The following is a 56,312-nucleotide window of genomic DNA, read 5'->3' as shown; positions in this document are numbered from 1 at the left end:
GGCCGTAGGGGATCTTCGCCGCGTCGATCACCTCGACGTGCGGTCCCAGCTCGGCCAGCAGTTCCGGCGGCGCGAGCCGATCGGCGACGACCAGATCGGCGCGGGCGAGCAGCCTGCGGCCGCGCACGGTGATCAGGTCCGGGTCGCCCGGTCCGCCGCCGACCAGGGCGACGCCGGGGGTCACCGGCTCCGAATCGTCGGTCACCACACCGGATTGCAGCGCCTCGAGCAGGCCGTTGCGCACGGCGGCCGAGCGCCGGTGCGCGCCACCGGCCAGCACGCCGAGGGTCAGCCCGTCGTAGCGGGCGGTGGCGGGGGTGACGGCGGTGCCGTCACGGGCGACATCGGCGCGCACGCAGAAGATCCGCTTCGCGGTCGCCTCGGCGACCACCGCGGCATTGGTCTCGGGTTCGTCGGTGCAGGCCATCGCGTACCAGGCCGCGTCGAGGTCGCCGTCGGCGTAGGCACGCAGCTCGACGGTGATCTGACCGGCGGTCGCCATGCCCTCGACGGCCGGCGTGACCGCCTTGCTGATCACGTGGACGTCGGCGCCCGCGGCCACCAGCAGGCCGAGGCGGCGCTGGGCGACGGTGCCGCCGCCGACCACGACTACTCTGCGTCCGCGCAGATCGAGCCCGACCAGGTAGTTCGGGTCGCCTGCGGGCGGGGTCGATGCGGTGTCAGACGTGTTCGGCACAGTGTCCCAGCCTAGTTCCTGGCTCGCCGCCCGCCGAACGGGCCCGCCGACACCGCCGCCGCGATCGCCCGCCGTCGGCGCGCCCGCGTTGCCGTGGGGTCCCCGTGGCGCGACAGTGGAGACCATGACCGAGCCGGACGCACTTCTCGCCGTGGCCTACGACGAAGCCCTGCGCGGGCGGGCCGAGGGCGGTGTCCCCATCGGCGCCGCGCTGTTCGACGCCGACGGCACGCTGCTCGGACGCGGCCACAATCGCCGGGTCCAGAACGACGACCCGAGCGCGCACGCCGAGACCGACGCCTTCCGCGCCGCGGGGCGTCGCCGCGACTACCGCTCCACGATCATGGTGACCACCCTGTCGCCGTGCTGGTATTGCAGCGGCCTGGTCCGCCAGTTCGGCATCGGCACCGTGATCATCGGCGAGGCGCGCACCTTCCACGGCGGCCACGACTGGCTCGCCGACCACGGCGTACGGGTGCTCGTCCTCGACGATCCGCGGTGTGTGGCGCTGATGACCGCGTTCATCGCCGACCGCCCCGACCTGTGGTTCGAGGACATCGGCGGCGCCGACGCACCGACCAGGGAGACGCCGGCATGAGCGGCGCCATCGCCTCGGTCGATCTGGCCCGCTGGCGCACCGGCGGTGCCGCGGCCGCCGCGGTGCGGCGCGAGGTGGACGAGAGTCTGCGCCGGGCCGACTTCCTGCGCGTGCGCCTGGACGCCATCACACTGACCTGACCGGTGCGCCCCGTACACTCGCGACCCATGCCCGCCTGGTCCCGCCTCGTCCCGATCATCGCCGCCCTTCTGCTGGCCGGACCGGGGCCCGCCGTCGCCGCCCCGACCTACGAGCCCGCGGCCGGTGTCGAAGCGCACTACGCCGCGCCTGGCCCGTTCGCCGTGACCGAGCGGATCGGCGAACTGTGTTGCGACACCACCGGTGCCGCGTTCGACCTGTGGTATCCGAGCGAGCTCGGCACCGGCCATCCGATCGTGCTGTTCGGTGACGGCACGCAGGCGGTGCCCACCCAGTACCGGCGCCTGCTGCGGCACTTCGCGTCGTGGGGATTCGTGGTGATCGCCACGCAGAACCAGTACACCGGTTCCGGTATCGACATCCTCGCCTCACTCGACCGCCTGATCGCCGAATCCGCCGATCCGACCAGCGTTTTCGCCGGGCGGCTCGACCACACGGCGGTGGGCGTGGTGGGTCATTCCCAGGGCGCGTCCGGTGCCCTCAACGCGATGCGGCGCGCCGGTGGGGCGATCCGCACCGCGATCACCGTCGAACTGCCCCGCACCGGCCTGTGCTCGGATGCCCTCAGCTGCACCGATCCGGCCGCGATCGATACCGGCTCGGTGTTCCTGATCAACGGCTCGGCCGACACCCTGATCTCCCCGTCGGAGCAGTCGCTGCCGGTCGAGGTCGTCGGCGTCCAGTCCCACCGCGCCTACTACGACGCGCTCACCGTGCCGAAGGTGTGGGCGACGCTCGAGGGCGCCGACCACAACGATATTCAGGGCGATCCCGGCTGCGCGGACAACCAGCTCGCCTGTGGCACCGGCGTGTACGGCTTCCTCGGCTATCCGACGGCGTGGCTGGCCGCGCGGCTGCGCGGCGATGCCCGCGCCGCGGCGGCCTTCGTCTCCGGCTCCGGCGCGCTGTTCGCGCCGTCACCGCACTGGCGCAATCAGACCGGCACTTTCACCGGCTGATCTCAGCCGCCGGCATACGGGTTGTTCTGCACCCAGCGGAAGTCGGTGCCGCGCAACGGGAAGCTGTCGAGATCCAGCCGGGTGAGGGTGACCGTCACCGGCTTGCCGTCGAGCTCGCCGCGCAGCGTCAGCCGGTCGTCGGCGGGCCGGTCGACCGTGAAGGTGGTGACCGCCGTGGGCGTTTCGCCCGGTGCCGACGGCGCGGCGGTGAGGGTCATCGTGTGCGCCTCGGGGTCGAAAGCGGCGACCACCGGCACGATCGAGTCGTCCATCCGCTGATAGCCCGCCGAGCCCGCGTCGACGATCAAACGCTGCCAGCGCACCGGATCGGTGGTCAGCGGCGGCACCGGGGTCGCCTCGGCGGTGAACTCGGTGACCTCCCAGATCCCGTAGAGCTCGGGTTTCGGTGCGCCACCGCCGTATTCGTCCCAGGACTTCTCCCCGAGGTAGAGGCAGCCGGCGACGATCCACAGGCCCGTCGCGATCTGCACGACGCTCGCCCACCGGTTCGCCCGCGCCGAGCCGAACAGCGGCGGCTGGCCGAGAGGTCCCGAATCACGTTCCAGCACGAGCACATTCGCCAGTCGCCGGGCCTGCGGCGCCAGCAGCACCAGGCTCATCAGCAGCAGATGCCCGGACAGCATCTTCACCGGCACGTCGAAGGTGAGGTTCAGCAGGAACACCTGCGCCATGCTGATCACGCTGAGCATCGCGCCGAGGGTGGCCGTGCGCGGCCAGAACAGCAGCAACCCGGCGAGCACCTCGGCCGCACCCAGCGATATCTCGTAGGCCGGGGACGAGCCGACCTGGGTCCACAGCATCGACATCGGGCTCAGGTCACCGACGCGGGTGAGCAAGGTGGTGAGCGCGGGCTCGGGCATCTGGGTCGGGATGAGCTTGGCGAACCCGTAGAACAGCATCTGCCCGCCGACGCACAGCCGCAGCAGGGTGAGGAACCAGCTCGCCATCCGCGGATAGGCGCGCCTGCGCCGGTCGAGCACCGACCAGACCACCGTGACCAGGATCGCGGCCACCAGCACCAGCCCGCACTGGATCCAGATCGCGGCCTGGTCGCCGCTGCCGTTCATGACCAGCTCCGCCTCGACCCCGAACACGTGCTCGCCGATCCAGCGGCTCACCGGGGCCAGTGAGAGCATCTGCCAGGCGACGGCGTCCTCGGGCAGGTGCAGCGCGAACACCCCGAGGAAGACGAAGGTGATCTGCGCCATCCACAGGCAGAACAGACCCAGATAGGCGACGCTGAACCGGAAGGCGAGCCGCGTCACCGGATGCCAGATCGGCGGCGGTGGCGGCGGGCTCGCGATCGCGTCGTGGGCGCGCTGCGTGGTCACGGCGGTCACCGTTGCCTCCTCGTCGAGTTCGATTGCTACCGAAGCTAACTGGTGTCGTGGACGAGCGCGTCCGGGAAAACCCCCATCTTTACCGTGTCAACCCTGAATCTCACTCACCGACTGACGGCTTACATTCCCGTCGGCCGTCCGGTACGCCGGTATCGAACGTGTTCCATCTCGCCGACAGGGGTACTCATAGATGTCCGACGATCCGGATCCCACCGCGCAACAGTCGCTCACGGTCACCGAGCGCGACCTCGACGAGCTCGCCGAGCAGTTGTCGCAGTGGCTGGCCGGCAAGGTCGGCGCCGACGTACCGCCGAAGGTCGGCAATCCGAGCAAGCCCGCCACCGGCGGCATGTCGAGCACGACCATCCTGTTCGACGCCGAATGGTCGGTCGGCGGGGTCGTCGAGAGCGGCTCGTTCGTGCTGCGGATGGCACCCGAGGACGGCTCCTTCCCGGTCTTCGATTCCTATGACCTGCCGATGCAGTACGAGGTGATGGCGGGCGTCGGCGCGGCCTCGGACGTCGCCGTGCCGGTGCTGCGCTGGCTCGAACTCGACGAATCGGTGTTCGGTTCGCCGTTCCTGGTGATGGAGAAGGTCGACGGACGCGCGCCCGCGGACAACCCGCCGTACGTCTTCTTCGGCTGGGTGTTCGACGCGACTGTGGAGGAACGCGCGCGGATCGCCGACGCGACCGTCGACGTGATCGCCCGCATCCACGCCATCGACGACATCGCCCGTCGCTTCCCGCGCCTCGACGGCGAGGGTCCGGCGCTGCGCAGGCACTTCGAGGCCCAGCGCGCCTGGTACCGGTGGGCGCTGACCGACGACGGCGTCGAGATCCCGCTGATCGAGCGGACCTTCGAGTGGCTCGAGGCCAACTGGCCCGCCGAGACCGGCCCCGAGGTGCTGAACTGGGGCGACGCCCGCCCCGGCAACATCCTGTTCGACGGGTTCACCCCCGCCGCGGTGCTGGACTGGGAGATGGCCACGTTCGGCCCGCGCGAACTCGACCTGGGCTGGGTGATCTTCATCCACCGCTTCTTCCAGGACATCGCCACCCGCTTCGATCAGCCCGGCCTGCCCGATTTCCTGCGCAAGGACGCGGTGGTCGCGAAATACGAAGAGCTGACCGGACATACGGTCCGCGATCTGGACTTCTACATCATCTACGCCGCGCTGCGGCACGCGATCGTGATGGCCCGGATCAAGCGGCGGATGATCCACTTCGGTGAGGACACCGTGCCCGCCGAGCTCGACGACTACGTGATGCACCGGCTCAGCCTCGAGGCTCTGCTCGACGGCACCTACGAGTGGGACTGAGAAGGAGACACGACCATGAACGCGATCATGCCCGTCCCCCTGGACGAATACCCGGTCCACCAGACCCCGCTGTCGCTGGCCAGGGTGGCCACCAGCGACCGCAACTTCTACGACCGCTACTACTTCAACGCCTTCGACCCCGCCGGCGACGCGATGCTGATCACCGGGTTCGGCGTCTACCCGAACCTCGGTGTGGTCGACGCGTTCGCGACGGTGCGCCACGGTGACACCCAGCGCAGCGTGCGCTTCTCCGACGCGCTCACCTCGCGCGATCTGACCACAGCGGTGGGCGGCTACCGGATCGAGGTGATCGAGCCGCTGCGGCAGTTGCGGGTGGTGTGCGAGCACGAGGACCTCGGCTTCGACCTCACCTGGACCGGCGCGCACCCGGCGGTGCAGGAGCAGCCGCACCTGATCCTGTCCGGCACCCGGCCGATCATCGAGGCCTCCCGGTTCGCCCAGCTGGGTTCCTGGGCGGGCACGCTCGCCGTCGACGGGCGCGACATCACCGTCGACCCGGCGGCGTGGACCGGCAGTCGCGACCGCTCCTGGGGCATCCGGCCCTCGGGCGAGCCGGAGCCGCCAGGGCGCGCCGCGGCCGAGGGCGCGGGCGGGTTCTGGTGGTTGTACGCGCCGCTGCGCTTCGACGAGTTCGCCATCGTGGTGATCGTGCAGGAAGAGCCCGACGGCACCCGCACGCTCAACAACGCGGTCCGGATCTGGCACGACGGCCGCAAGGAACAGCTGGGCTGGCCACGGATGCACTGGACCTACGAGCCGGGCACCCGGCACCCGAAGTCGGTGCGCCTGGACATGACCACCCCCGACGGCAAGCCGCTCGAGGTCGAGATCGAGTCCCGGCCCGGTATCGCCCTGCACGTCGGCTGCGGTTACGGACCCGACCCCGACTGGACCCACGGCCGCTGGATGGGCCGGGACTGGTCGCTGTCGAGTTCCTACGACCTCACCGACCCGGCGATCATCGCCCGCACCCCCTACGGCGTGATCGACCACATCGGCTACGCCCGCTGCGGCGACGCCGAGGGCTGGGGCCTGTTCGAGCACGCCTCGATGGGCCGCCACGACCCCACCGGTTTCGCGGATTGGTCCTCGGTCGCCCCCTGACGACCCGACCTCGCGAGAGGAAAGCCGCCGCCGCGACAACGAGGTCGCGGCGGTCGGCGATTTCCTAGGCGGCCGTGGCGAAGTCGGCCAGCAGCGACGGCACGGCGGCGTCGAAGCCCGCGACGTCGAGCATGCCCGCGTCGTCGGGATCGGCGATGCTGAACCTCGTCGCGGTCATGCCGACCACCACGAGCTTGGCCCGCGGGTTCACCTCGCGGCGGTAGCGGGCCAGCGCCTGGTGCGGGTGCACCGAGCCCGCCCACGTCTCGTTGTCGGTGTACACCGAGAACACGTCCACCTCGATGCCCTGCTCCAGCGCGTGCAGGATCGGCATCGAGCAGTCGGTCCCGCCGAAGGGCAGACCCGACACCGCGCGCACGGCGTCGTCGAGGCGCTGCCGCGGCGAGATGGCCAGCGGGGACAGGTTGCGTGCCCCCTGCCAGCGGGTGCCCGTCGCGGTGAACCCGACGATCTGGTGCCGCTCCTCGGTCCGGGCCGTGACCAGGGCGAGCGCGGCCGAGGCCTCGCGCGCCGAGAGCGGTAGCCCGGCGATCGGCGACGTCATCGACCCGGACACGTCCAGCGCCAGCAGGTGCCGCAGACCGGTCGGGCGCACCGTCTCGAACGCCGCGTAGAAGGCCGCGTCGAGCGCGTCCACCACCGGTGCCGACGGCGTCCAGGTACCGGCGCCACGTGCCGAACGCCCGGACGCGTAGGTGCGCAGCGCGATCAGCACCGCGACCGGGTGCACGCGTGCCTTGCGCAGCCGCTCCGGGTCGCCGAGCTGCGCGCAGATCGCCGCGGTGCGCGGACCGAGCGGAGCCAGCAGGCCGAGCCGGGTCAGGCGCGGCAGCTGACGCAGCAGCGCCGTCTGCGGAATGCCGTTGTCCAGCAACGCCTCCCACACCTCGGGTGTGTTCAGCGCGGCGTCGGGCAGCATCTCCCAGCTCAGCCGGTACGCACGGACCAGCTCGGGTACCTGCTCGACCGGTGCGGACTGCGCGCGCTGGAAACCGTCGACCAGGTCGAGGCCGTCGAGGTCCGGGGTGCGGCCACAGATCCAGTCGAACAGCCTGCGCCGCTCGTCCTCGGTGGTCGCCGGGTGCGACAGGCGCAGCAGGTCGCGGTGCGACCAGCCTTCACGCTGCCGGTACTTCACGACCTGAAACGCCAGGTCACCGACCGGCTTGTCCAGGTACCAGTTCGCGACCGCGCGGGACAGGCCGCGACCCCAGCCGCGGAACTGCTCGGCGTAGCCGGCGAACAGGAACAGATGGGTGCCGGTGCGCGCGACCAGCGGCAGCGCCGCGAGCGCGGCCCGGCGACCGTCGACATCACCGAGCGCGGCGGCGGCCGCCAACGCGAACAGGGCCGGGTTCGGTCGCGGGGCACGCCCGCCGGTGGAGATCTCGACGATCTCACGCACCAGGTCGGCGGTGTGCTCGGCGGCGTACGCGGCGATGAACTCGGCATTGTCGGCGGTCAGCGCGGCGGCGCTGACGTAGTAGGTTCCGGATTCCGTTCCGAGGGTGAGGAATCGGCGCACCCGGGCCTGCGGGGTGATCTCGAAGACGTAGCCGCCCGCGGCGTTGACGACCTGCCGGGCATCGGCAGGACTGGTCTGCGGCGTGCTGCGACGCGAAAATCGCGACAGAATGTTCATTGTTCCCCCTCCGATACAGCGACCGGCGTTGCGGTTTCGGCCCCGGGACCCACCGGGGCGTGTGACGATGCGCGAAGCGGACGGACATGGGTGTCTCGGCCGGGAAACGGAAATCGCTTTCCGCCGCAGGGCTCGAACCTGCTGGACTGTGAGTCCTCGCCAGATAACCGACCGAATCCGGTCCGTCCTGCTCCTGTGCACCGCAGCCGCACAGCGGACGTGTGTGTCCCGACCGGAAGGCGCTCTACCGAACTGAGCTACCACCACCGCGCGGTGGTGGACGGGATTCGAACCCGCGACATCCCCATCTGAAGGTAACCGACCGGATCCGGTCCGCCGTGCTGCTGCTGGAGATGACGGTACGGGGCGGAGGTGATCTTGCCCAGCGAATTAATCCGAGTCGCTCGCCCCCACCGTCGCGACGGCGACTACGACGCCGTCCACAACGGTTCGCCCGCACAACAGTTCGCCCCTGCCCGCGAGCAATGCCGCCGCCTCCGCGACCGAGGCCGTGCCGACGGCCCGCGCCGTCCGAGTGGAGCGAGTCGGCGTCTCGACCTCGGCCAGCTGCTCGGCGCCGAACGCGACCACCGGCACACCGAGCGCCGCCGCGGCCGCGCGGACCCCGGGATCGGCCGCTCGACGGTCGATCGTCGCCAGGCAGGTCACGGCGGCGGACCCCGCGACGACCGATTCGACCGCACGAGTGATCTTTTCCGCGTCGGTACCAGGTCGGACGCCGAGCCCGACGATCACCGCGCCCCTGCCCGCCGTCTGCTCGATCATCGCGTCGGCGCTGTCCATCGCTTCGCCGTCATCGATCGAATCGACGTGCGGCAGCGACGAATCGGGTGATGGCGGCCGGGTTTCCGGCGGGGTGGGTGTGCAGGTACGAGGCGTGGACCTGCCGGATCACCGCGCCCTCGGTGACCGAAGCCGTGGTGCGCCAGCCCCAGGCGGCGTTCTCCGGGCCGACCCGGGTGAGACGAGTGCGGTGGAATTCGTGGCCACGGACGCGGGTGCCTGCCTGCCAGAGAGTGGAGTCGTGCAGGGCGACGGCGTCGCGGTAGCCGAGGGTCAGGCGGGGGCCGAATTCGGCGTCGGCGTCGATGACGCCGGCCATCGGATGGCCGTCGAGGGAGCGGGTGAGGTAGAGCAGGCCCGCGCATTCGGCGTGGATCGGCAGGTCGCGGGCGGCGCCTTCGGCGATCGCCGCGCGTAACTTCTCGTTGGCCGACAGGGCGCCCGCATGCTCCTCGGGAAAACCCCCGGGCAGCACCAATCCCGCTGTACCGGAGGGGAGTTCGTCGGTCAGCGGATCGAAGACGACCACCTGGGCGCCTGCCGCGAGCAGCAGCTCGCGATGTTCGGCGTAGCCGAAGGTGAACGCCGGTCCCCCGGCCATCGCGATCAGCGGACCGCTGCCGGTGGTGCCGACGATCGCGTCGGTCGGTCCTGTCCGCGCTTCGCTGCCCGCGGTCAGTTCCCTCGCGGGGTCCCAAGCCGGACCTCGGACCGACCCGCCCGCGAGGTCGACGATCGCCGCGAGATCGATGTGGGCCGCGACGAGTTCGGTCATCGCGTCGACCGCTGCGGTGGCGGCGGTGCCGTGCTCGACGGCGGGAATCAGCCCCAGATGCCGTGAGGGAACTTCCAATTCGGCCATGCGCGGCAGCGCGCCGAGGACCGGGATGCCGACGCGATCGCACGCCGCGCGCAGCACCTGCTCATGGCGTTCGCTGCCGACCCGGTTGAGGATCACCCCGCCCAGCCGGACCGAAGAGTCGTAGGTGGCGAAGCCGTGCAGCAGCGCGGCCAGGCTCTGGGAGTGTCCGCGCGCGTCGACGACCAGCACCACCGGCGCCCCGAGCAGGCTCGCGACCTGCGCGGTGGAGCCTTCGGCGACCGCCTCGGTCCGGTTCTCGTCGATGCGACCGTCGAACAGGCCCATCACGCCTTCGACGACGGCGATATCGCAGCCGTGCGCGCCGTGCCGATACAGCGGCACCACCCGATCCTCGCCCACCAGAACAGGATCCAGATTGCGGCCGGGCCGCCCGGCCGCGAGACCGTGATAGCCGGGGTCGATGTAATCGGGGCCGACCTTGAACGGCGCCACCCGATGACCCGCCCGGCGCAGCGCGCCGATCAGGCCGGTGGCCAGAGTCGTCTTGCCGCTGCCGGATGCCGGGGCGGCGATCACCACGGCCGGCGCGCTCATCGCCGCACCTCGCCCGTGCCGTCACCGCACCGAGGACCGCAACCGAACCAGCTCACCGCGACGCCGCGCGGGCCGGAACCCGTGCTCGGCATCGTCGCGTCGCCGGTCCGGGCGGGGGCGACGGACAGGGGCGCGTCCGTCACGGTGACGGTCACCATTCGATCCCGCGCTGGCCTTTGCGGCCCGCGTCCATCGGGTGCTTCACCTTGGTCATCTCGGTGACCAGATCGGCGGCGTCGATCAAGGCCTGCGGCGCGTCGCGGCCGGTGATGACGACGTGCTGGTTGCCGGGGCGGCTGGTCAGCGTCTCGACGACCTCGTCGACATCGACCCACCCCCACTTGAGCGGGTAGGTGAACTCGTCGAGTACGTAGAAGCGGTGCTGTTCGGCGGCGAGCCGTCGCGAGATCTCCTGCCAGCCCGACAGTGCGGCGGCGGCGTGATCTTCCTCGGTGCCGTGCTTACGGGTCCACGACCAGCCCTCGCCCATCTTGTGCCACTCGACCGCGCCACCGGCACCGGTCCGCTCGTGCACCTCGCCGAGCGTGCGGAACGCGGCTTCCTCGCCGACCTTCCACTTGGCGCTCTTGACGAACTGGAACACGGCCACGTCGAAGCCCTGGTTCCAGGCCCGCAACGCCATCCCGAAGGCGGCGGTGGACTTGCCCTTGCCCGGGCCCGTGTGGACGGCCAGCACCGGCTGGTTGCGTCGCTGCCGTGTCGTGAGGCCGTCCTCCGGCACGACTTCCGGAACACCCTTGGGCACGAAGACCCCTCCTTCTCGGCACCGACGCGCCGGTCCGCGGCCCGGGTGGACCGCACTGTCGATGGACGACCGCGCCAGTGCCTCGAGCACCCGACGGCGCACCGGTCGACCGGTCGCGCGACTGTCGCTCACCATTTCTATCAGGGCGTCCTCCGGCCGCCTGACCCTCCCACTACCGTCGGGGAACATCCTCGGCGGCGACGCGCGACCGGCCGATGCCGCCCCGTCGATCGCCCAGGTCGCCGGGTGCGGGCGCTCAGGTCAGGCCGCGCGAGCGCCGGTCGCCCGGACGACATCGGCGACACTGTCGCCGGTGAGTTCGTCCAGGCGCAGGTAGCGGGCCCGCAGGTCACGGGCCAGCTCGGCGGCGAGGCCGAGCCGGATCATGCCGCGTTCACAGTCGATGACCATCGCGGTGTGTCCCTCCCCGGCCAGCAGACGCGCGGTGGCGCGGGCGCGGGGCAGCGGATCGACACCACCGGTGGCGCGGCCGTCGGTCAGCAGTACCAGCATCGGGCGGCGGCGCGGGTCGCGGACGTGTTCGCGGGCGATCACCTCGCGCGCCTTCAGCAGGCCCGCCGCGAGCGGGGTCTTGCCACCGGTGCGCAGACCGGCCAGGCGGCGCACGGCGATGTCGACCGAGGAGGTCGGCGGGAGGACCAGTTCGGCCGCGCTGCCGCGCACGCTGATCACGGCCACCTTGTCGCGGCGCTGGTAGGCGTCGCGCAGCAGGGTGACGATGGCGCCGGTGACGGCGGTGAGCCGGTCGCGCGCCGCCATCGACCCGGACGCGTCGACGACGAACACCACCAGATTCCCTTCGCGCCCTTCGCGATACGCGCCACGCAGGTCCTCGGCGGCCAGCGCCAGCGGACCGCTGAACCGGCCGCGCTCGAATTGCCGAGGCGCGGCCGCGAAGACGGTGCCCAGCAGGTGCAGCCCGGTCGAGGTGTCGGTGCTGGGGCGCACCATGCGGCCGGTGCGGGTCCGGGCGCGGGACCGGCGGCCCGGCGCGCCTTCGCCGATGCCGGGAACCTCCCAGCGCGGTGCGGGCTTCGAGACGGAACCCGGTGTGCCGGAGACGCTGTCGGCCGCGGGCCGGGATCCGCCGCCGTGGGGGCCGCCGCCCGGGTTGTCGTCGGGGCCGTCGGGACCACCGTCGTCGGGACCCTGATCGTCGGGTCCGCCGTCGTCGGGACCCGGGTCGGCCGGTCCCCCGTCCTCGGGACCCTGGGGCCCCTCGTCGGCAGGGCCTCGGTCGGCACCGTCGTCGACCGCGCGCGGTCCCGAGCTGCCGGAGGCGTCGCCGTCGCGATCGTCGCCGGGCGTCTCGCCTCGCGGATCGTCGTCGAATTCCTCGGTGGCCGAGGCCTTGTCGACCTCGTCGGCGGCCGACCGCATCGCCTCGTCCAACTGCTCCTCGCTGATCCCCGGCTCGTCGAACGGATCGCGCCTGCGCCGGTGCGGCAGGGCCAGCTCGGCGGCGATCCGCACATCGTCTGCGGTGACCCGGTCGCGGCCGCACCATGCGGCGTGCGCGGTGGCGGTCCGGGCGACGACCAGATCGGCGCGCATCCCGTCGACGTCGAACGCCGCGCACAGCGCCGCGATCCGCCGCAGTTCGGCGTTGTCGAGGGTCACGCCGGGCAGCCGGTCGCGCGCGGTCAGAATCCGTTCGGCGACAACGGCATCGGCGTCGGCGTAGCGGGCGGCGAAGCCGGCGGGGTCGGCCTCGTAGTCCAGGCGCCTGCGCACCACCGCCATCCGGGTGTCCACCACGCGGGAGGCGGCCACGTCGACGGTGAGGCCGAACCGGTCCAGCAGCTGGGGCCGGAGTTCGCCCTCCTCGGGGTTCATGGTGCCCACCAGCACGAATCGCGCCGGATGCGAATGCGAGACACCGTCGCGCTCGACGTGGACCCGGCCCATGGCCGCCGCGTCGAGCAGCACGTCGACCAGGTGATCGTGCAGCAGGTTCACCTCGTCGACGTAGAGCACGCCGTGGTGGGCCGCGGCCAGCAGACCGGGCCGGAACGCCTGCTCACCGTCGCGCAGGACCCGTTCGAGGTCGATCGACCCGACGACACGGTCCTCGGTGGCGCCCACCGGCAGTTCCACGAGCCGGGCGGGCCGCGCGCCGCTCTCGTCGACGACCGGCGGCAGCAACTCGGCCAGCGCGCGCACCACCGTCGACTTCGCGGTGCCCTTCTCGCCCCGCACCAGCACGCCACCGATCCCGGGGTGCACCGCCGACAAGATCAATGCCAGCTGCAGGCGCTCCTGGCCGACGACCGCCGAGAACGGGAAGCCCGCCTCACCCGCCGAGCGAGCGGCGGTGTGCGGACCAGCGGCGACATCAGCAAAACCAGGCACGCCCCCACTGTATTCGCGCCCTGATCACGACCGGACCCCGGGCGTCGGCGCCGGAAAGACGCGAGGTCCCCGGCACCGTGCCGGGGACCTCGCGAGTGGACTGTCAGCCCCGACGCATCGGGACGTGCGGGATGCCGTCGTCGAGGAATTCCTCGCCGTCGGGAACGAAGCCGTACTTGGCGTACATGTCGACCAGGTAGGACTGCGCGTTCAGACGGACGGTGGCCGAACCGGTCTCGGCCAGCGCCGCCTGCAGCAACCGGGTGGTGTAGCCGTGCCCACGGGCGGGCACGGCCGTGCACAGCCGACCGAGCCGGAAGCTGGTCACCCCGTCCTCGTGCTCTTCGAGCAGCCGCAGCGTGGCGATGACCTCGCCCTCGTCGTCGAGCCACAGGTGCCGGGTCTCCGGCAGCAGGTCACGCCCGTCCAGCTCGGGATAGGCGCAGGCCTGCTCGACGACGAATACCTCGACGCGCAGTTTCAACAACCGGTACAGCGTGGCGGGGTCCAGATCCGCCGCCCACGCCCGTCTCAATGCGACCGTTGACATCATCGCGTCTTGCTATCACACCTGCGCGTAGGTGGCCGCCTCCGGCTGCGCGGGCGTGTTGTTGGCGTCCAGCTTCAGCGACTTGTTGGTCCAGTCCCAGACTTCCTGGAACAGGGCCTGGTTCTCCGACAGCTTCTGGCCCAGCGAGGGGATCATCTGCTTCAGCTGCGGGGTCCAGTCGGCGTACTCGCGCGGGAAGCAGCGCTGCATGACGTCGAGCATCGCGGTGACACAGGTCGAGGCGCCCGGCGAGGCACCGAGCAGGCCGGCGATGGTGCCGTCCTCGGCGGAGATGACCGCGGTGCCGAACTCGAGCACACCGCCCGCACCCTTCTTCCGGATGACCTGCACGCGCTGACCGGCGGTGATCAGCTCCCAGTCGCGGCCCTCGGCACGCGGCAGGAACTCCTCGAGCACACCGATCTTGCCGTTCTGCGACTTGAGCAGCTCGCTGATCAGGTACTTGGTCAGGCCCATCTCGGTGAGACCGACGCCGACGAGCGAACCGATGTTGTTCGGCTTGATCGACTTGAACAGGTCGGTGTTGGAGCCGTCCTTGAGGAACTTCGGGGTCCAGCCGGCGTAGGGGCCGAACAGCAGGCCCTTGCGGCCGTTGATGACGCGGGTGTCCAGGTGCGGCACCGACATCGGCGGCGCGCCGACGGCGGCCTTGCCGTAGACCTTGGCCTCGTGCGCGGCGATCAGCTCCGGGTTGGTCGAGCGCAGGAACTGACCGCTGATCGGGAAGCCGCCGAAGCCCTTGGCCTCCTTGATGCCGGACTTCTGCAGCAGCGGCAGCGCGCCACCACCGGCGCCGACGAAGACGAACTTCGCGTTGACGGTGCGGCTGCGGAAAGTGCGCAGGTTGCGGACGGTGACGTTCCAGCTGCCGTCGGACTGCTTGGCGAGGTCGCGGACCTCGGTGCCGAAGGCGATCTCGCCGCCGGACTTGCCGATGTAGGCCAGCAGCTGCTTGGTGAGCGCGCCGAAGTCGATGTCGGTGCCGCCGTCGGTCCAGTTCAGCGCGATCGGGTCGGCGAAGTCACGGCCCTTGGCCATCAGCGGCAGGCGCGCGGCGAACTCGTCGGGGCTGTCGATGTACTCCATGCCGCGGAACAGCGGGTGCGGCGCCAGCGCCTCGTAGCGCTTGCGCAGGTAGTCGACGTTGTCGGCGCCGTGCACGAAGCTGACGTGCGGAATAGGGTTGATGAACCCGGACGGGTCGTCGAGGACGCCGGTGTCGACGGCCGAGGCCCAGAACTGCCGGGAGACCTGGAAGCGCTCGTTGATGTCGACGGCCTTGCCGATGTCGACCGAGCCGTCGGCGTTCTGCGGGCTGTAGTTGAGCTCGCACAGCGCCGAGTGCCCGGTGCCCGCGTTGTTCCACGGATCGCTGCTCTCCGCGGCGGCGGCGTCGAGCCGCTCGAACACCGAGATGGTCCACTCCGGCTGCAGCTGCCGCAGCAGCGCGCCCAGCGTGGCACTCATGATGCCTGCGCCGATGAGAACTACATCGGTCTTTTCAGTCTTCGCAGCGTTCGACACGGGTACTTCGACTTCCTTGTCCTTCTCAGCTACCCACCGGGGTGAGTTCGCTTGGGCGCGGGCGCTTCGTGGTTTGGTGCGACTCGCGGTGAATCGCCGGGGAGTAGGTTACCCGTCGTTCACCTGAAGCCAATTGTGCACCTCAGCCGTTCGTAGTACCGCAACCGACCTACCGAATGTGATCTAAACCAACACTGCACGTCGCGCTGACCGCGCGATAGATTGAGCGGTGTGACGAACGAAACCTCACTCGATCCCGCCGGCACCGCCGATCGGACCGATGAGCAGTGGCAATCCGATGTCCTCGGCACCGACTACCAGCAGCGCACCCTGCCGCTGGGCCCCGATCCCGACGGTGAGGGCGAGGTGGTGGCCACGCTCGTGCGCTATCTGCCCGACGCCGCCGCACCGGCCACCGAGCCGACCGTGCTCTATCTGCACGGGTTCACCGACTACTTCTTCCAGGAGCACGTGGCCGAGCACTTCGCGGCCCGCGGCCACCGCTTCTACGCTCTCGACCTGCGTAAATGTGGTCGTTCGCGGCGGGCCGGGCAGAGCGCGCACTTCGTCAGCGACCTGGCGCTCTACGACGCCGAGCTGAACGAGGCGCTGCGGATCGCGCGCGCGGAGACCGGCAACGACGTCCTGATCGTCGCGCACTCCACCGGCGGACTGGTGGCGCCGCTGTGGCTGGACCGGCTCGAGGCCGCCGGCGGCAGCGCCGCGGCAGGCGTGGTCGGCGTCGTGCTCAACAGCCCGTGGTTCGACCTGCAGGGGCCCGCGTACTACCGCACCGTCGGCACGCCGATCATCAACGCCGTCGGCAAGGTCAGGGCGTTCGCGCAGCTGCCCGCCGTGGGCGTCAGCACCGCCTACGGCGACAGCCTGCATCACAGCCGCAAGGGCGAGTGGGATTACAACCTGGACTGGAAGCCGCTCAGCGGCGAGCCGGTGCGGCTGGGTTGGCTGCGCGCCATCCGGCGCGGACAGGCCCGCCTGCACCAGGGACTGGCGATCGGGGTGCCCGCGCTCATCCTGCGCTCGCGGCTGACCAGATTCGCGCGGGCCCACAGCCCCGCCGTCGATGTCGCCGACGCCGTGCTCGACGTCAAGCAGATCCAGCGCTGGGCGGGCTGCCTGGGCGAGCGCACCACGATCGTGCCGATCGACGGCGCCCGCCACGATGTGTTCCTGTCCTCGGAAGCGGTGCGCGCCAACGCTTTCGCCGAGACCGACAGCTGGCTGGACTGGCTGGCGGCCTACCGCAAGAACTGAGCCGGGTGGCGTGCCGGGACCGCGAGGCCCCGGCCGCCGCTCACCAGAGGCTGGTCCGCAGGACGATCTCGGTGGCCAGTTCGTGGGCGCCCTCGGTGGCGATGTTGTCGACCTCGACCGGGACCACCCGGAACTCGCCGTAGACGTAGCGGCCGGAGGCATCGGCCACGGCTCGCGGCAGGCTCTTGGTGACCAGCATGGTGACCGGCAGCTCCAGCGGCGGACAGGACGCGTCGGGAGCCGTGCCGTCGGCGTCGGGCACCGCCGGATGGCCGTGATCGGCGACCACCAGGCTCATGAACCGCCCGAACCGGCCCGCGCACAGCCGCCAGGCCAGCGCCGCGCCCGCACCGCGTCCCGCGACGTTCACATACGGCAGCTCGAGTTCGTCGAGAATCGCGTGGACGGCCGGGGGCTCGAGCCCCTCGACGGACTCCAGCACGACGGTCTGCAGATCGGATTCGTGCAGCCGCGCGCACACGGTGTCGAACACGTCGGCCGGATCGTCCGCATCGGGAAGCAACAGCACATTGTGCCGCGATTGTGGGCCGTCGACCCGCACTGTCCAGGCCCGGTCACCGACCGTGATCCGCCGAGATTTCATGCCGGTGTACGGTACACGGCCCGGTTGAACACGGCAGCGTGTTGCGCTCCGCCCGGCCGGTCTGTTTTTGCCCGTGTCCTGGGCTTTCCCAATCCGGAGGGCCCGAATTGCCAGACCTGTCACAGCGGGCCGGTCGCGGCTGTGAGGAGAGCGGCCGCACAGCGGGCGACGGGTGCGGTACGAGCCACGTACCGGAGCGAGGAGGTGTGCGGAGTTCCCCTCCCGGCGGCGCCGGGCACGCCGTACGATGACGGCCGAACCGATCGATCGGCGTTCACGGGGGGCTTGTGAAGCGAATCATCCAGCGTGTGCTGTGCGCTGTCGGCGCCCTCTTCTTCGGCGCGGGCGCACTGTTCGGGATCACCCAGCCGATCAACGCCACCGCCTACCTGTTGGGGTTCGGTCGCGAGGTCACCGTCCACGTCGACGAGAGCTCGCGCGGGCTGATGGGCGGCCGCAGTCGGGCCGGCATCGGCACGAACGTCGAGGACGGCAGCGCCGTGCGCCTGTTCGATGTGCGATCAGGTGACACCGTCAGCGCCCGGATGGTCCTCATCGATATCGGCGTGGACAGCTTCGCCTATCGCTCGGCCAGGGCCGCGGCCACCGATTTCATCTGGCTGCTCGGCGTCCTCGTCCTCGGCGGGCCCGCCCTGGTGTTCGGCCTCGCGGCCTCCGCGCCGGCGCGGGCGAGACCTGCTGTCACCGCGGCGGCCGACGGAGCCGATTCCCCTGCCGGTGCCGATGTTTCGAAGCCGAACACCCCCGGCGAGAGCTGAGCGTTCAGCCGACGATGGGGCGGTCGAGTTCGCTGTGGACGACCGGTAGCTCCCGTGGTGCGCCACGGCTGATCAGGGCGTCGAGGGCGGCCAGGTCGACGTGCCGCTCGACCAGGTCGGCCAGCAGGTCGAGCTGCGCGGTGCGGGTGGCCGCCACCGAGGTGTCCGGGGCGACGCGGAATCCGGTGCGCCCCGCGTGCCGGGCGACCTCGGTCAGCCAGGCGCGGCGGAACTCGTCGGATTCGAGGAGGCCGTGCACGTGGGTGCCCCAGATCGATGCCCGCACACTGCCTTCGGGAGCTCCGTCGATGGTGAGCCAGGGCGCGTCGGCGCTGTGCCGGACGCGGCCGTGGTGGATCTCGTAGCCGTGCACCGGCAGCGCGCCCGCCTCGCCGACGACCTGGCGGGCGATCTTGGGCTCCGCGAATTCGATGGCGAGGTCGAACAATCCGAGCCCGTCCACCACGCAGGGCCGCGCCGCGTCCCCGTCCTCAGCCGACGCGGCGACGGCACCCTGGTCCCCCGCGGACCCGACGTGTTCGACGCCGTCGACGATGCGACGCCCCAGCATCTGGTAGCCGCCGCAGATCCCGAGGATCGGGCGCCCCGCGGCGGCCCGGGCGTGCAGCGCCGCGTCGATCCCCTTGGCGCGCAACCACGCCAGGTCGGAAACCGTCGACTTGGACCCGGGCACGACGACGAGATCGGCGGTGGCGATCTGATCGGGTCCGTCGGCCCAGCGGACGGCGACGCCGGGCTCGCAGGCGAGGGCTTCGATGTCGGTGGAGTTGGAGATGCGGGGCAGCCGGACGGCGGCGACGGTGAGCCAGTCGGTGCCGTGGGGTGGGCCGGGGCGACCGACCGGGGTACCCGCGACGGTGCCGAGGGAGTCCTCGGCGTCGAGCCAGAGGTCGTCGGCGAACGGCAGCACGCCCAGGGTGGGGCGGCCGGTCAGGACGGTCAGCTGGTCGAGGCCCGGTTGGAGCAGGGCGACGTCACCACGGAACTTGTTGACGAGGAAGCCCGAGATGAGCTGCTGGTCTTCGGGTTCCAGCACCGCGACGGTGCCGAACAGGTGTGCCAGCACTCCCCCTCGGTCGATATCACCGACCACGAGCACGGGCAGCTCGGCGGCGCGCGCCAGACCCATATTGGCCAGATCCGTGGCCCGCAGATTGATCTCGGCGGGTGATCCGGCGCCCTCGCAGATCACCACGTCGAATTCCGCACGCAGGGAAGCGAGTTCGTCCGCCACCACCTCACGCAGCTGCTGCCTGCGCGTGAAATAGTCACGCGCGCCGACGGTCCCGACGGCCTTGCCGCGCACGACGAGCTGCGAGCGCCGATCACTGCCGGGCTTGAGCAGCACCGGATTGAACCGCACGCTCGGCTCCAACCCACACGCCCGCGCCTGCAACGCCTGCGCCCGCCCGATCTCCCCGCCGTCGAGGGTGACGACGGAGTTGTTGGACATGTTCTGCGCCTTGAACGGCGCCACCCGCACGCCACGCCGCGCGAGCATTCGGCAGATCCCCGCGACCACCACGCTTTTCCCGGCGTCGGAGGTCGTGCCCGCGATCAGCAGCGCCCCGCGCAGATCGCCGCTCATGCCACGGACCGACTCACGGCAGCGTGAGGATTTCCGCGCCCGTCTCCGTGACCACCAGGGTGTGCTCGAACTGGGCGGTCCACTTGCGGTCCTTGGTGACCACGGTCCAGCCGTCGTCCCAGATGTCGTAGTCGATACCGCCGAGGTTGATCATCGGCTCGATGGTGAAGGTCATGCCGGGCTCGATGACCGACTCGATGCTGGGCTGGTCGTAGTGCAGGATGACCAGGCCGCTGTGGAAGGTGGGACCGACGCCGTGGCCGGTGAAGTCGCGGACGACGCCGTAGCCGAAACGATTGGCGTAGGCCTCGATGACGCGCCCGATCACATTGAGCGCACGGCCCGGCTTGACCGCCTTGATGGCCCGGTTGGTGGCCTCTTCGGTGCGCTCGACCAGCAGGCGCACCTCCTCGTCCACGTCGCCGGCGAGGAAGGTCTTGTTGGTGTCGCCGTGCACGCCGTGGATGAAGGCGGTGACGTCGATATTGACGATGTCGCCGTCCTCGATGACGGTCGAGTCGGGGATGCCGTGGCAGATGACCTCGTTGAGCGAGGTGCAGCAGGACTTGGGGAAGCCCTTGTAGCCCAGGGTCGACGGGTAGGCGCCGTGATCGCACATGTACTCGTGGGCGATCCGGTCCAGCTCGTCGGTGGTGACACCGGGCGCGACCGCCTTGCCGGCTTCTTCGAGCGCCTGCGCGGCGATCTTGCCCGCGATCCGCATCTTCTCGATGGTCTCGGCCGTCTGCACCCAGGGCTCGCGCCCCTCGTTGGCGGTCTTCTTCCACACGTATTCGGGACGCTCGATGGAACGCGGAACGTCCCGGATCGGCGACTGGGTGCCGGGAACGAGTGGCTGACGGGTGCGCACGGACATAGCTGCGAGTGTAGCCAGCACCCCTACCCGGCGCTGTGGCGCGGTTCGAGCCGGACCACGATGCCCTTCGAGGTAGGGGTGTTGCTGATGTCGGCCACGCTGTCGAGCGGGACCAGCACGTTCGTCTCCGGATAGTAGGCCGCCGCCGAGCCACGGCTGGCCGGGTAGGCGACCACGACGAAGTTCTCCGCGCGCCGCTCGACCCCGTCCGTCCAGACGCTGACCAGATCGACCACGTCGCGGTCGGCCAGGCCGAGCTCGGCCAGATCGTCCGGGTTGACCATCACCACCCGGCGCGCGTTGTGGATGCCCCGGTAGCGGTCGTTGTTCGCGTACGGGATGGTGTTCCACTGGTCGTGCGAGCGCAGCGACTGCAACAGCAGGTGACCGGGCGGCACGTCGAGGAAGGTGAACTCGTTGCGGGTGAATTCCGCTTTGCCGCTGGCCGTGCGGTAGATGCCCCGGTTGACCGGGTTGATCAGCCGCAGTCCACCCGGCCGCTCGACGCGCTCGGTGAAGTTCTCGAAGCCGGGCACCACCCGCGAGATCCGGTCGCGCACGGTGTTGTAGTCGGCTTCGAACTCCGCCCACGGGATCGCCGGGGTGGCGCCGAGGGTGCGCTGGGCGAGCCGGGAGATGATGGCGACCTCGCTGAGCAGGTGCGGCGAGGCCGGGTCGAGGCGACCTCGCGAGGCGTGCACCTCGCTCATCGAGTCCTCCACCGTGACGAACTGCTCGCCGGTGGCCTGGATGTCGCGATCGCTGCGGCCCAGGGTCGGCAGGATCAGCGCGGTCTCACCGCACACCGTGTGCGAGCGATTGAGTTTGGTGGAGATCTGCACGGTGAGCGCGCACTGCCGCAGGGCGGCCTCGGTCACCGCGCTGTCCGGTGTCGCCCGTGCGAAATTGCCCGCGACGCCGACGAAGACCTTCGCCTGACCGTCGCGCATCGCGCGGATCGCGGCGACGGAGTCCAGGCCGTGCGCGGTCGGCGGGGTGAAGCCGAACTCGGCGCCGAGGGCGTCGAGGAAGGTCTGCGGTACCCGTTCCCAGATGCCCATCGTGCGGTCGCCCTGCACATTGCTGTGTCCGCGGACCGGGCACACGCCCGCTCCGGTGCGGCCGAGATTGCCCCGCAGCAGCAGGAAGTCGACGATCTCGCGGATCGTGGGCACCCCGTGCTTGTGCTGGGTCAGGCCCATCGCCCAGCACACGATGATCCGTCGCGAGCCGAGCACCGCCGCGTGCACGTCCTCGATGGCCGCGCGGGTCAGGCCGGTCGCTTCGAGGGCGGCGTCCCAGCCGATCCCCCTGGCGTGCGCGGCGAACTCGGCGAAGCCGTGGGTGTGTTCGCGGATGAACTCGTGGTCCAGGACGGTGCCGGGGGCGGCGTCCTCGGCCTCGAGCAGCAGCCGGTTCAGGGTCTGGAACAGCGCGAGGTCACCGCCCGGTCGGATCTGCAAGAAGTAATCGGCGATCGCGGTGCCGCGCCCGATCACCCCGCGCGGGACCTGCGGGTTCTTGAACCGGATCAGCCCGGCCTCGGGCAGCGGGTTGACCGCGACGACCTTCGCGCCGTTGCGCTTGGCCCGCTCCAGCGCCGAGAGCATCCGGGGATGGTTGGTGCCGGGGTTCTGCCCGACGACGAAGATCAGGTCGGCGGCGTAGATGTCCTCCAGCGACACGCTGCCCTTGCCGACGCCCAGGGTCTGGTTCAGCGCAGAACCGCTGGACTCGTGGCACATGTTGGAGCAGTCGGGCAGATTGTTGGTGCCGTAGGCGCGGGCGAACAGTTGCAGCAGGAACGCGGCCTCGTTGTTGAGCCTGCCCGAGGTGTAGAACAGCGCCTCGTTCGGCGAGGCGAGGCCGCGCAGCGTCTCGGCGATCAGGTCGAGGGCGGCGTCCCAGCCGATCGGCTCGTAGTGGGCGGCGCCGGGGCGCTTGACCATCGGTTCGGTCAGTCTGCCCTGCTGGTTGAGCCAGTAGTCGGAGGTGGCGTCGAGTTCGTCGACGGTGTGGGTGGCGAAGAACTCGCGGGTGACCCGGCGGGTGGTCGCCTCGTCGCTGACGTGCTTGGCGCCGTTCTCGCAGTACTCGTTCTTGTGCCGGTGCTCGGGCTCCGGCCAGGCGCAGCCCGGACAGTCGAAGCCCGCGGTCTGGTTGACGTTGAGCAGGGTGAGCGCGGTGCGCGTGGCCGAGGTCTGCGCCAGCGAGTACTCGAGTGCGTGGACCACCCCGGGAACGCCGGCCGCCCAGGTCTTGGGCGGGGTGACCGATAGGTCGTCGGTGGGGTCGTCGATCGAGGTCATCACCGGCTTCTTCCCGTGCCGCGGCACTGCGATCGGACTGGATGACCTCAGGCTTCCCAGTTTCGGGGCGGTTGTCAACGCGACGGTTCACACCCGGTTTCGCCCGCAGGGGTGAGGACGGACGAGCGCCGCGCTCGCACGCTGTCTGCATGACGACACTTCCCGCCCCGACCCTCGCCGCCGTCGCCCAGCAGCTGACCGGCGGCGGCCGCGGCATTCTCGCCGCCGACGAGTCGATCAAGACCATGTCCGCGCGTCTCGAGCAGGAGGGCATCCCGGCGAGCGCGACCGCCCGGCGCGACTATCGCGCCCTGCTGCTGACCACCGACGGACTGGCGGATCGGGTCAGCGGAATCATCCTGTGCGACGAGACCTTCGGCCAGGAACTCGCCGACGGCCGTGCCTTCCCCGCCGCCGCGCGCGATCTGGACATCCTGCCCGGCATCAAGGTCGACACCGGCACCACCGCCCTGCCAGGGCAGGCGGGCGCGCTGGTCACCGAGGGACTCGACGGTCTCGGCGCCCGGCTGGCGTCCTATGCCGAGCGCGGGGCCGCCTTCGCCAAGTGGCGGGCGGTGTTCGACGTGCGGACGATCACGCCCTACGCCGCGCACGCCAACGGGCACGCGCTGGCGCGCTATGCCGCGCTGTGCCAGGAGCACGGCATCGTGCCGATCGTCGAGCCGGAGGTGCTGTGCACCGGCGAGCACGACCTGGCCGCGTCCGCCCAGGCGACTCGGCTCGCCCTGCGGTCGGTGTTCGCCGCGCTCGACGCCGCCGGCGTCGACCTGACCGGCATCGTGCTCAAGCCGAACTTCGTGACCCCGGGCCTGGCCGCCGCGCCCGCGTCCACCGCGGCGGTGGTGGCCGCGACCTTCGAGGTCCTGCGCGACACCGTGCCCGCCGCGGTCCCCGGCATCGCGTTCCTGTCCGGCGGCCAGCCGACCGAGCGGGTCTGCGAGTACCTGCGCGCGCTGCACGCCCACGGCGACCGGCCGTGGGCGGTCACGTTCTCGTTCGGGCGCGCGCTGGTCAGCGCCGCGTTGCGGACCTGGGCCGGCGCACCCGCCGCGGTGCTCGACGCGCAGCGGGTGCTGCTGGCGAACTGCCGCAGTGCCGCCGACGCGACCCGCTGACTACCGCAGCGGCAGCTCGACCAGCACGATCGTGCCGCGCCCCAGCAGCGACTCGACGCGCAGCGAGGCCTCGATGACGGCGCAGCGTTCGGCCAGGGAGCTCAGGCCGAAGTGCTGGCCGTCGGCGGCGGCCCGCTCGGCCCGGCGCGCGGCGGGGTCGAAACCCGCGCCGTCGTCGGAACAGCCGAGCACCACCGAGTCGCCGACCCGGCGCAGCGACAGCACGATCCGGCTCGCGCCCGCGTGCTTGACCGCGTTCACCAGCGCTTCCTGCGCGATCCGGTACAGCGCGGCGGCCGCGTGGTCGGCGATGTCGCCGACCGCGGCGGCCGGGTCGACGAGCAATTCGATCGCCGGGCCGCCGCCGGTGCCCGCGGTGCGGACCAGCGATTCGAGCGCGGCGACCAGGCCGAGGTCGTCGAGAACCAGGCTGTGCAGGCCCGAGATCGCCGCCCTGGTCTCGTTGTAGGCGAAATCGGCCAGCGTCCGGGCACTGACCAGTTCGGCGCGGGCCCGCTCCAGCGCGCGCACGCCGGACTCGTCGCCCGTGGCGACGTGGGCGGCGAGTTCGGAGACGGTCAGGTCGGCCGCGGACAGGTGGAACGACATCGACGCGAGCGCGGTGGTCACCCCGTCGTGCAGGTCGAACGCGATGCGCCGACGCTCGGCCTCCTGCGCGGAGATCGCCTGTTCGACCAGGCGATCCCGCTCGGTGCGGTGCCGGTTGACGGTGCGCCACAACCGGTGCGCGTGCACCGACAGGCCGAGGACACCCGCGTAGCCCGCCGCGCGGTCGAGGTCGGCCGGGCCGAACGGTTCGGCCGGATCCCGGTGCGCGGCGAGGACTCCCACCACGGAATCGTCGACACCGCGCAGCGGCAGGCACATCCGCGCGATCGTCTGCCCCGGCTCGAGGCGTAACAGGCTGCGGTGCAGGGCGTTCCGTGGCGAATCCCGATCCAGCAGGACCGGGGTTCCGGTCCGGGCGACCAGCCCCGTCACCCCGAACCCGACCGGCAGGGTCAGCGAGCCCGCCGACGGGTGCGCCGGCCACAGGTCGACCACCCCGAGATCGGATCCGTCGACGGCGTAGAGCTGCACACCGTCGGCCGCGAGCAGCGGGGCCAGCTGCGCCGCCGTCGGCGCGGCACCGGTCACCGGAACAGCCCTTCCCGCAACGCGACCGCGATCGCCCCGCTCCGATCGGACACGCCCAGTTTGCGATACAGCCCGCGGATGTGGGTCTTCACCGTGTCCTCGCTGACCACGAGCTTGCCCGCCACCGCCCGGTTGGAGTGCCCGGAGACCAGCAGTCCCAGCACTTCCGACTCGCGCTGGGTCAGGCCCAGGTGCGCGCCCGACCAGAACTGCCCCGCGTCGAGCCGGGCCGCGGCCAGTGCCACCCGACCGGCCAGGGCGGGATCGATGACGGTCTCGCCCTCGGCGGCGCGGCGCAGGTGGGCGACGAGTTCACGCCCGTCCACGCGCTTGAGCACATACCCGGCCGCGCCCGCGCGCAGCGCCTGATAGAGGTAGTGCTCGTCGTCGTACACGGTGAGCACCACGACCTTGGTGCCCGGATACCGCTCGGTGATCTGGCGGCACAGATCCAGACCGCTGGCCTTGCCGATGCGGATGTCGCACAGGACGATGTCGGGCCGGTGCTCGTCGATCAGGCGCAGCGCCGCGGTGTCGGTGCTCGACTGGCCCACGATCACGACCTCGTCGGGGAAGTGGCCGAGCATCGCGTCGAGCCCGTGCAGGACCATCTCGTGGTCGTCGACGAGCACCAACCGTAACGGGGTCGGCGGCTCCGGCATACCGCCACAGTACGGCGGAAAAGCACTGGGGTTCGGGGCAATCGGCGAGAAATCACCCGTGCGGCCACCCGCGCGGGGGAAGGCCGCGCTGCCCCGGGTGCGGTCGGATGGACGGACCCGATCGAAAGGCGCCACCCATGCCGGAATCCACTGTTCATCGGCCGCTCGTCGTGTCCGCCGTCGACACCGACCGGCTCGCCGTCGACACCCTGCGCTTCCTCGCCGCCGACATGGTCGAGGCCGCGAACTCCGGGCATCCCGGGATGCCGATGGGGGCGGCGCCGATGGCGTGGACGCTGTGGAGCAGGCATCTGCGCCACGATCCGGCCGACCCCGGCTGGGCCGACCGCGACCGGTTCGTGCTGTCCGCCGGGCACGGTTCGGCACTGCTGTACGGGCTGCTGCACCTGTTCGGCTACGACCTGCCCATCGCGGAGCTGCGCCGGTTCCGCCAGCTCGGGTCGCGCACGCCGGGCCATCCCGAGTACGGCGAGACACCGGGGGTGGAGTGCACGACCGGCCCGCTCGGCCAGGGGCTGGCGATGGCGGTCGGTATGGCGTTGGCGGAGCGCATGACCCACGCCCGCTACCCCGAGCTCACCGACCACCGCACCTACGCGATCGTCGGCGACGGCTGCCTGATGGAGGGCGTCAGCCACGAGGCGGCCTCGCTCGCCGGGCAGCTGCGGCTGGGCCGGTTGATCGTGCTGTGGGACGACAACGCCATCACCATCGACGGCGCGGTGGACCGGGCCTGCGGCGACGACCAGCTCGCCCGCTTCGCCGCCTACGGCTGGCACACCGAGGCGGTGCCCGACGGCACCGATATCGCCGCGATCGACGCGGCGCTGACCCGGGCGAAGGACGATCCCCGGCCGAGCTTCCTCGCTGTCCGGACGGTGATCGGGCACGGTGCGCCCGACGTGGCCGGCACGGCGAAGGCGCACGGATCACCGTTGGGCGCCGATCAGCTGGCGCGGGCCAAAGAGCTCGCGGGATGGACGTTTCCGCCGTTCACGGTGCCCGAGCAGGTCGCCGCGACGTGCGCGGTGCTCGCCGGGCTCGGCGCCGAGGACCGGGCCGACTGGCTCGGCCGGTTTACCGAATTCGCCGCTGCCGCACCGCGACGCGCCGACGAGTTCGCCAGGGCCGGTGCGCGGACACTGCCCGACGGTCTGGCCGACGCGCTGTCCGGGATCGTCGGCGACGCGCCACGGGCGACCCGGCAGTCCTCGCAGGCGTGCCTGGACGCCCTGCGCCCGATCCTGCCGGAGCTGGTGGGCGGCTCGGCCGACCTGGCGGGCTCGACCGGAACCGCGTTCGGCCCGGTCGTGCGCGGGGACGACTACGCACCCACCGCGATCGCGTTCGGCATCCGCGAGTTCGGCATGGCCGCCGTCCTCAACGGAATCAGCCTGCACGGCGGGTTCCGCGTGTTCGGCAGTACGTTCCTGGTGTTCGCCGACTACCTGCGGCCCGCGCTGCGATTGTCGGCGCTGATGGGTCAGCCCGTGATCTACGTGCTCACCCACGATTCCATCGCCGTCGGCGAGGACGGGCCGACCCACCAGCCCGTCGAACACCTCGAATCGCTGCGCGTCATCCCCGGTCTCCAGGTGCTGCGCCCGGCCGACGATGCCGAGACCGCGCTCGCCTGGGAACTCGCGCTGACCCACACCGACGGGCCGACCGCGCTGATCCTGTCCCGACAGTCGCTGCCGCAGCACGACACCCACCGCCGAGCACCCCAACCCACTGTCACGCCCCGGCCCGCCGCGGCCGACGGTCCCGGCGCCGAGGACCTCGTGCCCGCCCCGCGAGTGACAGCCACCGGCAAGCCTTCGGACCCCGCCCTCGTCGGCTCCCCGCCCACCGCCGACGATGGCGCGGTCGCTGTCGCCGAGCCGCTGATCGGCGAGGAACATCGCACCGTCGAGCTCGTCGCCACCGGTTCGGAAGTCGCACTGGCGGCGGCGGTCGCCCAGGAACTCCGCGCCGACGGCCATCCTGTGCGGGTGGTGTCGGTGCTGGATCGCACGCGCTACTCCCCCGATCCCTCGGCGTGCACCGTCAGCATCGAGGCGGGCACGACCACGGCCTGGGCTGGCGTGGTCGACCTGGCGATCGGTATCGACGAGTTCGGGCACAGCGGTCCCGGCGCCGAGGTCATGGCCCACCACGGCTTCACCGTGTCGTCGGCGCTCGCCCGCATCCGCGACCATCTGGGCAGCGCGCGATGACCCGCCTGGAGGCGGTGATCTTCGATGTCGACGGCACCCTGGTCGACAGCGAACGCGACGGCCACCGGGTGGCGTTCAACGCGGCCTTCGCCGAAGCCGGACTCCCCGACCGCTGGGATGTCGACCGCTACGGGGAGCTGCTGCGGATCGCCGGTGGCGCCCAGCGGATGACCCACTGGTTCGAGAGCACCGGGCGCTCAGCCGACCAGGCCAGAGAACTCGCGCAACGACTACACCCCGCCAAGACCCGGATCATGCGGAGCCTGGTCGAGGACGGGCAGATCCAGCCGAGGCCGGGCGCCCGGGAGCTCATCGAACGGCTCGCCGCCCGCGGTGTCGCGCTGCATGTGGCCACCACGGGCACCCGCGCGTGGGTGGAACCGTTGCTGCGCAACGCCTTCGGCGAGGTGTTCGACACCGTGGTCACCGGGACGGAGGTGCCCGACCTCAAACCGAGTCCGGCGGTGTATCTCGAGGTTCTGGCCCGCACCGGGTCCGCTCCCGAGCACGTTGTCGCCGTGGAGGATTCCGCCAATGGCGTGCTCGCCGCGACAGCGGCCCGGGTGCCGTGCGTCGCGGCGCAGAACGCCTATACCCGCTCGCACGATCTGTCCGCGGCGCTGCTGGTCGCGGACGGTCTGGACGACCCGGAACTGGTCAGCTGGTTCGACGGCCAGCCGGCCACGGCACCGCCGCGTTCCCGGTAACCACCGCGTGCGGGGTCGGCGCGAGCAGTCGCCGTGCGGCGAATCCCGGCGGGCGACGCTCCTCGATCGCCCGGCGGTCGGCCGGTCAGAACGCGGGGACCGCGTCCGCCGCCGGGGTGACTTCGGTGGCGGGCCGCGTGCGGCGCAGCACCGTCACGCTGACGAGCAGCGCCGCCGCGAGCAGCCCGGCCGCGACGGTGAACGCGAGCCGGTAGCCGCTGGTCAGCGCGACGGCTTCGGTAGCACCCGAGGCGAGTTGGGCGCCGGTCCTGGTAGCGGCGAGGGTGGACAGGACCGCGATTCCGATCGCCATCCCGACCTGCTGAGTGGTGTTGAACAGGCCAGAGGCGAGCCCGGCGTCGTCGGCCGAGGCACCCGACATGCCCAGTGCGGTGAGCGCGGGCAGCACCAGGCCGCCACCGGCGATCAACACCATCATGGGCAGCAGATCGGTGACATAGTCGGCGTCGACGGGCAGCCGCATCAGCCACGACATGCCGACCAGCAGCAGCACCAGGCCGGCGATCAGCACGGCCCGTTCGCCGAAGCGTGTCATCAGCCGGGCCGAGGCGAACAGCGATACCCCGCCGATGGCGACCGCGGCGGGCAGCATGGCCAGACCGGTCTGCAAGGCGTTGTAGCCCAGTACCTTCTGCAGGTACAGCGCGACGATGATCTGGAAGGCGAACATCGCCGACAGCGTCAGCATCTGCACCACATTGGCGCCGGAGACGGCGCGCGAGCGGAAGATCCGCAACGGCAGGAGCGGCTTGCGCGCGGTGGCCTGCCGGACGACGAACGCGACGAGCAGCGCGACGGCCGACGCTGCGAGCCCCAGGGTGCGTGGCGACACCCAGCCGTACCGCTCGACCTCGACGATGGTGTAGATCCCGAGCATCAGACCGGCGGTGACCAGGACGGCCCCGAACACGTCGGCGCCCGCCGCCCACCCCAGACCGCGATCGGCCGGCAGCGCCCTAACGGCGACGAGCATCGTCACCAGCCCGATCGGCACATTGATCAGGAAGATCCAGTGCCAGTTCAGCGCATCGGTGAGCACGCCGCCGAGCACCTGCCCGATCGAGGCCCCGGCCGCGCCGGTGAAGCTGAAAATGCCGATGGCCGTGGCCCGTTCACGCGGGCCGGGAAAGATCGTGACCAGGATGCCGAGCACCACCGACGCGGCGATGGCGCTGCCGACGCCCTGCAGGAAGCGGGCCGCCACCAGCATCGCCGGGGTGGTCGCCGCTCCCGCCAGCAGCGAGGCCGCGGTGAAAACGACGGTGCCGGTGAGGAACATCGTCTTGCGGCCGATCAGGTCGCCCAGCCGTCCGGCCAGCAGGAGCAGTCCACCGAAGGCGATCAGGTAGGCGTTGACGGTCCAGCTCAGGCCGGCGGGCGAGAAGCCGAGATCCGCCTGGATGGCGGGCAGCGCGACGGTGACGATGCTGCCGTCGAGGATGGTCATCAGCGTCGCCGCCGACAGCACCGCCAAGGCGATGCGCTGAGAAGAGGTCATGAAATGACCGTACTAGATAGTTTCGTTGCAGACAATCTATAACGGACTATTGCCGGGCGCGCCGCGCGGGAGCGGCCTCCACCGCGGTGGACAGATGCCCCTCCACCAGCAGATTCAGCGCGCGAACCAAGGTCTCCCGCTCGCCTTTCGGCAACGATTCGAGCGCCGCCCGATGCACGCCGTCCACGATGTCGGCACTGCGCGCGGCCAGCTTCGCCCCCGCGGGCGTCACCGCGATGATGCGCGCGCGACGGTCGGTACTCGACGGCTTGCGCTCGGCCAGACCCGCCTTCTCCAGCGCGTCGACGGTGACGACCATGGTCGTCTTGTCCATGTCGCCGAGCTCGGCGAGCTGCGCCTGGGTCCGCTCGGCCTCGAGCGCGTGCACCAGCACGCAGTGCATGCGGGCCGTCAGCCCGATCTCGGCCAGCGCGGCCGCCATCTGGGTGCGCAGGACATGACTCGTGCGGTCGAGCAGGAAGGACAGGTCGGGTTCGGTGCGCGTCGTCGCGAGGGCGGTCATACCGTCACTATAGTTTTGTAATAGATAATCTGCACCCCTCCGTATCCGCGGGAATTTTGCCGGACCGCGGTCCGTTTAAGCGGTGACCAGAGCAGACCACATCCCGAGACGAGGTTCACATGGAACTGGGGCTGACCACCTTCGCCGAGCTGTACCCCACCGGCGATCGGCCCGCGCCGACCGCCGCCGAGCGGCTGCGCCAGGTCGTCGACGAGGCCGTCGCCACCGAGGCGGCGGGCCTGGACGTCTACGGCGTCGGCGAGCACCACCGCAAGGACTTCGCGGCGTCCTCGCCCGCCGTCGTCCTGGCGGCCGCGGCGGCGCGGACCGAGCGCATCCAGCTGACCAGCGCGGTCACCGTCCTCAGCTCCGACGACCCGGTCCGGGTGTACCAGGACTTCGCGACATTGGACGGGCTGTCGAACGGCCGGGCCGAGCTGATGGCCGGGCGCGGCTCGTTCACCGAGTCGTTCCCGCTGTTCGGCTACGACCTCGCCGACTACGACGACCTGTTCGAGGAGAAGCTGGCGCTGCTACTGCGGCTGCGCGAGGAAGAGCCGGTGACGTGGTCGGGCCGGTTCCGCGCGCCGCTGCGGGACGCGACCGTCTACCCGCGCACCGACGACCGGCCGCTGCCGGTCTGGATCGCGGTCGGCGGTAGTCCGGAGTCGGTGATCCGCGCCGGCCTGCTCGGCCTGCCGCTGGCGATCGCGATCATCGGCGGTCAGCCGGCCAGGTTCACACCGCTGGTCGAGCTGTATCACCGCGCGCTCGCCGAGGGTGGCCACGAGAAGCAGCCGGTGGCGGTGCACGCGCACGGCTATGTGGCCGATACCGACGAGCAGGCGGTGGCCGATTTCTACGCGCCGTACGCGCTGGCCATGTCCACCATCGGTCGCGAACGCGGCTGGGGCCCGATGACCCGCGAGCAGTTCGACGCCTTGCGTTCGCAGAGCGGTTCACTGTTCGTCGGCACGCCGGACTACGTGGCGGGCAAGATCGCCGAGGTCCGCGACACCCTCGGCCTCGACCGGTTCATGCTGCACACCAGCGTCGGCACGCTCCCGCCGGAGCAGGTCCTGCACAGCATCGAGCTGCTCGGCACGAAGGTCGCCCCGCAGGTGCGCTGACCTCCCCGAGCGCCTACTCGAGCGCCGCGTCCAGCTCGCCCCGGCGGGCGGCGCGGCGTTCGCGACGACGGCGCAGGTAGCGGCGGATGCGGCTGGCACAGGCGTAGACCACCCACAATCCGATCGCCAGCGAGACGGCAGCGATCACCGCGGCCAGCACGGGGAAGAACACCGCGAGGGTGATGACGCCGCCGACGCCCAGATCCTCGGCGGTACTCACCGCGATATTGGTGACCGGTTCCGGCGAGGTGTTGATCGCCATCCGGGTACCGGCTTTGACGATGTGGCTGGCCAGGGCCGTCGTGCCGCCGACCGCCGCGGCGAACAGCGTGGGCAGCGAGTCGTCCTGCCCGGCGATCAAGGCCGCCACCACCGCCCCGGACGCGGGCCGCACGACGGTGTGCACGGCGTCCCAGAACGAATCCAGATACGGGATCTTGTCGGCCACGGCCTCGATCACGAAGAGGATGGCGGCGGCGACGAGCACATCGGTGCGTTCGAGCCCGGGCGGCACGTCCTCGGCCCAGCCGATCCGCCCGAAGAACCCGAGCAGGAACACCACCGCGTACGCGTTGATCCCGCTGGCCCAGCCCGCGGTGAAAATCAGAGGTAGCACCGACACCTGCTCAGCGTAGGCCCGTCCACCGACTCCGCGCGGCCGCCGAGCGGGGCTGCCACAGCGCTCCGAAAGCTAGCATCGCTAGACACGCTATCGCTCGAATGCTACCGTTGCTCCAGCTTCTAGCGACGCTAGATTTCACGAAGAGGGAGCCCGCCATGCTCGTTGTCACCGGCCAGATCATCGCCACCGTCGCCGTCCTCGCCAATGCCGTCGTCTACGGCACCGATGTCTGCGGTGCCGTGATCATGCGGTCCGTCTACCGCAAGCTCGATGACGCGACCGTGACCGTGAGCGCGGGGTGGGGTCACTACTACGGCGACAAGCGCATGCCGATCGCCGGGGTGGGCGGGGTGGTCACCGCGATACTCACGCTGGTGATCGCGCTGTCGGCCGGCCAGCTCGGCGCCGCTGTCGCGGCCGGGATCTCGGTGGCCGCGCTGCTGACCTGGCTCGCCTTCTATGTCCGCGTCGCCAAGCCGATCAATTCCCAGCAGACCGCCGCCGCGCTCAGCGGCGTCATTCCGGCCGATGCCCGTGCGCTGCAGGACAAGTGGGACAGCATCCTGAAGTACCGGGTCACCTTGCAGTTCATCGCCATCGCCGGCCTGTGCGCCGCGCTGATCCTGTTCTGACCGCACCGACATCGCAGACACCGAGGAGTACCGAGATGACCTTCACCATCAATGAACAGCAGTTCCTCGCCGAGGCGGGAATCGGCAGGCTGGCCACGGTGTCGCCCGACGGCGTCGTCCAGAACAACCCCACCAACTATCGCGTGAACGCCGACGGCACCATCGACATCGGCGGCATGCGGATGCGAACCAGTCGCAAGTACCGCAATGTCGAAGCGGGCAGCCGGGTCTCGTTCGTCGTCGACCAACAGGTCTCGGCCGAGCCCTACGTGATCCGCGGCATCGAGGTGCGCGGCAAGGCGGTGGCACTCGAGGACGAGGAGCCGCCGTTCCCGCACCAGGAACGCGTGGTCCTCCGAATCCACCCCGACCGGGTCATCTCCTGGGGCATCGACGGTGGATCCTTCGACTTCACCAGCCGCCGCCCGGAATAGCCTGGCTCCTCCGCGCCGCCTCGCCGAGACCGGGGCGGCGCGGTTAGCGTGGTGGGATGGCCAGTGCAGCATCCACCCACCGTCGCGAGCAGCTCCGCGACTTCCTGCGGTCGCGGCGGGAACGGGTCGGGCCGACGGACGTCGGACTACCGGCGGCGGGTCGGCGCCGCACCCCGGGATTGCGGCGCGAAGAGGTCGCGATGCTGGCCGGGGTTGGGGTGTCTTGGTACACGTGGCTCGAGCAAGGGCGCGACATCACGGTCTCGGGGGAAGTCCTCGATGCGGTGGCGGGCGTGCTCCGGTTGAGTGTGCCGGAGCGGGCGCATCTGTACCTGCTCGCCGGGCTCAACCCTCCGCCCCCGAGCGCCACGCCGGGGACCGAGGTGACGGTCGAGATCCGGCAGCTGATCGACGGCTGGGAACGTGGGCCCGCCGTGGTGCGGGACCGGTACTGGAACATCCTGGCGTTCAATGCCCTCGCCGGGCGGGTATTCGGCTGCGACGACGGCGAACCGCACAACTGCCTGATCACCTTCTTCACCAGCCGGCGGTATCGCGGACTGCCCGAGCTGTGGGACGCCGCGGCGCCGGGGGTCGTCGCGGCCTATCGCGCCGACGCCGCCCTCGCCCCACACGATGACGAATTCCACCGGGTGGCACGCGAACTCGCCGCCGCCGAGCCCGACTTCGCGCGACTGTGGGAACGGCACGAGGTCGGCGTGCCCGCCCAAGCCGTCAATGCCCTGCACCATCCCGAAGTCGGCGAGTTGTTCTTCGACGCGACCACGCTGACCGTCGCCGACCACCCGAATTGGTCTGTCGTGCTCTACAACCCGAAGCCGGGCACCGACACCGACGAACGGCTCGCCCGCCTGCCGCGTCTGCGCCTGACCGAATCCGCCTGACCCACGACGCCCTTCCCGCCGGCACGCTCGCGGCGGAACCCGTGGCACCACGGAACGCCGTCCGGCATCGCGCAGTCGGCGGGTGGCCGAACCGACAGCGAGCACGCCGTAGCCACACACGATCCGTGCCGCCGGGGGCGCCGAGCCTGGTGGTTGCACACCCCGGATAACTGCGCACTGTCTGCGCGGCGCGTCGACGGCCACGCTGAATCCATGACGCACAACAGTTCTCGATTCGACGGCAAGACGGCGCTGATCACCGGCGGCACCAGTGGCATGGGTCTGGCGACCGCGCGCCGGCTGCTCGCCGAAGGGGCCGAGGTCGTGGTGACCGGGCGCGACAAGGGCAGGCTGGACGCGGCGGTGGCCGAGCTCGGGGCGCGGGCACACGGCATCGCGGGCGATGTCACCGATCTCGACGACCTGGACACTCTGGTGGCCGCCCTCGCCGCTCGCTACGGCCGCCTCGACGTGGTCTTCGCCAATGCGGGCATCGGCTCGTTCCAGCCGATCGACCAGGTGACCGGCGCGTTGTTCGACGAGGTGATCGCCGCCAACGTCAAGGCCGCGTTCTTCACCCTCCAGAAGACGTCGCCGCTGCTGTCCGAGCACGCCGCGATCGTCATCAACGCCTCCTTCGGCCTGCACCGCGGCGTCCCCGGCGCCGCGCTGTACTCGGCGAGCAAGGCCGCTGTCCACAACCTGACCCGCACGCTCGCCGCCGAATGGGCGCCGCGTCGGATCCGCGTGAACTCGGTCAGCCCCGGCTATATCGACACCCCGGCCTTGCGCGCCGAACTCTCCGACGCCGCCCAGGCAGGTGTCGCGGGCCTGTCCCCCGCCGGTCGAGTGGGCACCGCCGATGATGTCGCCGCCGCCGTCGCCTTCCTGGCTTCCGCCGACGCCGCCTACGTCAACGGCCACGACCTGCGCGTCGACGGCGGCCTCACCGCCGTCGACGCCGCCGCCCTCCTGTGAACGACACCTGGTCGGACGCCGGCGCGAGGCCACCGTCTCCCGCGGAGGTCCCCCGGGTCGGTTCCCGGTGGCGGTGACGGCTGGCGCCCGCCTCGTACCGGAACGGATCAGCGCAGCGCGGCCCGTCCCCGCACCCGACCGAGGACGACCAGGACCACCAATGTCACGACGACGAGGACCGTGGTCCCGGCCGCGGCGTCGAACACTTCGCCGCGGTCGGTCTGGGCGAAGATGCTGACGGGCAACGTCTTCCAGGTGGCCGGGTAGACCATGATCGTCGCGCCCAGCTCACCCATGGACAGCGCGACGGCCAGACCGGCCGCCGCCCCGAGGGCGGGCAGCAGCAACGGCAGGGTGATCTGGCACAGCACACGTACCGGCCCGGCGCCGAGGGATTCGGCGGCCTGCCGGTACGCCGGGTCGAGCCGGTCCAGCGCGGCGGACACCGCGCTGAACGCGTACGCCAGCACCAGCACCGCGTGCGCCACGATCACGATCCACTTGGTGCCGCCGAGCAGCAGCGGGCGCTCGTTGAACGCGATGAGCACACCGAGGCCGACCGCGACCGAGGGCACCGCGACCGGCAGGTGGAACACCGCGTCGGTCACCCGGCGCAGCCAGGCCGGCGCTTCCCGCGAGGCGAGCGCGGCCCAGGTGCCGAGGACCAGCGAGATCGCCCCGGCCAGCAGGGCGGTCTGCAGGCTCACCGACAGACTGGCGGCCTGCTCGCCGGTGAGCGCGTTGCCGATCGTGGTGAAGCCGAGGTCCGAGGGCAGCGGGCCGGTCCAGCTACCGGCCAAGGCGGCGGCGACCACCGTGGCGATCGGGGCGACGAACACCACCGCGACCACCAGCCCGAACACGCCGAGCACCAGGGCCTTTCCCCGAGGAGTCCACACGAGCACGATCAATCCCCCTTCGGGCGAGCGGTGAACCGGGCGAAGACGAGCCGGTAGGTCAGGTACAGGGAGAGCGAGAGCAGCACCTGCACCGAGGCCAGCACCGCGGCGCCGGGCAGATCGAAGGTGACGATGCCGCGGGTGTAGATCAGCGCGGGCAGCGTGATCACCCCCTTCGCCCCGGTGAACAGCACGATGCCGAACTCGTTGAGCGTCAGCAACAGGACCAGGCTGCCGCCCGCCGCGAGCGCGGGCCACGCCTCGGGCAGCACCACCTGCCGCAGCACCCGCCACGGCGAGGCGCCCAGACTGGCGGCCACGTCGAGCTGTTCGCGCGGCAGCTGCGCGAACGCGGCCAGCACCGGCCGCACCACGAACGGCGTGAAATAGGTGATCTCGGCCAGGATCACCCCGAGCGGTGTGGTGAGGAAATCGACGACCGGCTGGGTCGCGCCGGTCAGCTCGGCCAGCAGGGCGTTCACCGCGCCCGCCGTGCCGTAGAGGAAGGTGAACGCGAGGGTGATCAGGAACGAGGGCAGCGTCAGGATGGTGTCGATGAGCCTGCCGACCAGGCCCGCACCGGGAAACGGGACGAACGCGAGCACGATCGCCAGGAACGTCCCGAGCACCAGGCAGCCCGCGGTCGCGCAGACGGCGATGGACACGGTGCGCCACAACGCGTCCCGGAACGACTCCGAGCCAAGCACCGAGGTCCACACCTCGGTGCCACGCCCGGCCGGGGTCCGCGTCGACTCGGTGAGCACCCGCAGAATCGGGTAGCCGGCGACGCCGAGCACGACCAGCACCGGGGGCAGGGTCCACAGGATCGGCAGCCAGGAGCGCGGCGAGCCGGATGCTGTCGGTGCCGCGGCGGGGACGGGCGGATCGAGGACGGGAGTGCTCACCGCGCCGCCTCCAGCGCACCGCGCCGCGTCGCCACGCGCCGCTCCCCGGGGTCGACCGTCGTCGCGCTCATGACGCGTCCGCCGGACCGGCGGCGACGGAACCGGGTGTCCCCCGGACACTCTCGCCGACGCTGTTCGGGATCAGGACCCCCGCCGGGTCGGGCAGGCGCACGCCGACCGCCGCGCCGACCTCGGTGGTGAAGTGCCCCGGGACATCGACGGCCAGCTCCCCCGGCAGCCCGTCGACCGCCAGCTCGACCCGGGTCGACGCACCGCGCCACACCGAGGTCAGCACGGTGGCCCGCAGGGCGTCCCGGTCGCCGGTCGCGCCGAGGGTGATGGTGTGCGGCCGAAGACACAGCAGCGCCTCGTCGTTCGGCGCCCAGTCGGCTCGGCCGACACCGGGCTGCGGGGCCTGCGCGCGCAGTGTGGCGGTGCCCGCGGTGACCAGCGCCGCCGTGCCGGTGACGTGGTTGACGGTGCACGGCACCAGGTTCGCGCCACCCAGGAAGGCGGCGGTGAAATCGGTGGGCGGTCGCTGCCACAGGTTCTCGGCGGTATCGACGTCGACCAGCCGGGCATCGCGCATCACCGCGATCCGGTCGGCCAGCGCCAGCGCCTCGGCCTGATCGTGGGTGACGTAGAGCATCGCGGTGTCGGGCAGGGCCTTGCGGAGTCGCTGCAGTTCACCGAGCATCGAGTGGCGTAGCTGCGCGTCGAGCGCGGCCAATGGCTCGTCCAGCAACAGCACCGCGGGCCGGATGGCCAGCGCACGGGCGATCGCCACCCGCTGCTGCTGCCCACCGGACAGTTCCCGCGGCAGCCGCCGGGCGTAGCCGGCCATCCCGACCATCTCGAGCGCCTCGGTGACCCGCGCGCCGATCTCGGCTCGCGGCACCCGCTGCGACTTCAGCCCGAAGGCGACATTGCCGTGCACGCTCAGGTGCGGGAACAGCGCGTAGGACTGGACGACGACCCCGATCCCGCGCTTGGCGGGCGACAGATCGGTGACCTCGCGCCCGGCCAGCCGGACCGCGCCCGAGGTGGGCCGGACGAAACCGGCCAGCGCCTTGAGCGCGGTCGACTTGCCCGACCCGCTCGGGCCAAGCAGCGCGACGGTCTCGCCGACGGCGACGCGCAGGGTGAAATCGGTCAGCGCGACCGCGGCCTTGCGGCCCCGGCCGTAGCTGACCCCGACCCGGTCGAACACGATCGCCGGTTCGTTCGTGGCCGACCCGGTGCGGGCGGCGGTAGCGGACTTCGTGCGGAGGTCACCGTCGGACATCGTCTACTCCCTTACAGCACAGCCGGATTCAGCTGCCGGTTGCCTTCTGGTACGCCGCGACATCGGCGTCCAGCTCGGTGAGGACCTTGTTCCAGTCGACCGCGACCACCTCGACGCCGGTCAGCGTGGCGGCCGGACCGCCCTCGGCGGGGGCCTTCACGTCGGTGCGCGGGGACACCGCGAAGGCCTCCGGGCCGAGCTTGCTCTGCGCGTCGGTGGCGAGCAGGAAGCTCATCAGTTTCGTGGCGTCGTCCTTGTGCGGCGCGCCCTTGGCCAGGCCCATCACGTACGGCACCGACACGGTGGAGCGCTTGCCAGCGGTCGCCGGGAAGAAGACGTTGAACTTGGAGCCCTTCTCCTGCACCGTGGTCAGGTTCATCTGCACGTCACCGTTGGCGATCAGCAGCTCACCCTTGTCGACCTTGGCCTGCAGCTTGCCGGTCGAGGAGGACGGGCCGACGTTGTTGGCCTGCAACGCGGCCAGGTAGTCCAGTGCGGCCTGCTTGCCGCGCAGCTGCTGCAGCAGCACCAGCACGGCGGTACCGTCGCCGGCCTGGCCGGGGGTGGAGTACTGCAGCTTGCCCTTGAACTCCGGCTTCAGCAGGTCCTCCCAGGTCAGCGCGGAGGCGTCGACCGAGGGGTTGGCGATGAAGCACAGGTAGTTGTTGGCCAGGGTCACGTAGGTGCCCTCGGCGTCCTTGTCGGTGGCCGGGATCGCGGCGGTGTCGATGCCGCTGGGCTGCAGCAGTCCGGACTGCTTGGCCTTCTGGATGAACGGCGGCAGGGTGACGACCACGTCGGCCTGCGGGTTGGACTGCTCCTTGTCGACGCGGTTCACGACCTCGCCGGAACCCGCCTCGACGAGGTTGACCGCGATGCCGGTCTGCGCGGTGAACTCGGCGAACCGGTTCTTGTACCAGCCACCGACACCGTCGGCGGAGTAGACGGTGACGGTCTTGCCGTCCGCGGATTCGGTGCCGGTGCCGCCGCAGGCCGCGGTGAACGCGACGGCGGTGACGCCGGCCAGCAGCAGCGCGACCTTGGACAGGCGGCGCGCGGTGAGGGAAGTACGCACGATTACAGCAACTTTCGTCTCGTTGTCGAGGGGGAATCGCAGGGACGGTGGATCTTCGAGACACCGCGACGGGTTGCCGCGGCGCAGTCAGGGCGCCAGTACCAGCGCGGGGAAGTCGGCGACCGAGGCGACGACATGGGTCGCGCCGGCGGCGCGCAACTGGTCGGCGGTGTGCGCGCCGGTGAGGGTGCCCGCGACGATGCCCGCGCCCGCCGCGAGGCCGGTCGCGATGTCGCTGGTGGTGTCACCGAGCACGGCGATCCGGTCGACCGCGTCGACGCCGAGGCGCAGGGCCGCGGTGAGGACCATGTCGGGGTACGGGCGGCCACGCCCGGCGTCCGAGGGGGCCAGCGTGAGGTCGGCCAGGTCGGCCCACCCGAGAACGGCCAGCAGCTTGTCCTGGGTGCCGCGGCTGAAGCCGGTGGTCAGCGCCACCCGCACACCCGCCGCGCGCACCGCGGTGATCGCCTCGACCGCACCGGGAATCGGCGCGATGTCGGCCTCGTCGATCAGCGCGTCGTAGGCGGACTCGAACGCGAGGTTGGCGGCCTGGGCGGCGTCCTCGTCACCGAGCAGGGCGCGGAAGACCTCGATCTTGGACTGCCCCATGGTGTCGAGGACATAGCGGCGAGCCTGCTCACGACGCGGGCCGTCGGGCTCGATCCCGGCGGCGGTGGCGGCAGCCTCGAAGGCGCGCAGGACCAGGCCGCCATCGGCGACGGTGGTGCCCGCCATGTCGAGTACGGCGAGCTGAATCATGGTGTCCGGCATTGCTTCCTCACAGTCCGATCTGGTCGGCGGTCTGCTCGCCGATGGCGGGGCCCAGGGTCATGCCGCGGCCACCGGGGCCGGTGACGACCCACACGTTGGTGTCGGCCCGCACCCGGGTGACGATGGCGTCGGGATCGACGCTCTGGCTGTAGACACCCGCCCAGCGGCGCACGACGCGCGGCAGCCTGCGGCCGAGCAGTTCCTCGGTCACCTCGGTGAGGTGGTCGTAGGGCGCCTCGTCGACGTCGAAGGCGAACGGCTCGGTGTACTCGTGGGTGTCGCCGATGGTCAGGCCGCCGTGCAGCCGCTGCACACACAGCAGCTGCATCTTGTGCTCGGCGGCCGTGGCGGTCTGCGACTGTTCCAGTGCCAGCGAATCCACTTGCGCACCGGCGAATCCCGGGTAGTAGCGGAAGCTGTCGCCGTCGGCGATCGCGGTGGTGAGCGGTTCGTCCAGCGGCGCGGTCTGCATCATCTGCAACCGCACCCGGCGCACCGGCAGCTCGCCGGCCAGTTCGCGGGTGAGCCCGGAGTGGGCGGCGCCGGGGCAGTGCACCACCAGGTCGGCCTGGTGGCGGCGGCCGTGATCGTCGACGACGACGGCGCCGGATCCGGTGTCGAGGACCGAGCGGGCCTCGGTGCCCTCGTGGAAGGCGTAGCGGCCGCTGCCCGCCATATGGGCGCGCAACGCGGGCAGCGCCTGGCGTGATTCCACCGCGGCGTCGGTCGAGCAGTGCAGTCCGGCGAGGTATTTGCCGCGCAGCGCCGGATTGAGCACACGCACCTGGTCGGGGTCGAGCAGGGTGAAGCCGCGCGCCGGTGCGGTGGCGCCCGCGGCGGCCGCCTCGGCGACGGCCAGCTCGGCGGGCGTGCGCACCAGCGTGATCGAGCCGGCGGGACGGAAGCCGACGCCGGCCACCCGGCCACCGATCTCCTCCCACAGCTCCCGCGAGCGCAGGGTCAGCTCCAGCTCCCCCGCCGCCCGGCCGGACACCCAGACCAGGCCGAAGTTGCGCACGGTCGCGCCGCGCGCCTCGCGTTCGCGTTCGAGCTGGACGACCTCGTGGCCACGGGCGATCGCCGCCCAGGCGTGTGCGGTGCCGAGTATCCCTCCACCGATGATGACCAATCGCATGTCAGCGATGATGGCAAATGGTCTAGACCGATAGGTGTTGGCTGCGAGAACGGCAGGTTAAGTTTTGGTATAGACCAATCGAGTAGGCTGGCGGGCATGGAGACACCGCACACCACGCGCGTTCCGAAGGTGTTCCTGGTTCGCACCGAAATCGACGCCATCCTGGCCGATCTCGACGAAGGCGACCCGGTGCCGTCCGAACGCGACCTCGCCACCCGGTTCGGCGTCGCCCGCGAGACGGTGCGCCAAGCCCTGCGAGAGCTGCTGGTGGAGGGCAGGATTCGGCGGCGCGGGCGTGGCACGGTGGTCTCCCGCCCCAAGCTGACCCAGCCGCTGTCGCTGCGCTCCTACACCGAGGGCGCGATCAGTCTCGGCCGCACCCCGGGCCGCATCCTGGTCACCTGGGAGGACGTCGCCGCCGACGCGGAGACCGCCGCCGACCTGGAACTGGAGCCGGGCACGCACGTGATGCACCTGGAACGCGTGCTGCTCGCCGACGGTGAACGCATCGGGCTGGAGAGCACGTACCTGCCACTGCACCGCTTCGGCGGCCTGCGTGGCAGCTACGACCCGACGACGTCGCTGTACGCCGCGATCCGCGCCACCGGCGTGGAACTCGCCGGTGCGCGGGAACGCATCGAAACCGTACTGGCAGCGCCCAGAGAAGCGGGCCTGCTCGAATGCACAACGGCGTTGCCGATGTTGCTGTTGCATCGACGCAGCGTCGATGCCGACGGCGCACCCATCGAACGGGTGCGCTCGCTGTACCGGGGTGACCGCGTCGCCTTCGAGGCGAGGCTGTCACCCGAGCACGAGTAGCCCGGTTACTGCTCGGGCAGCCGTCGCCGTCCGCCCGCCACATCGGTGACGAGGTCGGTATAGCCGTCGACGAGTTCGGCGAGGTGGTACCAGTGCTTGTGCGTGCTGTCGCTGCGCGCGCCGTCGAGATCGATGGCCTGGTTCGCGTCGACCCAGCTGCGCGCCATCCGGTCGACCACCGCACCGAGGCTCTCGGTGTGCAGTGACGCGCCGTTGCGGTGCAACGGGATCTCCTGGACGATCCAGTCGTTGATGTCGTCGACGAGTTCGCTGCGACGGCAATCGATTTCGGCGATCAGCGCGGCGTCGCGCACCTGTGCTCGCCGTTCGTGCAGTTCAGCCAGTGCGTGCGCCGACCGCAACAATTCTCGATCTTGAAAACGCCTGCCCTGGAATGCGCACAACAATTGCGGCGCAGTCGGCAGTACCCCCATCACCGGCGCGCTCATCGCAACGCCCCGAATTCACCCGACACCCAAGATTTGTGTACCAACATGATTGGCTCTCGATTCGGTTATCCCGGTCTTCTGTTCGGATTGCTCGCAACCAGGCTAACTGGATCATGCTCGCTCACACTGCGAAACGCAAGATTGCGTTGTCAGCCTTGCGGTAAAGCCGCCCTGACAGAACCGATGGTCACATCCGTACGGCGGCACCGGTTTACGGCGTGTCCGCACGCACGCCGACCTTCGGCTATGCGTCGGAGGCATCGTTCTCGGCCGATCGCGTGACATCGGCGCCGCACAGCGCAATAATGCGATTCACGAAGCGCGCCACAGGCGAAGGGGAACCATGGCAGGCAAGCGCACGACACTGACCGTCCGACTACGCCGGCTCGCCGCGATGTTGCGCGAGTTGCGCGAAACGGCGGGTCTGAGCAAGGAAGATGTCAGCGCTCGCACCGGCATCAACGTGACCACGCTCTATCGCATCGAAATGGCGCAGGCCCGCCCGCAACGCCGCACTCTCGGCGCGATGCTCGACCTGTACCAGGTCACCGAGAAAACGCGAGAAGAAGCGCTCAGCCTGCTCAGCGACGCGCTGAAACCCGGTATGTCGCACGCCTACGAAGGCGCGGTATCCGACGTCTACGCCACCTACATCAACTTCGAGGCGGAAGCCCTGTCGGCCCGCCAGTACCAGACCTCGACGGTGCCCGGCCTGCTGCAGACCTACGAGTACGCGGCCGCCGTCATCGATACCTCCATGCCCCGCCTCGACGCCGCGACCATGGAGAGCCGCGCCAAGGCCAGGATGGACCGCGCGGTCAACCTGTCCAAGGAGGATCCGCTCGAACTGTGGGTCGTGATGGACGAGGCGGCCATCCGCAGGGTCGTCGGCGGGCCCGCCGTGATGGCCGGGCAGCTCGACCGGCTGATCACCGAGACCAAGCGCAAGAACGTGATCCTGCAGATCCTGCCGTTCGACGCGGGCGCCCACCCCGGCATGGCCGGCTCGTTCACCCTGCTCGACTTCCGCAACCCGGTCGACCCCGAACTGGTGTACGTGGAGAGCCTGGCGATCGACACCCTCGTCGAGGGCCATTCCGAGATCCGCCGGTTCGGCGTGATCTTCGACCAGCTGCGCGCGATGGCGCTGAGCCCGCGCGATTCGGCCCTGCTGCTCGCCGACGCGCGCGCCGCGATCGCTCAGTAGCGACTGGCGCGCCGGAACCCGACCGCGGCCGGTAACGCGAACACCGCGATCGCGCCCAGCGACCAGGCCAGCGTCGCCAGCAGCGGGCCGCGCACCGGTCCGCCCAGCGCGAGTCCGCGCATGGTGTCGATCGCGTGGGTGAGCGGATTGTGCTCGACCAGCGGACGCGCCCAGCCGGGATAGGCCCGCAGCGGGACGAACCCGGTGCTGAAGAACATCAGCAGCGACGAGCCCAGCGAGATGACCTCGACCAGCGCGGTTTTCGACGTATACACCGCCAGCGCGGTGACCATGGTGGCGAACCCGAGACCGTAGAGCAGCGGGATCGCGAACAGGGCGAGGGCGGCGAGCGGCCCCTGGGCGAAGCGGAAACCGAGCACGGTTCCGACAGCGAAGATGGCCAGCGTGCTCAGCGCGATGCGCGCGCACTCGGCCACCACCCGCGACAGCAGGCCCGAGGCGCGGTGCACCGGCAGCACCCAGAACCGCGCCAGCAGACCCTCGTCACGCTCCCGGCCCAGGGTCACCGCACCGGCGAGCGACCCCGACATCACCCCGACCAGCGCGAGCATCGGCACCGAGCCGTAGAGCGCGTCGGCGTCGGCGAAGGCCGAGACCTGGGTGCCCAGCACCGAGTTCAGCATCACCAGCAGCAGCGACGGGAACACCAGCGCCTGCATGACGGTCAGCGGGTCCCGGTACCAACGCATCAGCAGGCGCTTGGTCTGGATCGAGGTCTGCGGCAGCAGCATCCGCAGCGATTCGGTGCGCCGGGTGACCATCGGCAGGGCGGCGATGCCGGTCATCCGCGCCGCCGGACCGCGCGCAGCCAGGCCAGGGCACCGCACCCGAGCAGCATCCCCAACGCCCAGGCCAGGCCGGGGCCGAGCGTGGCGAGGTCGACCGTGCCCGCGTCGCCGGTGGAATCGCCCGCCAGCGCCCGCAATCCGGTGACGAACTGCGAGACCGGCTGATTGCGGGCGTAACCCTGGATCCAGCCGGGGAACTGGCTCGCCGGGGCGAAGCCGGTGGAGACCATGCCCAGGATCAGCTGGGGCAGCACCAGGATCTGAGTGGTGGCTTCCGGACTCGTCGTCACGCTGCCGAGCAGATCGGCGCCGCAGCACAGCGCGAGCGCGATCAGCAGCGACAAACCGACGAAACCGACGGTATGCCACCAGGCTCCGTGGAAACGGAAACCGACCAGCGTGCCACTGACCAGGGCGGCGGTCACCGCGACCACCGACCGCTGGGTCGCGGCGGTCATCCTGGCCGCGAACGGCACCCACCGCGGCATCGGCAGCGTGGCCAACCGCAGGTCGAGACCGTCGCGGGCATCGGTGGCCGAGCGGAAGGCGGCGGCGATGGCGCAGAACGACACCGCCTGCAGGACGATCATCGGCATCAGGAACTGCGCGTAGCTGCTCAGCCCGTGCCCGTACTCGCTCATGACCAGGTTCAGCGGCACGTAGAAGCCGAGGGTGAAGACCACCGGCGCGAGAATCGCGGTGAGGATCTCCCCGGTCCGCCAGGACGGCCGGATCAGGCGCAGCGACAGCACCCACCATTGAGTGAACGCCGAGCTCGGTGGCCGGTCCCGGCGCATGATCACCGGGTCGGCCGATATCCGCACCGTCCCATCATGAGTGATCCCGTCGGCGGGCGCCGGGGATCCGGGCGCGGTCAGCATGCCGTGCGCCCAGCCGCGGCGGCCGTCGCGAGGACGCGGGCGAGATCGGGCAGCAGGTCGGGGGCGGTCAGCTCGTCCGGAGTGGCGTCGAGCACGAAGCCGGTCACCGCGCCCTCGACATAGCGGTGCCAGTTCCGTACCACGGCTTCGGGATTCGGCCGTGCGGTACCGTCGGGCTCGCGACCCGCCACACCGACGATGAGGTCACCGGTCAGCACCGAAGGGTGGTGGCCGGCCACCATCCGGGCCGCCGCGTCGGCCGCCTCGGTCAGGCGATCCAGATCGGCGCCGGTCAGTTCTACGGTGCCCGCCAGCGCCCGGACGAGGACCGCGGCGGTCTCCTCGGGCGACAGGCCTGCGGTGTCGGCCTCGACAGCGAGCAGCGGGCCGAAGCGGTACACGAACTCCCCGGCCGTCGCCCGCGGTGGCGGGACGGCCTCGCACGCGGCGGGGTCGGCGTGGAGCACGACGACGTCGACGTGTTCCCCGGCCGCGCGCAGCAGCACCGCGATCTCGTGGGCGACGAAACCGCCTGCCGACCAGCCGAGCAGCTGATACGGGCCGTGCGGGGCGATCCCCCGGATCTCGGCGACGGCGCGGGTGGCGGATTCGCGGACGGTGCGCGGCGCCGCGGTCGTGACCGGCGCCTGGATCCCGTAGACGGGGACGCGCGGATCCAGGTGGTCGAGCAGGCCGGCGTAGCTCCAGGCCAAGCCCGCCTCGCCGGCCAGACAGAACAGTGGGGCGCCGTCGACGTGCGGGCCGAGTGGCCGGATCGGCACCATCGACGCAAGGGCCGACGCCCCGGCACGCCGGTCGTCGAAGGTGGGCACCGCCGGACACGATTCGGGTTCGTCCGGCGCCCAGACGCAGCCCGGCCGGGTGCCGGAGGGATCGGCGGGAGAGCTCACAACAAAGGATACGTCGTACGAAACCGTCTCCGGCCCACCAGTTTCGGGGGCATCCACCGACCGCTGCCGACCGTACTCAGTGGCACCACGAGCCACGAACGGAACCGATCGCCTACCGGACGCTCGCGGTGTCCGGTAGGCGATCAGGCGAAAGATCTACTGCACGCGCAGGCTGCCGAACAGGCCGTCCTTCTCGTCCTCGGGGCCCGCGGTGAAGTACAGCGCGTTGGCGTCGCCGAGGCTCTCGCCGTTGCCGAACATCAGCGCCCACAGCCCGGCGATCTCGACCGGCTCGGCGTCGCCGTCGCGCAGATAGTCGACGAAGGTGCCGGTGGTGTCGTCGTAGGCCAGCACGCGCCCGAGGCCACCGAAGTTGCCGATCAGCAGCTTGCCGGAGAGCGCGCCGAAGTTCGACGGCGCGATCGCCACGCCCCAGGGCGCGTTGAGCCTGCCGCCGTCGTCGACGATCCGCACGAGCTTGCCCGCGGCGTCGAACTCGGCGACCTTACCCTTGTCCGGCTTGCCGTTGGCGGCCTTGTCGGCCTCGGCGTCGAGAGATTCCTCCTCGGCCTTGTCGAAGGCCTTGGGGTCCTTCTCGTCCGGCTGGGTGATGGCATAGGACACGAACACCCGGCTGCCCAGGGTGGTGATGTTGAACGGGGCCGGGTCGCCCGGCTTGGCCTTCTTGCCCTTCTCGGGGGTGGCCGGGTCGATCAGGTCACCGGTGGCGAAGGGGTTGGCGAAGCCGGTGGTCGCCACCGGCTGCCAGAACTTGTCGAAGGTGCGGACCTGCGGGTCGGCGCCGAAGTCGGCGGCGAGCAGCTTGTCACCGGACGGCGAGAGCGCGATCCCGAAGAACGCCATGCCCTGCGCCGAACCGTCGAACACCTGGTTCGCGCCGCCGTCGCGGCGCACGATCGCGCCGTCGGGCGCCTGTTCGGTCCAGGCCGAGATCTTGCCGGAGTCGGTGGCGAAGATGAACCGCGACGAACCGCCGAGCGGGACCGGCGTGCCGTCGACATCCACCCACTGGTCGCGCACCGCGAACAGGTCGGAGGTGATCGGGGCCGGGTTGAACGCCACGCCGGTGACCTTGCCGACGCTCTTGTCCGAGGTGTCGGCGTCGGCGCCGGGTACCCCGACGAGCTTGAGCTGATCCTGGAACAGCTTCTGCAGTTTCGGATCCGAGGAGGCGTGCACGTCACCGACGAACTGGTAGGACTTGCCGCCCGCGCCGACCCAGAAGTGCCCGCCCGCGCCCTTGGGGCGATCGGCCAGGCCCCAGGCGTTGACCAGGTCGGGGAAGGTGAACTGGGCGTGGTAGGAATCCTTGTTGGCGGCCAGGTTCGTCTGGCTGTACCGGTTCCCGTCCAGCGCGGCCACATCGTCGCCGGCCTGCTCGGAGCTCGAGCACGCGGCCGCCAGTAGCAGGGCCGCACCGAGAACCACACCTCGCACCAGCCCGGACCGTACCCCGCGGGTACCCCTCACATGTCCGTTCACGTTCTTTCCTTTCGACCTCCGCCGGACGGCGTTCAGGCGAGGCTGACCTTAGCCTGACCCGAGCCCCGGCGTGCCGTGACCGTCTCCTCCAGGGCAGGTCTAGGCTGTCGCCCGTGGTCGAACCCTCCGCCCCCGTCGCCCCTCATCCCGACATCGCCGCCCTGGCCCCGCTGCTCGGCAGCTGGCGCGGACGCGGCCACGGCGAGTACCCGACCATCGAATCCTTCGACTACGTCGAGGAGATCACCTTCGGACATCTCGGCAGGCCGTTCCTCACCTACCGGCAGCGCACGAAGGCCGCCTCCGACGGCAGGCCGCTGCACGCCGAGACCGGCTATCTGCGTTGCCCCGCGCCCGGCCGGGTCGAGCTCGTGCTCGCCCACCCCACCGGCATCACCGAGATCTGCGAGGGCACGATCACCGAAACCGTCGACGGAATCCGCCTCGAATTGAACTCGACGAATATCGGGCTGAGCGGTTCGGCGAAACCGGTTACCGCCCTCGGCCGCTCTTTCCACGTGACCGGAGACACGATCGACTACACGTTGCGAATGGCCGCCGTCGGCGAATCCCTGCAGCACCATCTGGCTGCGACTCTGCAACGCACGTAACATCCTTCGAATTCGGTAATTTACCTCACCAGGGGCGCTGAACTGCGGATTTCGCCTATCGATACCGCGCATTCACCTTTTCATCACGGTCGCGTACCGGTTGTGTTCGAACACGCCCGCACATAACGCAACAATTGTGTGTCGCTTGCCTAGGTCTGTTGTTACCCGCGCGGCGGCCGATCTACGGTTCAAGCACCAGCAAACCAACAGACAATCGAAAGGCTGCCCGGGAGAGCACGTCGAAACCCTGAACGAGGGAGACGAAACCATGAGGCGTTCCACCCTGATCTTGACCACTGCCGGGATGATTCTGGGCGGCGCGGCCGCCATCGACCTCCTCGACGGCGCGGGCACCCATGCCGCACCCGAGCCCATTGCCGGGTACAACGTCGTGCACAACACGGCGACTGCCCATTCCGAGAGCAGTTCACTCGCGGTGGTGCGGGGCCTGCTGGCGACCGAGAACGCCGGCGGACCCGGCCACACCGCTGCGGCGCCCGTTCAGTAACCCGGCGGCAGCGCGGCGAACATGTCGCGGGTGACGGCGACCGCGTTGTCGGAGCTGCCACCCTTGACCAGCAGCGTCGCGAAGGCCATGTCCCCGCGGTACCCGACGAACCACGAGTGCGATCCGCCGTCGACCTCGGCTTCGCCGGTCTTGCCGTACACCTCGCCCTGGTCCCTGATCCGTTCGGCGGTGCCGCCCGTGACGACCATGCGCATCATCGTGCGCAGTCCGTCGACCACGTTCCGGTCGATCGCGGGCCGGTCACCGTCGATCCGGGTCGGCCTGCCCGCGATCAGATACGGCACCGGTGCCGAGCCCTGCGCGACCGTCGCCGCCATCACGGCCATGCCGAACGGGCTCACCACGACCCGGCCCTGTCCGATGCCGTCCTCGGCGCGCTGGACGAGTCCCTCGGCGGGCGGCACCGAACCCGACATCGTCGGCAGGCCCTCCACGGTGTAGTCCTGGCCGATGCCGAGCCGGGCCGCGGCGTCGGTCAGCGCGGTGCTGTCCAGCCTGCTGGCCAGCCGGGCGAAGGTGGTGTTGCACGAGCGCTCGTAGGCGGTGGCCATCGGCACGTCGCCGACGGAGAAGAGGTTGTAGTTGGGGATGGTGCGCTCGCCGATGGTGGTGTGGCTCGGACACGGCAGCACGGTCTCGGGCGTGGCGATGCCCGCTGCCATCGCGGCCGAGGCGGTCACCGTCTTGAAGATCGAGCCCGGCGGATACTGACCGCTGGTGGCGACGGGGCCGTCCCGATCGGCCGCCTTGTTCTGGGCCACCGCGAGGATCGCCCCGGTCGACGGACGCAGCACCACCATCATCGTCTGCTCGGTGCGCAGGTCGACCGCGTGCTGCGCGGAGTTCTGCACAAACCGGTCGATGCTCAGCGCGAACGAGGGCGCCGGCTGCGCCGCTACCTCGTGCAGCACATCGAGATCGGCGCCGTTGGCATTGCGGGTCACCACGCTCCACCCCGCCTTGCCGTCGACCTCGGCGATCACCGTCTTGCGCACCTGGGTGAGCAGATCGGGCGCGAACTTGCGGTCGGTGGGCACCATGTCCCACTCCTGGGTCAGGGTGACACCGGGCAGCCCGATCAGTTCGCCGCCGATGGTCTCGGCCTCGTACTCGGTCAGCAGGATCACCGTGGAGGGCCCACCGGATCGGCGGGCCGCGTCCAGGATCGACTGCGGGGTGTAGGCAACCGGATCGATCCGGCTCAGCGCCGCGGCCAAGGCGCCGGCGACCCGATCCGGCTCGGTGGCCGCGGCCGGGTCGAACCGCACCCGCGACACCTTGCCCGGCACCAGCACATCGCTGCCCGCCGACTCGTTGACCCGCGCGCGCGGCGCCGGCGCGGTGCGCAGTTCCAGCGTCTGGGTGTCGCCGAGCTTCGGATGGATGTCGGCGGAGGTCCAGCGCACCAGCCACCGACCGCCGGTGCGGCCCATCTGCAACTCGCCGGTGTAGGTCCACTGGCGGCCCTTGGGCAAGGTCCAGGCGTAGGTGTAGTCGACGGTGGCCGTGTCACCACTGACGCGCGCGTCGCCGGTGCGGATCTCGAGCTTCTCGGCCTGCAGCGCCTGCCACGCCGAAGTCAGTGCGGCCGTGGCCTTCTCGGGGGCGGTGGTGAGCTCGGCGGCCGCGGCGAGATCGCGGTCGGCCAGCGCCTCGGCGAAGGCGTCGGCGGCGGGTACCGGTCCCTGCGGGCCTGCGGAGCAGGCGGTGGCCGCCACCGCGAGGGCTGCCACTGCGAACGTGGTTACCATCCGTGTCCTCATCGGCACCGATGGTAGCGGCGACCGGGCAGCAAACCCCGGATGACGGCGCCGTACACGCCCGGATTTCAGTCGACGAGCACCGTGGCGAAGGTCGCGATCTGACGGAAACCCACACGGCTGTAGGCACGTCGGGCGATCCGGTTGTAGTCGTTGACGTACAGGCTGGCCGTACGCCCTGTCGCGACAACGGCATTCGCGACCGTCGCGGTGCCCGCGGTGCCGACGCCCGCCCCGCGGAAGTCCGGATGCACCCACACGCCCTGGATCTGGCCGGTGCGCCGCGACAACGCGCCGATCTCGGCCTTGTAGACGACCTCGCCGTCCTCGAAACGTGCCCAGGCCCTGCCGGATTCGATCAGACTCTGGATTCGCCGCCGGTAGCCACGGCCGCCGTCGCCCGCGCGCGGGTCGACGCCGACCTCCTCGATGAACATGGCGATCGCGGCGGTCAGGTAGCGGTCGATCTCGTCGGGCCGCACCCGGCGCACCCCCGCGTCCGGGCGGGCCAGCGCGGGCGCGCCGAGCGCGAGCAACGGCTGATCGGCGCGCAGTTCCCTGGCCGGACCCCACTTGGGCAGCAGCAGCTCCCACAGCGGCAGAGCCAGCTCCTGTCGGCCGACCACCGAGGAACACACCCGCGGCCAGCGCGCCGCCCGCTCGGCGAACGCGCGTAAGGCCTGCTGGTCACCGCGCAGCGGCACCAGATTCGCCCCGGAGAAGCAGAGGGAGTCCGCGGGACCGCCCCGGCTCCACAGCTCACCGAGCCCGGAGCGCGCGTCGAGCCCGAACTCCTGGACCCGGGCCGCGATCATGCACGAGGCCACCGGGTCGGAGTCGAGCACACGCAGCACCTCGCCCAGATCTCGCACGGACACCGGGCGCGCGGGAGGGGTTTTGGACCGTCGCGTCGGCTCCAGCAGACTCCGCACGGCACCAGCCTGCCACGAAAGCACGCGCAGTGGTACGGGTCCGCCGAATCCGACGTCCGACCGTGAGCGACGGAGCTCAGCCCACGGTGACGACCGGCTCACCGCCCGGCTGCTCGCCCATCTCCTCGGCAATGCGCATCGCCTCTTCGATCAGGGTTTCCACGATCTGCGCCTCCGGCACGGTCTTGATGACCTCGCCCTTGACGAAGATCTGGCCCTTGCCGTTGCCCGACGCGACACCGAGGTCGGCCTCGCGCGCCTCACCGGGCCCGTTCACGACGCAGCCCATCACGGCGACGCGCAGCGGCACCTCGAGGCCGTCCAGGCCCGCGGCGACCGCGTCGGCGAGGGTGTACACGTCGACCTGGGCGCGACCGCACGACGGGCAGGACACGATCTCGAGCTTGCGCGGGCGCAGGTTCAGCGACTGCAGGATCTGGCCGCCGACCTTCACCTCCTCGGCGGGCGGGGCCGACAGCGAGACCCGGATGGTGTCGCCGATGCCCTCGCTGAGCAGCGCGCCGAAGGCCACCGCGGACTTGATCGTGCCCTGGAACGCCGGGCCGGCCTCGGTGACGCCGAGGTGCAGCGGGTAGTCGCTGCGCGCGGCCAGCTGCCGGTACGCCTCCACCATGATCACCGGGTCGTTGTGCTTGACCGAGATCTTGATGTCGCCGAAGCCGTGGTCCTCGAACAGGCTCGCCTCCCACAGCGCCGACTCGACCAGCGCCTCGGGGGTGGCCTTGCCGTACTTCTCCAGCATCCGCTTGTCCAGCGAACCGGCGTTGACGCCGATGCGGATCGGGATGCCCGCGGCGCCCGCGGCCTTGGCGACCTCGCCGACCCGGCCGTCGAATTCCTTGATGTTGCCCGGGTTCACCCGGACCGCGGCGCAGCCGGCGTCGATCGCGGCGAAGATGTAGCGCGGCTGGAAGTGGATGTCGGCGATCACCGGGATCTGCGACTTCTTCGCGATCGTGGCGAGGGCGTCGGCGTCCTCCTGGCGCGGGCACGCCACCCGGACGATGTCGCAGCCCGACGCGGTCAGCTCGGCGATCTGCTGCAGCGTCGCGTTGATGTCGTGGGTCTTGGTGGTGGTCATCGACTGCACCGAGATCGGCGAGTCACTGCCAACGCCGACATTGCCCACCTTCAGCTGGCGGGTCTTGCGCCGGGGTGCGAGAACAGCAGCGGGGGCGGCGGGCATCCCCAATCGGATTGTGCTGGTCACGTTCGGCTGCCTTCTTTCGTACGTTTCGTGGATTCGACCGGGTGTGGTTGCTGCCGAGCTTAGTCGCGCGGGGTTGCCGCACGCCCTGTGAGGGGCACGACAGCGGTTCGGAGCGATCAGGGCAGACGGATCGGATTGACGATGTCGGCGGCCAGGGTCAGCAGCATGAACGCACCACCGATCACGACCGCCACATACGTCACCGGGAGCAGCTTGAGGTAGTCCACCGGACCGGCCGGGGCCTTGCCGCGCCAGGACCGGATGGTGTCCCTGATCTTCTCGTAGAGCACGACCGCGATGTGCCCGCCGTCCAGCGGCAGCAGCGGCAGCAGGTTGAACGCGCCCAGGAAGAAGTTCAGGCTGGCCAGGACCATGATGAACATGCCCCACAGGCCGCGCTCGGCGGTCTCGCCGCCGATGCGGCTGGCGCCGTAGACGCTGACCGGGGTCTCCGGATCGCGCTCACCGCCGGTGACCGCCTCCCACAGCGCCGTCACCTTCTGCGGCATCTTGGCCAGCGACTTGACCGTCTCGACGAAGAAGTCGCCGGTGAACGAGATGGTCGCCGGAATCGCGGCGATCGGGCCGTACTGCTGGGGCTCGGCGTAGTCGGGGCCGACGCCGACCGCGCTGACCTCCCGGCTCGGGCCTTCCTTCGGATAGCGCACGGTGCGCTCCGGCGTCACCGGCACGGTCAGCGTCCGGCCGTCGCGTTCGATCGTGTAGGTGAAGGTGCCGGTCTGCTTCTGCGTCTCGGCCTGGAACTGCGCCCACGTGGTCACGGGGACGCCGTTGACGGCGGTCACCACGTCGCCGCGCCGCAGCCCGGCGCGCTGGGCGGGACCGTCACCGGCGCACGGCTGCATCGTCTGATCGGGATTCTGCTGCGCGACGCAGCTCATCGAGCCCAGCGCGGTGGCCGGGGGCTGCTCGAGCTGCGGCAGGCCCCAACCGACGGCCAGGACCACCAGCAGGATGAACCCGAGCAGGAAGTTCATCGCGATGCCGCCGAACATCACCACCAGGCGCTTCCAGGTCGACTGGCGATACATCGCCCGCTCGACCTCCTCGGCCTCGAGTTCGTCGAGCGCGGTCATGCCCGCGATATCGCAGAAGCCACCCAGCGGCAGCGCCTTGAGGCCGTATTCGGTCTCACCGCGACGGAACGAGAACACCTTGGGCCCGAAGCCGATGAAGTACCGGCGCACCTTCATGCCGGTGGCCTGCGCCGCCCACATGTGCCCGCATTCGTGCAGCGCGATCGAGATCGTGATACCGAGGGCGAACAGTGCGAACCCCAGCGCGAATACCATCTGGCCTCTTTCTCTGGCGGCTGGCGCCGCGGGTTTTCGGCCTCGTGACCTCGCGTCCGAGCAGCGATACTGCGCCTGCGGCGTTCCGTCTCGCTACTCGGACGCGAGGCGGCCGAAAACGTGGTGGTCAGTTCGTCGGTCAGGTCCTGTCAGGACGCGACGATGGTGGCGGCGTACCGACGTGCCCAGCGGTCGGCCGCGAGGACGTCGTCCAGGGTATCGGGTTCCGCGTGCCAGCGATCGGCGGCCTCTACCGCCTGTGTGACGGTGCGCACGATCGCCGGGAAGGTGATCTTGCCGTCGAGGAACGCCTGCACCGCGACCTCGTTGGCGGCGTTGTAGACGGCGGTGACGCTGCCGCCCGCCTCGCCGGCCTGCCTGGCCAGGCGCACGGCGGGAAAGACCTCGTCGTCGACCGGTTCGAAGGTCCAGGTGGACGCGGTGCCGAAATCACAGGCGGCCGCCGCGCCGGGGACCCGGTCGGGCCAGCCCAGGGCCAGGGCGATCGGCAGCTTCATGTCCGGCGGGCTGGCCTGGGCGAGGGTCGAGCCGTCGGTGAAGGTGACCATCGAGTGCACGATCGACTGCGGGTGCACCGTGACATCGATGCGGTCGTAGGGCACCCCGAACAGCAGGTGGGTCTCGATCAGTTCCAGGCCCTTGTTCACCAGCGACGCCGAGTTGAGGGTGTTCATCGGGCCCATCGACCAGGTCGGATGGGTCTTGGCCTCGCTGGGGTTCACCGATTCGAGCATCTCGGCGGTCCAGCCACGGAACGGCCCGCCCGACGCGGTGAGGACCAGCCGGGCGACCTCGTCGGCCCGGCCGCCGCGCAGGCACTGCGCGAGGGCGGAGTGCTCGGAGTCGACCGGGACGATCTGGCCGGGCGCGGCCGCGCGGGTCACCAGGGATCCACCGGCGACCAGGGATTCCTTGTTGGCCAGCGCCAGCCGGGTGCCCGCTTCCAGGGTGGCCAGGGTCGGGCCGAGACCGAGCGCACCGACCAGCGCGTTGAGCACCACGTCGGCCTCGGTGCGGCGCACGAGTTCGGTGGCCGCGTCGGGGCCGCCGAGTTCGAGGTCGAGCGACTGGGCGGCGGCGGGATCGGCGACGGCGACATTGCGGGTGCCGACGGCCGCCATCTGCTCGGCGAGCAACGCGGGATTGCCGCCGCGGGCGGCGAGGCCGACCACCTCGAAGCGGTCGGGGTTGGCGGCGATCACCTCGAGCGCCTGGGTACCGATCGAACCGGTACTGCCCAGGAGCAGCACCTTCACCCGGTCGGTGGACGTGGACTGGCCGTGTGCGGCACGGGTAGCTGGGTGGGACACGGCCCCATTGTGGCAGGGCTGCTGGCTACGACGGACGGTCGTATGCCACGATATGCTCACTCGCCCAACCAGAACTCGAGCCCTAAGGAGCGATCGTGGCCGCCACGGACCTCGAATCAGTCAGCACCGAGCGCGCCGTCGCCACCAGCGTCGATCCCGCCGAGGTGCCCTCGGCCGCGTGGGGCTGGAGCGGTGAGTCGCGCAAGACCTTCCGCATCGCGGCCTGGGTCGTCGTGGTGATCCTGCTCGGCATGACCTTCGGCAACCACCAGGGCCACATCGAGGACATCTTCCTCATCGGCCTGGCCGGCCTGATCGCGGTGATCCTGGTCATCGACTCGCTGACCCAGCGCATCCCGCGCTAGCTTCCGACTTCACCGACAACGCCTGCGGCAGCGACTTTCTCGCGCCGCGGGCGTTGTCGTGTGCGCGGTGTCAGCGGCCGCGCCGCGCGCCGGTCTTGCGCCCCTTGCCCCCACGAGCGGGTTGCTGCTTGGCCGTCGGCTTCTTCGCGGCGCT

Annotated in this window: 54 protein-coding genes (1 of these 54 running past the window's edge); 20 read left to right on the top strand and 34 right to left on the bottom strand. The window is 70.7% G+C overall.

All coding sequences use genetic code 11. The features are described 5' to 3' along the window. Positions 1-697: the 5' portion of a uroporphyrinogen-III C-methyltransferase gene (gene cobA / locus V8688_RS06660; protein WP_218718441.1), read on the bottom strand. Its footprint begins 545 nt before the window's first position; 697 of the gene's 1,242 nt are visible here — the first part of the coding sequence; its start codon is at positions 695-697; the stop codon falls past the left edge of the window. Between the two features lie 124 nt (positions 698-821). On the opposite strand from cobA, the gene V8688_RS06655 reads away from it, so the two are divergent. Genes V8688_RS06655 through V8688_RS06645 form a run of 3 tightly spaced genes read left to right on the top strand, consistent with a single transcriptional unit; the run spans position 822 to position 2,413 of the window. Continuing rightward, positions 822-1,295 carry a nucleoside deaminase gene (locus V8688_RS06655; RefSeq protein WP_316575535.1) on the top strand — a complete coding sequence of 158 codons (474 nt, stop codon included), beginning with the start codon at positions 822-824 and terminating at the stop codon, positions 1,293-1,295. Continuing rightward, on the top strand, positions 1,292-1,435 hold the full coding sequence (locus V8688_RS06650) for a hypothetical protein (protein ID WP_316575536.1): 144 nt from the start codon (positions 1,292-1,294) through the stop codon (positions 1,433-1,435). The genes V8688_RS06655 and V8688_RS06650 overlap by 4 nt, the downstream gene beginning before the upstream one ends. A gap of 27 nt (positions 1,436-1,462) precedes the next feature. Next, on the top strand, positions 1,463-2,413 hold the full coding sequence (locus V8688_RS06645) for a hypothetical protein (protein ID WP_342800422.1): 951 nt from the start codon (positions 1,463-1,465) through the stop codon (positions 2,411-2,413). 2 nt (positions 2,414-2,415) lie between these two features. Here V8688_RS06645 and V8688_RS06640 read toward each other — a convergent pair whose 3' ends face one another. Further along, positions 2,416-3,774 (bottom strand): DoxX family protein, encoded by a 1,359-nt coding sequence (locus tag V8688_RS06640; protein ID WP_342800421.1) that lies wholly within the window; start codon positions 3,772-3,774, stop codon positions 2,416-2,418. Between the two features lie 190 nt (positions 3,775-3,964). On the opposite strand from V8688_RS06640, the gene V8688_RS06635 reads away from it, so the two are divergent. Together V8688_RS06635 and V8688_RS06630 are read left to right on the top strand one after the other, a co-directional pair. Continuing rightward, positions 3,965-5,095 (top strand): phosphotransferase family protein, encoded by a 1,131-nt coding sequence (locus V8688_RS06635; protein WP_218718446.1) that lies wholly within the window; start codon positions 3,965-3,967, stop codon positions 5,093-5,095. A 15-nt stretch (positions 5,096-5,110) separates the two neighbouring features. Continuing rightward, positions 5,111-6,220: a hypothetical protein gene (locus V8688_RS06630; RefSeq protein ID WP_255587725.1), complete on the top strand. Its 1,110-nt coding sequence runs from the start codon at positions 5,111-5,113 to the stop codon at positions 6,218-6,220. 64 nt (positions 6,221-6,284) lie between these two features. Here V8688_RS06630 and V8688_RS06625 read toward each other — a convergent pair whose 3' ends face one another. The 7 genes from V8688_RS06625 to mqo form a co-directional block, all read right to left on the bottom strand. Continuing rightward, on the bottom strand, positions 6,285-7,883 hold the full coding sequence (locus V8688_RS06625; RefSeq protein ID WP_316575538.1) for a TROVE domain-containing protein: 1,599 nt from the start codon (positions 7,881-7,883) through the stop codon (positions 6,285-6,287). A 390-nt stretch (positions 7,884-8,273) separates the two neighbouring features. Next, positions 8,274-8,687, bottom strand: coding sequence for a cobalamin biosynthesis protein (locus tag V8688_RS06620; protein WP_255587726.1), 414 nt, complete (start codon positions 8,685-8,687; stop codon positions 8,274-8,276). 10 nt (positions 8,688-8,697) lie between these two features. Then, on the bottom strand, positions 8,698-10,104 hold the full coding sequence (locus V8688_RS06615) for a cobyrinate a,c-diamide synthase (RefSeq protein WP_342800420.1): 1,407 nt from the start codon (positions 10,102-10,104) through the stop codon (positions 8,698-8,700). 151 nt (positions 10,105-10,255) lie between these two features. Next, on the bottom strand, positions 10,256-10,870 hold the full coding sequence (cobO, locus tag V8688_RS06610) for a cob(I)yrinic acid a,c-diamide adenosyltransferase (RefSeq protein WP_218718449.1): 615 nt from the start codon (positions 10,868-10,870) through the stop codon (positions 10,256-10,258). A 261-nt stretch (positions 10,871-11,131) separates the two neighbouring features. Then, positions 11,132-13,243: a magnesium chelatase subunit D family protein gene (locus V8688_RS06605; protein ID WP_218718450.1), complete on the bottom strand. Its 2,112-nt coding sequence runs from the start codon at positions 13,241-13,243 to the stop codon at positions 11,132-11,134. Between the two features lie 103 nt (positions 13,244-13,346). Continuing rightward, complete coding sequence (locus V8688_RS06600; RefSeq protein WP_218718451.1) at positions 13,347-13,796, bottom strand: GNAT family N-acetyltransferase; 450 nt, start codon at positions 13,794-13,796, stop codon at positions 13,347-13,349. Positions 13,797-13,808: 12 nt separating this feature from the next. Beyond that, the gene (gene mqo / locus V8688_RS06595; RefSeq protein ID WP_218718452.1) at positions 13,809-15,338 is read right to left on the bottom strand and encodes a malate dehydrogenase (quinone); all 1,530 of its coding nucleotides are present in this window, start codon (positions 15,336-15,338) and stop codon (positions 13,809-13,811) included. Positions 15,339-15,569: 231 nt separating this feature from the next. Here mqo and V8688_RS06590 point away from each other — a divergent pair, with 231 nt between their 5' ends. After that, positions 15,570-16,613 (top strand): alpha/beta hydrolase, encoded by a 1,044-nt coding sequence (locus V8688_RS06590; protein ID WP_218718453.1) that lies wholly within the window; start codon positions 15,570-15,572, stop codon positions 16,611-16,613. Between the two features lie 40 nt (positions 16,614-16,653). Here the strand turns inward: V8688_RS06590 and V8688_RS06585 are convergent, their stop codons facing one another. Continuing rightward, a complete protein-coding gene (locus V8688_RS06585) occupies positions 16,654-17,217 on the bottom strand; it encodes an alpha/beta hydrolase (protein ID WP_218718454.1) in 564 nt (187 codons plus the stop codon). Between the two features lie 287 nt (positions 17,218-17,504). Here V8688_RS06585 and V8688_RS06580 point away from each other — a divergent pair, with 287 nt between their 5' ends. Then, a complete protein-coding gene (locus V8688_RS06580) occupies positions 17,505-17,996 on the top strand; it encodes a hypothetical protein (protein WP_218718455.1) in 492 nt (163 codons plus the stop codon). Positions 17,997-18,000: 4 nt separating this feature from the next. On the opposite strand, the gene V8688_RS06575 is transcribed toward V8688_RS06580, so the two are convergent. The 3 genes from V8688_RS06575 to V8688_RS06565 are packed head-to-tail and all read right to left on the bottom strand — an operon-like array spanning position 18,001 to position 22,791. Further along, positions 18,001-19,605 carry a cobyric acid synthase gene (locus V8688_RS06575; RefSeq protein ID WP_342800419.1) on the bottom strand — a complete coding sequence of 535 codons (1,605 nt, stop codon included), beginning with the start codon at positions 19,603-19,605 and terminating at the stop codon, positions 18,001-18,003. 13 nt (positions 19,606-19,618) lie between these two features. Next, the gene (map, locus tag V8688_RS06570; protein WP_218718457.1) at positions 19,619-20,482 is read right to left on the bottom strand and encodes a type I methionyl aminopeptidase; all 864 of its coding nucleotides are present in this window, start codon (positions 20,480-20,482) and stop codon (positions 19,619-19,621) included. Positions 20,483-20,505: 23 nt separating this feature from the next. Then, the gene (locus tag V8688_RS06565; RefSeq protein ID WP_218718458.1) at positions 20,506-22,791 is read right to left on the bottom strand and encodes an FdhF/YdeP family oxidoreductase; all 2,286 of its coding nucleotides are present in this window, start codon (positions 22,789-22,791) and stop codon (positions 20,506-20,508) included. A gap of 149 nt (positions 22,792-22,940) precedes the next feature. On the opposite strand from V8688_RS06565, the gene V8688_RS06560 reads away from it, so the two are divergent. After that, positions 22,941-23,927: a class I fructose-bisphosphate aldolase gene (locus V8688_RS06560; protein WP_342800418.1), complete on the top strand. Its 987-nt coding sequence runs from the start codon at positions 22,941-22,943 to the stop codon at positions 23,925-23,927. Here V8688_RS06560 and V8688_RS06555 read toward each other — a convergent pair whose 3' ends face one another. Together V8688_RS06555 and V8688_RS06550 are read right to left on the bottom strand one after the other, a co-directional pair. Then, positions 23,928-25,085 carry a GAF domain-containing sensor histidine kinase gene (locus V8688_RS06555; protein WP_218718460.1) on the bottom strand — a complete coding sequence of 386 codons (1,158 nt, stop codon included), beginning with the start codon at positions 25,083-25,085 and terminating at the stop codon, positions 23,928-23,930. Continuing rightward, complete coding sequence (locus V8688_RS06550) at positions 25,082-25,747, bottom strand: response regulator transcription factor (RefSeq protein WP_218718461.1); 666 nt, start codon at positions 25,745-25,747, stop codon at positions 25,082-25,084. Before V8688_RS06550 ends, V8688_RS06555 begins: the two co-directional genes overlap by 4 nt. Before the next feature lie 137 nt (positions 25,748-25,884). Between V8688_RS06550 and V8688_RS06545 the strand changes: the two genes are divergently transcribed. Then, positions 25,885-27,987 (top strand): transketolase, encoded by a 2,103-nt coding sequence (locus V8688_RS06545; RefSeq protein WP_342800417.1) that lies wholly within the window; start codon positions 25,885-25,887, stop codon positions 27,985-27,987. Then, entirely contained in the window at positions 27,984-28,694 is a 711-nt protein-coding gene (locus V8688_RS06540; protein WP_218718463.1) for an HAD-IA family hydrolase, read from the top strand. Before V8688_RS06545 ends, V8688_RS06540 begins: the two co-directional genes overlap by 4 nt. Positions 28,695-28,779: 85 nt before the next feature. Here V8688_RS06540 and V8688_RS06535 read toward each other — a convergent pair whose 3' ends face one another. Next, positions 28,780-30,213: a DHA2 family efflux MFS transporter permease subunit gene (locus V8688_RS06535; protein ID WP_342800416.1), complete on the bottom strand. Its 1,434-nt coding sequence runs from the start codon at positions 30,211-30,213 to the stop codon at positions 28,780-28,782. Positions 30,214-30,259: 46 nt separating this feature from the next. Continuing rightward, complete coding sequence (locus tag V8688_RS06530) at positions 30,260-30,736, bottom strand: MarR family winged helix-turn-helix transcriptional regulator (RefSeq protein WP_218718465.1); 477 nt, start codon at positions 30,734-30,736, stop codon at positions 30,260-30,262. A gap of 119 nt (positions 30,737-30,855) precedes the next feature. Here V8688_RS06530 and V8688_RS06525 point away from each other — a divergent pair, with 119 nt between their 5' ends. Further along, a complete protein-coding gene (locus V8688_RS06525) occupies positions 30,856-31,866 on the top strand; it encodes an LLM class flavin-dependent oxidoreductase (protein WP_342800415.1) in 1,011 nt (336 codons plus the stop codon). Positions 31,867-31,879: 13 nt separating this feature from the next. On the opposite strand, the gene V8688_RS06520 is transcribed toward V8688_RS06525, so the two are convergent. After that, a complete protein-coding gene (locus V8688_RS06520; RefSeq protein WP_218718467.1) occupies positions 31,880-32,488 on the bottom strand; it encodes a DUF4126 domain-containing protein in 609 nt (202 codons plus the stop codon). Between the two features lie 155 nt (positions 32,489-32,643). Here V8688_RS06520 and V8688_RS06515 point away from each other — a divergent pair, with 155 nt between their 5' ends. The 4 genes from V8688_RS06515 (at position 32,644) to V8688_RS06500 (ending at position 35,437) form a co-directional block, all read left to right on the top strand. Then, complete coding sequence (locus V8688_RS06515) at positions 32,644-33,120, top strand: DUF1772 domain-containing protein (RefSeq protein ID WP_342800414.1); 477 nt, start codon at positions 32,644-32,646, stop codon at positions 33,118-33,120. A gap of 35 nt (positions 33,121-33,155) precedes the next feature. Then, the gene (locus tag V8688_RS06510) at positions 33,156-33,554 is read left to right on the top strand and encodes a PPOX class F420-dependent oxidoreductase (RefSeq protein WP_342800413.1); all 399 of its coding nucleotides are present in this window, start codon (positions 33,156-33,158) and stop codon (positions 33,552-33,554) included. A 56-nt stretch (positions 33,555-33,610) separates the two neighbouring features. After that, a complete protein-coding gene (locus tag V8688_RS06505) occupies positions 33,611-34,459 on the top strand; it encodes a helix-turn-helix transcriptional regulator (protein ID WP_218718470.1) in 849 nt (282 codons plus the stop codon). A 213-nt stretch (positions 34,460-34,672) separates the two neighbouring features. Continuing rightward, complete coding sequence (locus V8688_RS06500) at positions 34,673-35,437, top strand: glucose 1-dehydrogenase (protein WP_316575552.1); 765 nt, start codon at positions 34,673-34,675, stop codon at positions 35,435-35,437. 107 nt (positions 35,438-35,544) lie between these two features. On the opposite strand, the gene V8688_RS06495 is transcribed toward V8688_RS06500, so the two are convergent. The 6 genes from V8688_RS06495 to V8688_RS06470 all read right to left on the bottom strand — a co-directional run bounded on the left by V8688_RS06495 (position 35,545) and on the right by V8688_RS06470 (position 41,507). Then, entirely contained in the window at positions 35,545-36,342 is a 798-nt protein-coding gene (locus V8688_RS06495) for an ABC transporter permease subunit (protein WP_218718472.1), read from the bottom strand. Between the two features lie 2 nt (positions 36,343-36,344). After that, complete coding sequence (locus V8688_RS06490; RefSeq protein WP_218718473.1) at positions 36,345-37,241, bottom strand: 2-aminoethylphosphonate ABC transporter permease subunit; 897 nt, start codon at positions 37,239-37,241, stop codon at positions 36,345-36,347. Positions 37,242-37,308: 67 nt separating this feature from the next. Then, positions 37,309-38,526 carry an ABC transporter ATP-binding protein gene (locus tag V8688_RS06485; protein WP_218718474.1) on the bottom strand — a complete coding sequence of 406 codons (1,218 nt, stop codon included), beginning with the start codon at positions 38,524-38,526 and terminating at the stop codon, positions 37,309-37,311. A gap of 28 nt (positions 38,527-38,554) precedes the next feature. Beyond that, positions 38,555-39,574, bottom strand: a complete 1,020-nt coding sequence (locus tag V8688_RS06480) for a 2-aminoethylphosphonate ABC transporter substrate-binding protein (protein ID WP_255587743.1) — start codon at positions 39,572-39,574, stop codon at positions 38,555-38,557. A gap of 114 nt (positions 39,575-39,688) precedes the next feature. Then, on the bottom strand, positions 39,689-40,372 hold the full coding sequence (locus tag V8688_RS06475; RefSeq protein ID WP_316575554.1) for a phosphonatase-like hydrolase: 684 nt from the start codon (positions 40,370-40,372) through the stop codon (positions 39,689-39,691). Between the two features lie 7 nt (positions 40,373-40,379). Next, positions 40,380-41,507 (bottom strand): TIGR03364 family FAD-dependent oxidoreductase, encoded by a 1,128-nt coding sequence (locus V8688_RS06470; RefSeq protein ID WP_342800412.1) that lies wholly within the window; start codon positions 41,505-41,507, stop codon positions 40,380-40,382. 96 nt (positions 41,508-41,603) lie between these two features. Between V8688_RS06470 and V8688_RS06465 the strand changes: the two genes are divergently transcribed. Next, positions 41,604-42,326, top strand: a complete 723-nt coding sequence (locus V8688_RS06465) for a GntR family transcriptional regulator (protein WP_316575556.1) — start codon at positions 41,604-41,606, stop codon at positions 42,324-42,326. A 5-nt stretch (positions 42,327-42,331) separates the two neighbouring features. Here the strand turns inward: V8688_RS06465 and V8688_RS06460 are convergent, their stop codons facing one another. Next, positions 42,332-42,775, bottom strand: coding sequence for a DUF4254 domain-containing protein (locus tag V8688_RS06460; protein WP_198041056.1), 444 nt, complete (start codon positions 42,773-42,775; stop codon positions 42,332-42,334). Positions 42,776-43,118: 343 nt separating this feature from the next. Between V8688_RS06460 and V8688_RS06455 the strand changes: the two genes are divergently transcribed. Beyond that, positions 43,119-43,982, top strand: a complete 864-nt coding sequence (locus V8688_RS06455; protein ID WP_218718479.1) for a helix-turn-helix transcriptional regulator — start codon at positions 43,119-43,121, stop codon at positions 43,980-43,982. Here V8688_RS06455 and V8688_RS06450 read toward each other — a convergent pair. The 4 genes from V8688_RS06450 to V8688_RS06435 form a co-directional block, all read right to left on the bottom strand. Further along, positions 43,976-44,788 carry an ABC transporter permease gene (locus V8688_RS06450; protein WP_342800411.1) on the bottom strand — a complete coding sequence of 271 codons (813 nt, stop codon included), beginning with the start codon at positions 44,786-44,788 and terminating at the stop codon, positions 43,976-43,978. The two genes, V8688_RS06455 and V8688_RS06450, sit on opposite strands and share 7 nt — an antisense overlap. Next, positions 44,785-45,588 carry an ABC transporter permease gene (locus tag V8688_RS06445; RefSeq protein ID WP_218718504.1) on the bottom strand — a complete coding sequence of 268 codons (804 nt, stop codon included), beginning with the start codon at positions 45,586-45,588 and terminating at the stop codon, positions 44,785-44,787. Before V8688_RS06445 ends, V8688_RS06450 begins: the two co-directional genes overlap by 4 nt. A gap of 77 nt (positions 45,589-45,665) precedes the next feature. Further along, positions 45,666-46,583, bottom strand: coding sequence for a thioesterase domain-containing protein (locus V8688_RS06440; RefSeq protein ID WP_218718481.1), 918 nt, complete (start codon positions 46,581-46,583; stop codon positions 45,666-45,668). 156 nt (positions 46,584-46,739) lie between these two features. After that, positions 46,740-48,044, bottom strand: a complete 1,305-nt coding sequence (locus tag V8688_RS06435; RefSeq protein ID WP_218718505.1) for a TIGR03118 family protein — start codon at positions 48,042-48,044, stop codon at positions 46,740-46,742. A gap of 155 nt (positions 48,045-48,199) precedes the next feature. On the opposite strand from V8688_RS06435, the gene V8688_RS06430 reads away from it, so the two are divergent. After that, the gene (locus V8688_RS06430) at positions 48,200-48,697 is read left to right on the top strand and encodes a peroxynitrite isomerase (RefSeq protein WP_218718482.1); all 498 of its coding nucleotides are present in this window, start codon (positions 48,200-48,202) and stop codon (positions 48,695-48,697) included. 268 nt (positions 48,698-48,965) lie between these two features. Beyond that, positions 48,966-49,205: a hypothetical protein gene (locus V8688_RS06425; RefSeq protein WP_218718483.1), complete on the top strand. Its 240-nt coding sequence runs from the start codon at positions 48,966-48,968 to the stop codon at positions 49,203-49,205. On the opposite strand, the gene V8688_RS06420 is transcribed toward V8688_RS06425, so the two are convergent. From V8688_RS06420 to dxr, 5 genes are all read right to left on the bottom strand, one after another. Next, positions 49,199-50,977: a penicillin-binding transpeptidase domain-containing protein gene (locus tag V8688_RS06420; RefSeq protein ID WP_255587731.1), complete on the bottom strand. Its 1,779-nt coding sequence runs from the start codon at positions 50,975-50,977 to the stop codon at positions 49,199-49,201. The genes V8688_RS06425 and V8688_RS06420 overlap by 7 nt on opposite strands. Before the next feature lie 77 nt (positions 50,978-51,054). Then, positions 51,055-51,918, bottom strand: a complete 864-nt coding sequence (locus V8688_RS06415) for a GNAT family N-acetyltransferase (protein WP_218718485.1) — start codon at positions 51,916-51,918, stop codon at positions 51,055-51,057. Positions 51,919-51,994: 76 nt separating this feature from the next. Next, entirely contained in the window at positions 51,995-53,149 is a 1,155-nt protein-coding gene (gene ispG / locus V8688_RS06410; protein WP_342800410.1) for a flavodoxin-dependent (E)-4-hydroxy-3-methylbut-2-enyl-diphosphate synthase, read from the bottom strand. Positions 53,150-53,265: 116 nt separating this feature from the next. Then, a complete protein-coding gene (locus V8688_RS06405; protein WP_218718487.1) occupies positions 53,266-54,462 on the bottom strand; it encodes a M50 family metallopeptidase in 1,197 nt (398 codons plus the stop codon). 149 nt (positions 54,463-54,611) lie between these two features. After that, on the bottom strand, positions 54,612-55,793 hold the full coding sequence (gene dxr, locus V8688_RS06400; protein WP_316575559.1) for a 1-deoxy-D-xylulose-5-phosphate reductoisomerase: 1,182 nt from the start codon (positions 55,791-55,793) through the stop codon (positions 54,612-54,614). A gap of 95 nt (positions 55,794-55,888) precedes the next feature. Here dxr and V8688_RS06395 point away from each other — a divergent pair, with 95 nt between their 5' ends. Next, on the top strand, positions 55,889-56,158 hold the full coding sequence (locus tag V8688_RS06395; protein WP_218718488.1) for a DUF2631 domain-containing protein: 270 nt from the start codon (positions 55,889-55,891) through the stop codon (positions 56,156-56,158). Positions 56,159-56,312 lie beyond the last annotated feature (154 nt).

Origin of the sequence: Nocardia sp. No.11 (genome assembly GCF_038752175.1) — a bacterium.
GTDB lineage: Bacteria > Actinomycetota > Actinomycetes > Mycobacteriales > Mycobacteriaceae > Nocardia > Nocardia canadensis.
This window is presented reverse-complemented; position numbering and strand designations above follow the sequence as displayed.

What these genes read in the sequence shown, in the direction of transcription:
- V8688_RS06655 (WP_316575535.1), top strand. Translation starts at nt 822, where the DNA reads ATGACCGAGCCGGACGCACTTCTCGCCGTGGCCTACGACGAAGCCCTG.
- V8688_RS06650 (WP_316575536.1), top strand. Translation starts at nt 1,292, where the DNA reads ATGAGCGGCGCCATCGCCTCGGTCGATCTGGCCCGCTGGCGCACCGGC.
- V8688_RS06645 (WP_342800422.1), top strand. Translation starts at nt 1,463, where the DNA reads ATGCCCGCCTGGTCCCGCCTCGTCCCGATCATCGCCGCCCTTCTGCTG.
- V8688_RS06635 (WP_218718446.1), top strand. Translation starts at nt 3,965, where the DNA reads ATGTCCGACGATCCGGATCCCACCGCGCAACAGTCGCTCACGGTCACC.
- V8688_RS06630 (WP_255587725.1), top strand. Translation starts at nt 5,111, where the DNA reads ATGAACGCGATCATGCCCGTCCCCCTGGACGAATACCCGGTCCACCAG.
- V8688_RS06625 (WP_316575538.1), bottom strand. Translation starts at nt 7,883, where the DNA reads ATGAACATTCTGTCGCGATTTTCGCGTCGCAGCACGCCGCAGACCAGT.
- V8688_RS06620 (WP_255587726.1), bottom strand. Translation starts at nt 8,687, where the DNA reads ATGGACAGCGCCGACGCGATGATCGAGCAGACGGCGGGCAGGGGCGCG.
- V8688_RS06615 (WP_342800420.1), bottom strand. Translation starts at nt 10,104, where the DNA reads ATGAGCGCGCCGGCCGTGGTGATCGCCGCCCCGGCATCCGGCAGCGGC.
- V8688_RS06600 (WP_218718451.1), bottom strand. Translation starts at nt 13,796, where the DNA reads ATGATGTCAACGGTCGCATTGAGACGGGCGTGGGCGGCGGATCTGGAC.
- V8688_RS06585 (WP_218718454.1), bottom strand. Translation starts at nt 17,217, where the DNA reads ATGAAATCTCGGCGGATCACGGTCGGTGACCGGGCCTGGACAGTGCGG.
- V8688_RS06575 (WP_342800419.1), bottom strand. Translation starts at nt 19,605, where the DNA reads ATGAGCGGCGATCTGCGCGGGGCGCTGCTGATCGCGGGCACGACCTCC.
- map (WP_218718457.1), bottom strand. Translation starts at nt 20,482, where the DNA reads ATGTCCGTGCGCACCCGTCAGCCACTCGTTCCCGGCACCCAGTCGCCG.
- V8688_RS06565 (WP_218718458.1), bottom strand. Translation starts at nt 22,791, where the DNA reads ATGACCTCGATCGACGACCCCACCGACGACCTATCGGTCACCCCGCCC.
- V8688_RS06560 (WP_342800418.1), top strand. Translation starts at nt 22,941, where the DNA reads ATGACGACACTTCCCGCCCCGACCCTCGCCGCCGTCGCCCAGCAGCTG.
- V8688_RS06550 (WP_218718461.1), bottom strand. Translation starts at nt 25,747, where the DNA reads ATGCCGGAGCCGCCGACCCCGTTACGGTTGGTGCTCGTCGACGACCAC.
- V8688_RS06545 (WP_342800417.1), top strand. Translation starts at nt 25,885, where the DNA reads ATGCCGGAATCCACTGTTCATCGGCCGCTCGTCGTGTCCGCCGTCGAC.
- V8688_RS06540 (WP_218718463.1), top strand. Translation starts at nt 27,984, where the DNA reads ATGACCCGCCTGGAGGCGGTGATCTTCGATGTCGACGGCACCCTGGTC.
- V8688_RS06535 (WP_342800416.1), bottom strand. Translation starts at nt 30,213, where the DNA reads ATGACCTCTTCTCAGCGCATCGCCTTGGCGGTGCTGTCGGCGGCGACG.
- V8688_RS06530 (WP_218718465.1), bottom strand. Translation starts at nt 30,736, where the DNA reads ATGACCGCCCTCGCGACGACGCGCACCGAACCCGACCTGTCCTTCCTG.
- V8688_RS06525 (WP_342800415.1), top strand. Translation starts at nt 30,856, where the DNA reads ATGGAACTGGGGCTGACCACCTTCGCCGAGCTGTACCCCACCGGCGAT.
- V8688_RS06515 (WP_342800414.1), top strand. Translation starts at nt 32,644, where the DNA reads ATGCTCGTTGTCACCGGCCAGATCATCGCCACCGTCGCCGTCCTCGCC.
- V8688_RS06510 (WP_342800413.1), top strand. Translation starts at nt 33,156, where the DNA reads ATGACCTTCACCATCAATGAACAGCAGTTCCTCGCCGAGGCGGGAATC.
- V8688_RS06505 (WP_218718470.1), top strand. Translation starts at nt 33,611, where the DNA reads ATGGCCAGTGCAGCATCCACCCACCGTCGCGAGCAGCTCCGCGACTTC.
- V8688_RS06500 (WP_316575552.1), top strand. Translation starts at nt 34,673, where the DNA reads ATGACGCACAACAGTTCTCGATTCGACGGCAAGACGGCGCTGATCACC.
- V8688_RS06485 (WP_218718474.1), bottom strand. Translation starts at nt 38,526, where the DNA reads ATGTCCGACGGTGACCTCCGCACGAAGTCCGCTACCGCCGCCCGCACC.
- V8688_RS06475 (WP_316575554.1), bottom strand. Translation starts at nt 40,372, where the DNA reads ATGCCGGACACCATGATTCAGCTCGCCGTACTCGACATGGCGGGCACC.
- V8688_RS06470 (WP_342800412.1), bottom strand. Translation starts at nt 41,507, where the DNA reads ATGCGATTGGTCATCATCGGTGGAGGGATACTCGGCACCGCACACGCC.
- V8688_RS06465 (WP_316575556.1), top strand. Translation starts at nt 41,604, where the DNA reads ATGGAGACACCGCACACCACGCGCGTTCCGAAGGTGTTCCTGGTTCGC.
- V8688_RS06460 (WP_198041056.1), bottom strand. Translation starts at nt 42,775, where the DNA reads ATGAGCGCGCCGGTGATGGGGGTACTGCCGACTGCGCCGCAATTGTTG.
- V8688_RS06455 (WP_218718479.1), top strand. Translation starts at nt 43,119, where the DNA reads ATGGCAGGCAAGCGCACGACACTGACCGTCCGACTACGCCGGCTCGCC.
- V8688_RS06450 (WP_342800411.1), bottom strand. Translation starts at nt 44,788, where the DNA reads ATGACCGGCATCGCCGCCCTGCCGATGGTCACCCGGCGCACCGAATCG.
- V8688_RS06445 (WP_218718504.1), bottom strand. Translation starts at nt 45,588, where the DNA reads ATGCGCCGGGACCGGCCACCGAGCTCGGCGTTCACTCAATGGTGGGTG.
- V8688_RS06425 (WP_218718483.1), top strand. Translation starts at nt 48,966, where the DNA reads ATGAGGCGTTCCACCCTGATCTTGACCACTGCCGGGATGATTCTGGGC.
- V8688_RS06420 (WP_255587731.1), bottom strand. Translation starts at nt 50,977, where the DNA reads ATGGTAACCACGTTCGCAGTGGCAGCCCTCGCGGTGGCGGCCACCGCC.
- V8688_RS06405 (WP_218718487.1), bottom strand. Translation starts at nt 54,462, where the DNA reads ATGGTATTCGCGCTGGGGTTCGCACTGTTCGCCCTCGGTATCACGATC.